59 protein-coding genes, 1 tRNA gene and 1 pseudogene (2 of these 61 cut by a window edge) are annotated in these 57671 nt (G+C 39.5%); 36 read left to right on the forward strand and 25 right to left on the reverse strand.

What is annotated here, in order from left to right:
• The 6 genes in view from rpiB to ychF are tightly spaced (at most 20 nt apart) and all read left to right on the forward strand, a layout consistent with a single transcriptional unit that may run on beyond the window.
• Positions 1-241, forward strand: partial view of a ribose 5-phosphate isomerase B gene (gene rpiB, locus CVS93_RS03610; RefSeq protein ID WP_107686735.1) — the 3' portion only. It extends 203 nt beyond the left edge of the window; the window shows 241 of its 444 coding nt (coding positions 204-444); its start codon lies off the left edge, out of view; it ends in the stop codon at positions 239-241.
• Positions 238-570, forward strand: a complete 333-nt coding sequence (locus CVS93_RS03615) for a hypothetical protein (RefSeq protein ID WP_002939538.1) — start codon at positions 238-240, stop codon at positions 568-570. The genes rpiB and CVS93_RS03615 overlap by 4 nt, the downstream gene beginning before the upstream one ends.
• Before the next feature lie 20 nt (positions 571-590).
• A complete protein-coding gene (apt, locus tag CVS93_RS03620) occupies positions 591-1139 on the forward strand; it encodes an adenine phosphoribosyltransferase (RefSeq protein ID WP_107686614.1) in 549 nt (182 codons plus the stop codon).
• 1 nt (position 1140) lies between these two features.
• Positions 1141-1746 carry a DedA family protein gene (locus tag CVS93_RS03625; protein ID WP_084040838.1) on the forward strand — a complete coding sequence of 202 codons (606 nt, stop codon included), beginning with the start codon at positions 1141-1143 and terminating at the stop codon, positions 1744-1746.
• Positions 1727-3178: a leucyl aminopeptidase gene (locus CVS93_RS03630; RefSeq protein WP_107686615.1), complete on the forward strand. Its 1452-nt coding sequence runs from the start codon at positions 1727-1729 to the stop codon at positions 3176-3178. Before CVS93_RS03625 ends, CVS93_RS03630 begins: the two co-directional genes overlap by 20 nt.
• A complete protein-coding gene (gene ychF, locus CVS93_RS03635) occupies positions 3178-4281 on the forward strand; it encodes a redox-regulated ATPase YchF (RefSeq protein WP_107686616.1) in 1104 nt (367 codons plus the stop codon). Before CVS93_RS03630 ends, ychF begins: the two co-directional genes overlap by 1 nt.
• 488 nt (positions 4282-4769) lie before the next feature.
• Here the strand turns inward: ychF and CVS93_RS03640 are convergent, their stop codons facing one another.
• From CVS93_RS03640 to mscL, 6 genes are all read right to left on the reverse strand, one after another.
• On the reverse strand, positions 4770-5564 hold the full coding sequence (locus tag CVS93_RS03640; protein ID WP_107686617.1) for a phosphatidylserine decarboxylase: 795 nt from the start codon (positions 5562-5564) through the stop codon (positions 4770-4772).
• 1 nt (position 5565) lies between these two features.
• Positions 5566-6678 (reverse strand): metallophosphoesterase, encoded by a 1113-nt coding sequence (locus CVS93_RS03645; RefSeq protein WP_107686618.1) that lies wholly within the window; start codon positions 6676-6678, stop codon positions 5566-5568.
• Between the two features lie 220 nt (positions 6679-6898).
• Positions 6899-8266: a multiheme c-type cytochrome gene (locus CVS93_RS03650; protein WP_107686619.1), complete on the reverse strand. Its 1368-nt coding sequence runs from the start codon at positions 8264-8266 to the stop codon at positions 6899-6901.
• A 9-nt stretch (positions 8267-8275) separates the two neighbouring features.
• On the reverse strand, positions 8276-8848 hold the full coding sequence (locus CVS93_RS03655; protein ID WP_012001402.1) for a cytochrome c3 family protein: 573 nt from the start codon (positions 8846-8848) through the stop codon (positions 8276-8278).
• A 120-nt stretch (positions 8849-8968) separates the two neighbouring features.
• Positions 8969-9607 carry a Crp/Fnr family transcriptional regulator gene (locus tag CVS93_RS03660; RefSeq protein WP_084108542.1) on the reverse strand — a complete coding sequence of 213 codons (639 nt, stop codon included), beginning with the start codon at positions 9605-9607 and terminating at the stop codon, positions 8969-8971.
• Positions 9608-9709: 102 nt separating this feature from the next.
• Entirely contained in the window at positions 9710-10114 is a 405-nt protein-coding gene (gene mscL, locus CVS93_RS03665; protein ID WP_103593047.1) for a large-conductance mechanosensitive channel protein MscL, read from the reverse strand.
• Positions 10115-10259: 145 nt separating this feature from the next.
• On the opposite strand from mscL, the gene gltX reads away from it, so the two are divergent.
• Genes gltX through CVS93_RS03680 form a run of 3 tightly spaced genes read left to right on the forward strand, consistent with a single transcriptional unit; the run spans position 10260 to position 13472 of the window.
• On the forward strand, positions 10260-11555 hold the full coding sequence (gene gltX, locus CVS93_RS03670; RefSeq protein ID WP_107686736.1) for a glutamate--tRNA ligase: 1296 nt from the start codon (positions 10260-10262) through the stop codon (positions 11553-11555).
• A gap of 8 nt (positions 11556-11563) precedes the next feature.
• A complete protein-coding gene (locus tag CVS93_RS03675; protein ID WP_107686620.1) occupies positions 11564-11857 on the forward strand; it encodes a YggT family protein in 294 nt (97 codons plus the stop codon).
• Positions 11835-13472: a lytic transglycosylase domain-containing protein gene (locus CVS93_RS03680; protein WP_107686621.1), complete on the forward strand. Its 1638-nt coding sequence runs from the start codon at positions 11835-11837 to the stop codon at positions 13470-13472. The genes CVS93_RS03675 and CVS93_RS03680 overlap by 23 nt, the downstream gene beginning before the upstream one ends.
• On the opposite strand, the gene CVS93_RS03685 is transcribed toward CVS93_RS03680, so the two are convergent.
• Positions 13393-13872 carry a hypothetical protein gene (locus CVS93_RS03685; RefSeq protein ID WP_107686622.1) on the reverse strand — a complete coding sequence of 160 codons (480 nt, stop codon included), beginning with the start codon at positions 13870-13872 and terminating at the stop codon, positions 13393-13395. The two genes, CVS93_RS03680 and CVS93_RS03685, sit on opposite strands and share 80 nt — an antisense overlap.
• Before the next feature lie 120 nt (positions 13873-13992).
• Here CVS93_RS03685 and mobB point away from each other — a divergent pair, with 120 nt between their 5' ends.
• From mobB to CVS93_RS03710, 5 genes are read left to right on the forward strand one after another with little or no spacing between them, the layout of a single operon-like run.
• A complete protein-coding gene (gene mobB / locus CVS93_RS03690; RefSeq protein ID WP_107686623.1) occupies positions 13993-14472 on the forward strand; it encodes a molybdopterin-guanine dinucleotide biosynthesis protein B in 480 nt (159 codons plus the stop codon).
• On the forward strand, positions 14472-15335 hold the full coding sequence (locus tag CVS93_RS03695) for a class 1 fructose-bisphosphatase (RefSeq protein ID WP_234400079.1): 864 nt from the start codon (positions 14472-14474) through the stop codon (positions 15333-15335). Before mobB ends, CVS93_RS03695 begins: the two co-directional genes overlap by 1 nt.
• Complete coding sequence (locus tag CVS93_RS03700; RefSeq protein ID WP_085657632.1) at positions 15335-15553, forward strand: hypothetical protein; 219 nt, start codon at positions 15335-15337, stop codon at positions 15551-15553. The genes CVS93_RS03695 and CVS93_RS03700 overlap by 1 nt, the downstream gene beginning before the upstream one ends.
• Before the next feature lie 15 nt (positions 15554-15568).
• Complete coding sequence (metG, locus tag CVS93_RS03705) at positions 15569-17491, forward strand: methionine--tRNA ligase (protein ID WP_107686625.1); 1923 nt, start codon at positions 15569-15571, stop codon at positions 17489-17491.
• On the forward strand, positions 17492-18475 hold the full coding sequence (locus CVS93_RS03710; protein WP_107686626.1) for a ferrochelatase: 984 nt from the start codon (positions 17492-17494) through the stop codon (positions 18473-18475). It abuts the gene before it with no gap.
• Here CVS93_RS03710 and ybeY read toward each other — a convergent pair.
• Complete coding sequence (ybeY, locus tag CVS93_RS03715) at positions 18464-18910, reverse strand: rRNA maturation RNase YbeY (RefSeq protein WP_107686627.1); 447 nt, start codon at positions 18908-18910, stop codon at positions 18464-18466. The genes CVS93_RS03710 and ybeY overlap by 12 nt on opposite strands.
• A gap of 25 nt (positions 18911-18935) precedes the next feature.
• On the opposite strand from ybeY, the gene queC reads away from it, so the two are divergent.
• Positions 18936-19649, forward strand: a complete 714-nt coding sequence (gene queC, locus CVS93_RS03720; RefSeq protein WP_265094355.1) for a 7-cyano-7-deazaguanine synthase QueC — start codon at positions 18936-18938, stop codon at positions 19647-19649.
• A 220-nt stretch (positions 19650-19869) separates the two neighbouring features.
• Here the strand turns inward: queC and mrdA are convergent, their stop codons facing one another.
• From mrdA to CVS93_RS03785, 13 genes are all read right to left on the reverse strand, one after another.
• Positions 19870-21708, reverse strand: a complete 1839-nt coding sequence (mrdA, locus tag CVS93_RS03725; protein WP_107686629.1) for a penicillin-binding protein 2 — start codon at positions 21706-21708, stop codon at positions 19870-19872.
• Entirely contained in the window at positions 21705-22196 is a 492-nt protein-coding gene (locus tag CVS93_RS03730) for a hypothetical protein (RefSeq protein ID WP_107686737.1), read from the reverse strand. The genes mrdA and CVS93_RS03730 overlap by 4 nt, the downstream gene beginning before the upstream one ends.
• Before the next feature lies 1 nt (position 22197).
• Positions 22198-22812: a ribosome biogenesis GTP-binding protein YihA/YsxC gene (yihA, locus tag CVS93_RS03735; RefSeq protein ID WP_107686630.1), complete on the reverse strand. Its 615-nt coding sequence runs from the start codon at positions 22810-22812 to the stop codon at positions 22198-22200.
• A complete protein-coding gene (lptA, locus tag CVS93_RS03740; protein WP_107686631.1) occupies positions 22809-23285 on the reverse strand; it encodes a lipopolysaccharide transport periplasmic protein LptA in 477 nt (158 codons plus the stop codon). The genes yihA and lptA overlap by 4 nt, the downstream gene beginning before the upstream one ends.
• A complete protein-coding gene (locus tag CVS93_RS03745) occupies positions 23258-23797 on the reverse strand; it encodes an LPS export ABC transporter periplasmic protein LptC (RefSeq protein WP_234400080.1) in 540 nt (179 codons plus the stop codon). Before CVS93_RS03745 ends, lptA begins: the two co-directional genes overlap by 28 nt.
• Positions 23776-24264, reverse strand: a complete 489-nt coding sequence (locus tag CVS93_RS03750; RefSeq protein ID WP_103604770.1) for a KdsC family phosphatase — start codon at positions 24262-24264, stop codon at positions 23776-23778. The genes CVS93_RS03745 and CVS93_RS03750 overlap by 22 nt, the downstream gene beginning before the upstream one ends.
• On the reverse strand, positions 24261-24836 hold the full coding sequence (gene hisB / locus CVS93_RS03755; protein ID WP_199907229.1) for an imidazoleglycerol-phosphate dehydratase HisB: 576 nt from the start codon (positions 24834-24836) through the stop codon (positions 24261-24263). Before hisB ends, CVS93_RS03750 begins: the two co-directional genes overlap by 4 nt.
• A 15-nt stretch (positions 24837-24851) precedes the next feature.
• Entirely contained in the window at positions 24852-25709 is an 858-nt protein-coding gene (locus CVS93_RS03760) for a septal ring lytic transglycosylase RlpA family protein (protein ID WP_107686634.1), read from the reverse strand.
• Complete coding sequence (locus tag CVS93_RS03765) at positions 25696-26907, reverse strand: lytic transglycosylase domain-containing protein (protein ID WP_107686635.1); 1212 nt, start codon at positions 26905-26907, stop codon at positions 25696-25698. The genes CVS93_RS03760 and CVS93_RS03765 overlap by 14 nt, the downstream gene beginning before the upstream one ends.
• A gap of 64 nt (positions 26908-26971) precedes the next feature.
• Entirely contained in the window at positions 26972-27757 is a 786-nt protein-coding gene (locus tag CVS93_RS03770) for a TatD family hydrolase (protein ID WP_107686636.1), read from the reverse strand.
• Positions 27754-29010 (reverse strand): diguanylate cyclase, encoded by a 1257-nt coding sequence (locus CVS93_RS03775; RefSeq protein ID WP_107686637.1) that lies wholly within the window; start codon positions 29008-29010, stop codon positions 27754-27756. Before CVS93_RS03775 ends, CVS93_RS03770 begins: the two co-directional genes overlap by 4 nt.
• Positions 29011-29098: 88 nt before the next feature.
• Positions 29099-30619, reverse strand: coding sequence for an AAA family ATPase (locus tag CVS93_RS03780; protein WP_199907226.1), 1521 nt, complete (start codon positions 30617-30619; stop codon positions 29099-29101).
• Positions 30612-31487: an NAD(+) kinase gene (locus CVS93_RS03785; protein WP_107686739.1), complete on the reverse strand. Its 876-nt coding sequence runs from the start codon at positions 31485-31487 to the stop codon at positions 30612-30614. Before CVS93_RS03785 ends, CVS93_RS03780 begins: the two co-directional genes overlap by 8 nt.
• Positions 31488-31579: 92 nt before the next feature.
• On the opposite strand from CVS93_RS03785, the gene aspS reads away from it, so the two are divergent.
• The 5 genes from aspS (at position 31580) to CVS93_RS03810 (ending at position 35330) form a co-directional block, all read left to right on the forward strand.
• The gene (gene aspS, locus CVS93_RS03790) at positions 31580-33337 is read left to right on the forward strand and encodes an aspartate--tRNA ligase (RefSeq protein ID WP_107686638.1); all 1758 of its coding nucleotides are present in this window, start codon (positions 31580-31582) and stop codon (positions 33335-33337) included.
• Between the two features lie 186 nt (positions 33338-33523).
• Positions 33524-34093 (forward strand): adenylate kinase, encoded by a 570-nt coding sequence (locus CVS93_RS03795; protein ID WP_107686639.1) that lies wholly within the window; start codon positions 33524-33526, stop codon positions 34091-34093.
• Positions 34094-34203: 110 nt separating this feature from the next.
• Positions 34204-34536 carry a NirD/YgiW/YdeI family stress tolerance protein gene (locus CVS93_RS03800; RefSeq protein WP_107686640.1) on the forward strand — a complete coding sequence of 111 codons (333 nt, stop codon included), beginning with the start codon at positions 34204-34206 and terminating at the stop codon, positions 34534-34536.
• A 75-nt stretch (positions 34537-34611) separates the two neighbouring features.
• Positions 34612-35130 (forward strand): inorganic diphosphatase, encoded by a 519-nt coding sequence (gene ppa, locus CVS93_RS03805; protein ID WP_107686641.1) that lies wholly within the window; start codon positions 34612-34614, stop codon positions 35128-35130.
• A 123-nt stretch (positions 35131-35253) separates the two neighbouring features.
• Positions 35254-35330: transfer RNA gene (locus tag CVS93_RS03810), tRNA-Ile, on the forward strand.
• Between the two features lie 110 nt (positions 35331-35440).
• Here the strand turns inward: CVS93_RS03810 and CVS93_RS03815 are convergent.
• Complete coding sequence (locus CVS93_RS03815; RefSeq protein ID WP_107686642.1) at positions 35441-39109, reverse strand: S6 family peptidase; 3669 nt, start codon at positions 39107-39109, stop codon at positions 35441-35443.
• Between the two features lie 323 nt (positions 39110-39432).
• Here CVS93_RS03815 and CVS93_RS03820 point away from each other — a divergent pair.
• Positions 39433-40293, forward strand: a pseudogene (locus CVS93_RS03820) (substrate-binding domain-containing protein).
• 20 nt (positions 40294-40313) lie between these two features.
• Here CVS93_RS03820 and CVS93_RS09795 read toward each other — a convergent pair.
• Entirely contained in the window at positions 40314-40457 is a 144-nt protein-coding gene (locus CVS93_RS09795; protein WP_199907227.1) for a hypothetical protein, read from the reverse strand.
• 441 nt (positions 40458-40898) lie between these two features.
• Here CVS93_RS09795 and CVS93_RS09800 point away from each other — a divergent pair, with 441 nt between their 5' ends.
• From CVS93_RS09800 to CVS93_RS03870, 9 genes are all read left to right on the forward strand, one after another.
• Positions 40899-41540 (forward strand): phage integrase SAM-like domain-containing protein, encoded by a 642-nt coding sequence (locus CVS93_RS09800; RefSeq protein ID WP_199907228.1) that lies wholly within the window; start codon positions 40899-40901, stop codon positions 41538-41540.
• Positions 41541-41863: 323 nt separating this feature from the next.
• Positions 41864-42055, forward strand: a complete 192-nt coding sequence (locus tag CVS93_RS10085) for a tyrosine-type recombinase/integrase (protein WP_199907230.1) — start codon at positions 41864-41866, stop codon at positions 42053-42055.
• A 98-nt stretch (positions 42056-42153) separates the two neighbouring features.
• Positions 42154-42483: a type II toxin-antitoxin system RelE/ParE family toxin gene (locus CVS93_RS03835; RefSeq protein ID WP_107686643.1), complete on the forward strand. Its 330-nt coding sequence runs from the start codon at positions 42154-42156 to the stop codon at positions 42481-42483.
• On the forward strand, positions 42470-42742 hold the full coding sequence (locus CVS93_RS03840) for a helix-turn-helix domain-containing protein (protein ID WP_087576737.1): 273 nt from the start codon (positions 42470-42472) through the stop codon (positions 42740-42742). Before CVS93_RS03835 ends, CVS93_RS03840 begins: the two co-directional genes overlap by 14 nt.
• A 1133-nt stretch (positions 42743-43875) precedes the next feature.
• Positions 43876-44658: a formate dehydrogenase accessory sulfurtransferase FdhD gene (gene fdhD, locus CVS93_RS03850; RefSeq protein ID WP_107686644.1), complete on the forward strand. Its 783-nt coding sequence runs from the start codon at positions 43876-43878 to the stop codon at positions 44656-44658.
• Positions 44651-45418 (forward strand): winged helix-turn-helix domain-containing protein, encoded by a 768-nt coding sequence (locus CVS93_RS03855; RefSeq protein WP_107686645.1) that lies wholly within the window; start codon positions 44651-44653, stop codon positions 45416-45418. Before fdhD ends, CVS93_RS03855 begins: the two co-directional genes overlap by 8 nt.
• A 27-nt stretch (positions 45419-45445) precedes the next feature.
• Positions 45446-45634 (forward strand): hypothetical protein, encoded by a 189-nt coding sequence (locus tag CVS93_RS03860; protein WP_004321084.1) that lies wholly within the window; start codon positions 45446-45448, stop codon positions 45632-45634.
• Between the two features lie 183 nt (positions 45635-45817).
• Positions 45818-47143, forward strand: a complete 1326-nt coding sequence (locus tag CVS93_RS03865; RefSeq protein ID WP_107686646.1) for an aminotransferase class V-fold PLP-dependent enzyme — start codon at positions 45818-45820, stop codon at positions 47141-47143.
• 56 nt (positions 47144-47199) lie between these two features.
• A complete protein-coding gene (locus tag CVS93_RS03870; RefSeq protein WP_107686647.1) occupies positions 47200-48402 on the forward strand; it encodes a hypothetical protein in 1203 nt (400 codons plus the stop codon).
• Between the two features lie 100 nt (positions 48403-48502).
• Here the strand turns inward: CVS93_RS03870 and tupA are convergent, their stop codons facing one another.
• Complete coding sequence (gene tupA, locus CVS93_RS03875) at positions 48503-49321, reverse strand: tungstate ABC transporter substrate-binding protein TupA (protein WP_084108635.1); 819 nt, start codon at positions 49319-49321, stop codon at positions 48503-48505.
• A gap of 72 nt (positions 49322-49393) precedes the next feature.
• Between tupA and tupB the strand changes: the two genes are divergently transcribed.
• The 6 genes from tupB (at position 49394) to fdh3B (ending at position 55823) form a co-directional block, all read left to right on the forward strand.
• Entirely contained in the window at positions 49394-50086 is a 693-nt protein-coding gene (tupB, locus tag CVS93_RS03880) for a tungstate ABC transporter permease TupB (RefSeq protein WP_107686648.1), read from the forward strand.
• Positions 50087-50179: 93 nt separating this feature from the next.
• Positions 50180-51133: a tungstate ABC transporter ATP-binding protein TupC gene (gene tupC / locus CVS93_RS03885; RefSeq protein WP_107686649.1), complete on the forward strand. Its 954-nt coding sequence runs from the start codon at positions 50180-50182 to the stop codon at positions 51131-51133.
• Between the two features lie 300 nt (positions 51134-51433).
• Entirely contained in the window at positions 51434-52159 is a 726-nt protein-coding gene (locus tag CVS93_RS03890) for a molecular chaperone (RefSeq protein ID WP_107686650.1), read from the forward strand.
• A complete protein-coding gene (locus CVS93_RS03895; RefSeq protein ID WP_084040950.1) occupies positions 52146-52322 on the forward strand; it encodes a twin-arginine translocation signal domain-containing protein in 177 nt (58 codons plus the stop codon). The genes CVS93_RS03890 and CVS93_RS03895 overlap by 14 nt, the downstream gene beginning before the upstream one ends.
• Before the next feature lie 47 nt (positions 52323-52369).
• Positions 52370-55180, forward strand: coding sequence for a formate dehydrogenase subunit alpha (locus CVS93_RS03905; RefSeq protein ID WP_234400088.1), 2811 nt, complete (start codon positions 52370-52372; stop codon positions 55178-55180).
• A gap of 1 nt (position 55181) precedes the next feature.
• The gene (gene fdh3B / locus CVS93_RS03910) at positions 55182-55823 is read left to right on the forward strand and encodes a formate dehydrogenase FDH3 subunit beta (RefSeq protein WP_084040953.1); all 642 of its coding nucleotides are present in this window, start codon (positions 55182-55184) and stop codon (positions 55821-55823) included.
• A 197-nt stretch (positions 55824-56020) separates the two neighbouring features.
• Here fdh3B and CVS93_RS03915 read toward each other — a convergent pair whose 3' ends face one another.
• On the reverse strand, positions 56021-57671 hold the 3' portion of the coding sequence (locus CVS93_RS03915) for a molybdopterin oxidoreductase family protein (RefSeq protein ID WP_234400081.1). Its footprint extends 593 nt past the window's final position; 1651 of the gene's 2244 nt are visible here — the last part of the coding sequence; the start codon falls outside the window, past its right edge; the stop codon is at positions 56021-56023.

Raw genomic sequence — 57671 nt, forward strand, 5'->3', positions numbered from 1 at the left:
AGGTATCGGCATTTCAATCGCTGCAAACAGGCATAAAAACGTAAGGTGTGCCCTTTGTCACGACGAATTTACTGCAAGACTTGCAAGAGAACATAACGATGCAAACGTTATCGCTTTTGGAGCAAGAGTGATTGGAGCTGGCGTGGCTACAGCAGCACTTGAAATATTTTTAAAGACAGAGTTTGCAGGCGACAGACACGAAAGAAGAGTCAAAAAAATAGAGCTTAAGGAAGCCAAATGATAGGCGAGTGGATCGTTTTTACCGCTCTTGTTTGTGCTGCGATCTACCTAACTGTCATGGTTTTTTACTTCAAAACGCTTCTAAAAAAAGAGCGTGCGACAAAAGATTTTATGAAAAATAACCTCCAAGACACCGAGGTCGTCATAAGAAAATTTCAGATCCAACTTCAGCGAAGCCTAGGCAACATCGACATCTTAACAGACGAGCTAAACAAAACTAAAAACGACGTGACCTCGCTTCGCACAAGAAATTCCCAGTACCGCTTAGAAAACGATAAGCTAAGACAACGCATACGTGAGCTTGAAGGCAAAATCGAAGCGCTACTATAACATCAAATTTAAGGAAATTTATGAAAATTTTAGATCAAAAAGGAAGAGAATTCTTACTAAACTCTATTCGCTGTATAAACGATTTTCCAAAGCCTGGCATCGTTTTTCGCGATATCACAACGCTTTTAAACAACAAAGAGGCATTTAATTTTTTGATAGATCATTTAGTGGCGAGATATGAGGGTGCAAATATCGACTACATCGCTGGCATCGAGTCTCGTGGCTTTATCTTTGGCGCAGCGCTTGCAGCAAGGCTGAGGCTACCTTTTGTGCCTATTCGCAAGCCAAAAAAACTGCCTTTTATCACGCTTTCTCAAAAATATAGCCTAGAGTATGGCGTCGATGAAGTGCAAATTCACATCGATGCTTTTGGAGAAAAAGCGGGCGCTAGAGTGCTTTTGATGGACGATCTCATAGCCACTGGCGGCACTGCAAAGGCTTCAGTTGAGCTTATCAATCAAACTAACGCAACCTGCGTAGAGGCGTGCTTTCTCATAGATCTAGTCGATCTAAAAGGTAGCGAAAAGCTAAAGTCGCTTACTAAAATTTACAGCGTTTTAGAGGTTTAGAATGGAAGAATTTTTTATAGAACTACTCAAAGAGTACGGCTACATCATACTTTTTGTCTGGTGTATCATGGAGGGCGAGATGGCCTTAATAATGGCTGGAATTCTCGCCCACACAACGCATATGCACATCGCACTTGCTATATTTGTGGCTGGACTTGGAGGCTTTGTGGGAGATCAAATTTACTTCTACCTTGGCCGTTACAATAAAAAATACATCGCAAAAAGGCTCCACGCGCAGCGGAGAAAATTTGCAGTGGCGCACATAATGCTGAAAAAATACGGCTGGCCGATCATCTTCTTGCAACGCTATATGTATGGTTTTCGTGTCATCATCCCACTTTGCATAGGACTTACGGGCTATGATGCTAAAAAATACGCCTTTATAAATTTGATCAGCGCTTGGTGCTGGGCAGCGATCACCACCATACCTGCTTGGATACTTGGCGAGCATATACTTGTGCTTCTTCAAAAAGCAAAAGAGCACTGGTACGTCGCTATCCCAGTGGTTGCCATATTTATGGGGCTTTTGATATATACATTTAAGCGCATCGAAAATAAAATTTTAAACGAAAGGAGAGACAGAAGACATGCAGTTTCAAATAGTTGATAAAAAATTAAAAGATATAAAAGCTGATATTGAACTAATTTTCGTAGTAGATAAGGACTTAAAACATAAATTTATAAGCGATAAAGAGGCTATTAAATTTAATAATTATAAAGGCGATAGTGTACTCATCCTAAGCGAGGCAAAAAGGGCTTACGTGCCGCTTTCTAAGCTTGATCTTGACGAGCTTAGAGTTGCAGCTGCGAAAGCTTATAACGCGCTAAAATCGCTAAACATTAAGAGCATAAAGCTAGCTTCTTACGTAGCAGAGTGTCAAAAACTAAGCTTTGAGGCGATAGCTGAGGGCTTTTTACTTGGAAGTTATGAATTTAACAAGTATAAAGAGAAAAAAGAGAAATACACCCTTAAAGAGATCATCTTTTCTACTGAAGAATTTGCTGGCAAAAAGATCGATCTAGAGGCTGCAAACGAGGGCTTTAAAGAGGCAGAGATAATAGCAAGTGCTACAAATTTCGCAAAAGATATCGTAAATGAAATCCCAGAAATTTACACACCACAAAAGATGGCCGATGACGCGCAAAATTTAGCCAAAAGCATCGCCAGCATAAAGTGTGAGGTCTATGACGAGAAATTTCTAGCAAAAGAGAATATGAACGCATTTTTGGCGGTGAACCGCGCTAGCGTGCATAAACCAAGGCTCATCCACCTAACCTATAAGCCTAAAAAGTCTAAAAAACGCATCATCTTTGTTGGCAAAGGCCTAACATACGATAGTGGCGGACTTAGCTTGAAGCCGGCTGATTATATGCTCACTATGAAATCAGACAAAAGCGGCGCAGCAGCAGCCCTTGGCATCATAAAAGGTGCTGCGGAGTTAAATTTACCATTTGAAATTCACGCTATTTTAGGCGCCACTGAAAATATGATCGGCGGCAACGCCTATAAGCCTGATGACGTGCTTATTTCAAGAAGTGGCGTTAGCATAGAGGTTAGAAACACCGACGCAGAGGGACGTTTGGTCTTGGCTGACTGCCTAAGCTACGCGCAGGACTTTAAGCCAGATATCTTAATCGACATGGCAACCCTAACTGGCGCTTGCGTCGTGGGACTTGGTGAGTACACGACTGGTATCATGGGCAATAGTGAGAGTCTAAAAAGCGAGTTTGAAAACAAGATAAAAGATAGCGGCGAACTAGCGACTACACTTGATTTTAACCCTTATCTTAGCGAGCTTATCAAAAGCCAGATCGCAGACATTAGCAACTGCGCCTCAAGCAGATATGGCGGCGCGATCACAGCTGGCATGTTTCTAGCTAAATTTATCAAAGATGAGTATAAAGATAAGTGGCTACACCTTGATATCGCAGGTCCAGCATACCGTGAAAAGGCTTGGGGATACAACCAAGCAGGTGCGAGCGGGGCTGGCGTTAGGATGAATTTATACTTTTTACAAGCACTTAGCAAGGAGAATTGATGGGACTTTCAGTTGGAATAGTAGGCCTACCAAATGTGGGTAAATCAACGACATTTAACGCACTTACAAAGGCGCAAAATGCCGAGAGTGCGAACTATCCGTTTTGCACTATCGAGCCAAATAAAGCTATCGTGCCAGTGCCTGATAAGCGCCTAAATGAGCTTGCAAAGATAGTTAGTCCTAATAAAATTCAATATTCAACCATCGAATTCGTAGATATCGCTGGTCTTGTGAAAGGTGCAAGCTCTGGTGAGGGACTTGGCAATAAATTTTTATCAAACATCAGAGAGACAGAGCTTATCTTGCACATCGTTCGCTGCTTTGAAGATGAAAACATCACCCACGTCGAGGGTAGCGTCGATCCAGTAAGAGACATCGAGATCATCCAAACTGAGCTGATACTAGCTGACATCGAGCAGCTAAATAAAAAGATAGAAAAGCTTACAAGAGAGGCGAAAGCAAACGCAAAAGGTGCAAAAGAAGCGCTTGAGATAGCAAATTTACTTTTGGCTCACCTAAATGAAGGTAAAAGTGCAAGCAGCTTTGAACAAAAAGATAGCGAGGCATTTTTAGCGTTAAATAGAGAACTAAGACTTTTAAGCGCCAAAGAGGTAGTTTATGGTGCGAACGTCGATGAAGAAGGGCTTAGTGAAGATAATAAATTTGTAAAAGCGCTAAAAGAGTACGCAAAAGCCTCAGATCACGAGGTGATCAAGCTTTGCGCTAAAGTAGAAGAGGAGCTAATCGGACTAAGCGATGAGGAGGCTCACGAGTTTTTAGCCTCTCTTGGCACGAGTGAAAGCGGTCTTGAAAAGATCATAAGAACGTCTTTTGCAAAGCTAAATTTGATAAGCTATTTCACCGCTGGCGTCGTTGAAGTAAGAGCTTGGACGATCACAAAGGGCTGGAAAGCACCAAAAGCAGCAAGTGTCATCCACAACGACTTTGAGCGTGGCTTTATCAGAGCTGAAGTGATAAGCTACGAGGACTATATCGCACATGGCGGTGAAAACGGAGCCAAAGAGGCTGGCAAAATGAGGCTTGAGGGCAAAGATTACATCGTACAAGATGGTGATGTTATGCACTTTAGGTTTAATGTTTAAATTTAGCCCTCTTTTGGGCTAAATAGTCAAAAAATATTTAATCCTTGGGCTACATAAGGTAAATTAAAACTTCCTTATTATAGTTGATAAAAATTCTTTTGAAAAATATACTAAGCTATATCGTCTTATTAATATCTTTATTGATACATAAGCTTTTCTATACAAGCAATGATGTAAAAGTTATCAGCTCTGTGATATCAATATGGGTTTTATAAGTAAAGATAATAGCTCTTAGTTGCAGAGGTTGATGGTTTAATGAAGAACGCAATTAAAGCAAGAAAGATTTCGATAGATAAAATAATACACTCATTATATTTTACAAGCTTTCATATCTATAATATTTTGAAGCCTATGAGCTTATGACTATAAAAAACATGATACTTTTTTAAGCTCATATTATAATGAATATATGAAAAACCACCAAAGTCTGAGCAAATAAGACACCGGCCAAGTAGGGTATAAAAATTTTACTTATATACCTAGCGTATTTATTTTATTATTCCAATGGTCTCGGCAAATTTAAGCTCTTTATTTTCAAAGAGATTGTATTCAATTGCATCTTTTTCGCTAAGTATCACGATAGTTGAGCCAAGCTCAAAATTCCCAAGGCGCTCGCCCTTTTTGATATGTAAATTTTCATACTCGTAAATTTGTGTAAAATTTGCCATCGCATTTGTCTGTATACGCTCATCAAAACAAAATTTCATCTTTCCGACATTTAACGCACCTACAAAAACAAGCCAAAGTTTCTTACCATTTTTTATCTCACAAGATAGCGCTACGCGTTCATTCTTTGTATAAAGGCTGTCTACTTTTGCAAGCCATTTTGCAGCCACGCTGTAAAGCTTACCCGGAATGTATATGGCTTTTTTAATGGCAATATCGCAAGGTGCATGATAATGATGATAATCTTTTGGGCTAAGATAGATATTTGCAAAGTCATATTCGCCCTCAAGCTCACTCTGCCCCAATAGTTCGCTTACACTATACTCCATGCCTTTTATGCTAAAGGCCTTTAGTTCCTTTGTGCTACCAAAACTAAGACAAGTACCATCAACTGGGCTTATAAACATCTCATCTGCCGTATCAAAATCTCTTGGTTTTATGAGCCTTCTAGTAAAAAGCTCATTTAAATTTTTATATTCATTTGCTGGCTTAAACTCGCTCATATCTATCTTAAACAGCTTTATGTAAAAAGAATTTATGGCTTCTTGAAGTGGTTTGAAAAAGTTAATCTTTGCAACCTTTCCAAAAATTTGAGAAAACATATTGTCTTTATTCATTTTATTCCTTACTTAAGTTTAATATTGCAATCTCACTTGGAGCAAAAATTCTAACAGGAGGCCCCCAAAATCCAGCACCACTGCTAACATAAGCTTGCATTTTATCATTAATCTTATAAAGGCCATGTAAAAATCCCTGATCAAGTAAAACCAAAAGGCCAAAAGGGAAAATTTGACCAGCGTGTGTATGACCGCAAAGCACCAGATCAACATCTTGCTGCATTGATTTTATAAATTTTGGCTGATGAGAGAGCAAGATGGTAGGTAGCGATGGGTCACGTCCTGTCAATGCCTCATCTAAATTTGGCTCTAAATTTTTAAACTTTATGCCAGCTAGATCATAGACCCCTGCTAAATTTATGCCAGCTATTTTTTCATTTTTATTGCCAAGCACCCTAATGCCTAGAGCGCGAATTTTTTCTAATATCCCATCAACTCCGTGGTAGTATTCGTGATTGCCAGGGACATAAAAGGTGCCATAGGTACTTTTAAGGTTTTTTAATGGATCCAAAAAATCGCCGATAAGCTCAGCTCTCATATCAACCAAGTCGCCAACTATCACCACTAGGTCTGGTCTAGCTAAATTTATCTCTTTTACAAGCTCAGCCACAAAGTCCTTTTGCAAAAACTCTCCAATGTGCACATCAGTTATCATGGCTATTTTTAGATCACTTTGTAAATTTTTTATTTTTATACTAATCTGTCTAATCTTTGGCGGAGTAAGTGCGTTAAAAATTCCTTTCAAAAAGCAAGCAACTATAAAAACAACAAATGTCACATCAAAGCAAAATTTAATAAATTTTCGTCTTGTGGGATTAAAATAAGCTTTTGAGCAAATGGATCTAACAACATCATAAAACAAACTAACACCAAATAGAAATAGAGAAAAACCGATGAGAGTTCCTGCTATCAGATAGAGTTCTATATTTAAAAAAGAAAATCTTAGTTGAAGAACAAATACAAACTCAAGCACACTAATAATATAGAAAAATATACGAATTTTTTTAAGGTGTGGAGTAAAAAAAGATACCTTTTTGATAAAACGTTTGTATGAGTATAAATTTGTAAGAACACTAAAGATAAATGCCCCGATAATGATCCGAAAAAGTCCCAAAATATCTCCTTAAAAACAAAGATTATATTTTATATTTTTAAATTTACATTATAAATTTTATTAATTATTTAGAACAATTTGTAGTGCTAAGCTGTATGATTTTATAATTTAAATTTACAAAAATAATTGTTAAAAGATATTTACTTTAGGATAATAACTAAAAGATAAAATTTTGGAATTTAAAAATAAAAAGGTGGGAAAACTCCCACCTTAAAAAGAATTACTGGACTTTGCCAGACTCAATTCTTTCTTTATAGATTTTGCGAAGTTTTCTAATGTCGTTCTTAACTTCGAATACACCATGCCAGTGTGAATAGTCAGGGCCACCCATTAGAGCGCCTTGTCTCATACGACGGCCTTCATGGTGCCACATATGATAGTAGATATCTTGGAATTCATCTTCCCAAGCATCTGCAAGTAGTAAGTTTTTAGCTTTCAACTCTTCAAGCATCTTAGTTGCTTCAGCATTGTAAACGTTATAAAGCTCTACTTGTTTATCACCCATAATGAAGAAGTTATCTGTATGAGTTGATGTATGGCAAGCTTTACAAACTAGCTTCATCTCAGCTCTTGCTGCTTCTGGTCCATTTGGATGACCTGCTAGAGGTGTTCCTACGTTTAGTTTGCCAGTTTTTTCGTAAACAACAGCAGCTTGTTCATCACCAGCTGTTCTTAGCTTACTGCTGACGCCCCATAGGTTCCATTTTAGTCTTCTTGAAACATTGTGAGTTGTTGTTGTTTCACCAACACCACTCATGTGGCAAGCTGCACAAGTTGGAGCTCTAAAGTCTGGTACATCCCATGTATCAGGAGCAGCATCAAAATTCCATTTGTGAGCTTCGCTATTATAGATATGTCCGTGCATTGAGTTGTTAAAGATCTCAATATCTGGGTGATCAGGTCCAAGGTGGCAAGATGCACAAGCAGCTGGTTTTCTAGCTTCAGCTATGCTAAATGTGTGTGCGCTGTGGCATGATTTACATCCGCCTACGCCACCATCAGGATAAACATTACCTATACCGTAGTTTGGCCAAGTCTCTTTTGTAGGTTTGTGATCAGCGTCTAGTTTGATGACGGTTCCGTGGCACTGTGTACAACCAGTAGCGTCTGGAGCCATTTTGTATTCTGGATGATCCATACCTTCATAGTGATACATTAGTTTTACTATCACAGGGTTAGCATACATTTGCATAGCACCTCTTGCGTGACCACTCTTAGTAAATTCTTCAACTTCATTCTCGTGGCACTTAGCACAAGTTTTTGGGCTAACTAGCATTGAAACATGGTTGTTAGAATCTTTTGGATGCACCTTAACTGAAGCCATAGGATTATCTGCATTTACAGAGTGGCAATCCATACAACTTACGCCAACGTGAGCGTGGCGACTATTTTTCCAATCGGCAACTATGCCGGGTGTCTCTTTAGCGTGGCACTCAACACAGCTTTTTGATAAGTCTGACATTTTGTGAGCAACTTTAATGTTTTTTACAACATTAAGGTTTAAAGCATCAGATTTATTTGCATCCATGTTTGCGGCAAAGCCAAAAGACATTAGACAGGCTAATAACATTAGCGACTTTTTAAACATCTCTCCTCCTTACTTGGTTTTATTGTTTTCTTGTTTTTTAATTGCTTCAAATTTATCGATTTGTAGTCCTAAATTCTTGTGACCAACATGCTCGTGACAATCAACACATGATTTTTTATTAGGATTTCCAAGAACGAAATAATCTCTATGTGGCAAGAATGATTTACCAGCTTGAATAACATTTTTTAAATTTGAGTGGCAAGTCAAACATCCACTATCATAGACAAAGTGAGATGCATGCTCGCGCTTTTTACGCCAGTCGATCTTGTCCGTATCTGTAAAAAATGTCTTATAGCCATCATTTATCGATACTTTAAGTTTTGTAAGTACATAGGTATAGGCACTTGTATGGTTTAGGTGACAGGCTGAACATTCAGCTTTTATGCCAAGCTTGTTATTGCCGCCGTGCGCATCTTCATGATATGCAGCATTCATAGGATCCATCGTGTGGCAAATAGTACAGATGTAGCCGCTACCAGTCGCGTGAAGTGCATCAGCAATACCCATAGACGCAATAAGTCCGATCACAATGCCGATAACAACAGATGACCAAACAAAAAATTTCTTCTTAACTTCAGCCAAAACTTCCTCCTGAATTTATCAATATATCGTAAATTTTTACGAAAATTTTAAGTGAATAGTAACAAAAAATATATAAATTTTTTCTTTAAGTAAATAAAAATATTTATTTGATATTAACTTTCAATAAGAATAAATTTCTTGCAGTCCACCCACATCTTTTTCCAAAATTTGGTTCTTTTCATCAAGTTTAACTAAACCATTTGTTTTAAATTTATTTAAAATTCTTGAAAAAGTTTCTGGAGTCATATTAAGTATTGATGAAATTTTTGTATGTTTTAGTTCATTAAATAAATCTTCATGATCTAAAATAAACCTAGCTACTTTTTCTTCTGAGCTTAAAATTAACTCTTGATGAAGTAGATTTGTTGTGATTCTTATCTTTTCAGACATTGACTTTAAAAATTTCATACAAATTTCTGGTTTTATTAAAAATTCAGCCGCAAATTTTTCATAATTTATCTTTAATACCTCACCAGATATGGTAAAAATGGCACTAGCTGGGTAGACAATATTTTCAAAATTTACGACTTCCGCAACAAAATTCATAGGAGCCAGCTGATGAATAAAAATTTCTTTTCCGTTTGCCGTGGTTTTATAAAGCTTAACAGAGCCGCTTATTAAAAATATTAACCATTTTGGCTCCTCGCCTTCTATAAATAAAAATTCACCCTTTTTATACTTTTTTACGACACTTATGGCTTCAAGTTTGGCTAAATCTTCTTCGTTTAAGCCTTGAAAAAACGGGATTTTTTCTATCATATTTTTACTCGCCTTTTTAAAATAAAAAACATTTTAGCATATAAAAATAAGATAAATTTTAATAGATTTTCAAAGGGAATTTTCCCTTTGAATTGTATGAAATTATTTTTTAAGTAGATCTCTAATCTCAGTTAAAAGTGCAATGTCAGCTGGAGTTTCAGGCTCTGCTGGAGCTGGCTCCTCTTTTGGTAATTTATTTTTAAGTGTATTTAAAGCTTTGATAACGCAGAAAATACAAAATGCGATTATTAAAAAATCAACCATTGTTTGTATAAATGAGCCATAATTTATCGTAACGGCAGGCGCTCCCTCTACTGCTTCTTTTAGCGTAAGCTTAAGATCAGTAAAATTTACACCACCAGTTAAAACGCCAACAACAGGCATGATAACATCACCAACTAGTGATGAAACGATCTTTCCAAACGCGCCGCCTATAACAACGCCAACAGCCATATCTATGACATTTCCACGCATCGCAAATTCTTTAAATTCGCTTATAAAACTCATTGTTTCTCCTAAAAATGTTAAATTTTTGTTCGGATTTTATTCAAGAAATGCTTTGCTTAGGCTAAAAAAATCAAATTACATAACTTTAAATTTATCAAGCTGGTGTTATAATCCAAACTCAAAATTTAACGTAAGGAATGAGCTTATGTATCGTTTTGCACCCTCTCCAACAGGAGATATGCACATAGGAAATTTACGTGCCGCTATTTTTAATTATATTTGTTCTTTGCAAGATAAAAGTGGCTTTATTTTACGCATAGAAGATACTGACAAAGAGCGAAATATTGAGGGAAAAGAGAAAGATATCTTAGAAATTTTGAGTAAATTTGGCATAAAACCAGAGCAAATTTACATCCAAAGCGAAAACTTAAAATTCCACAGACAGCTAGCTTCAAAGCTTCTTATCGACAAAAAGGCATTTGCTTGTTTTTGCACCGAAGAAGAGCTCGAGGCAAAAAAACAAAAAGCAAAAGAGCAAGGCGTGGCATATAGATACGACGGTACCTGCGAGAGACTAAGCGATGCTGAAGTTTTAAACTGCGAAAAACCTTTTGTTATCCGCATGAAAAAGCCGACACGCACTATGAGTTTTACAGATGCGATAAAAGGCGAGCTAAGCTTTGAGCCAGACGCAGTTGATAGCTTTGTCATCATGAGAGCGGACAAGACTCCAACTTATAACTTCGCTTGCGCAGTCGATGACATGCTTGAGGGCGTAACCTTTGTCATACGTGGCGAGGATCACGTGAGCAATACACCAAAGCAAGACCTCATACGCGAAGGCCTCGGCTACACCGGCAAGATGAACTACGCGCATTTGCCTATCCTTTTAAACATAGAGGGCAAAAAAATGAGCAAACGCGAGAACGAATCAAGCGTCAAATGGCTCTTTGAGCAGGGATTTTTACCTGAGGCGATCGCAAACTATTTGATCCTTCTTGGCAACAAAACTCCAACTGAAATTTTTACGATCGAAGATGCGGTGAAGTGGTTTGATATAACTAAAATTTCACGCTCGCCTGCTAGATTTGACGTGAAAAAGCTTGAGCAGATAAATAGAGAACACATCAAGCTTGCCTCAAAAGAGCGTATAAAAGAAATTTTTGGCGTAGATGAAAATTTGGCTGAGTTAGTTAAATTTTACACTCAGGAAAGCTCACTAGTGCCTGAGATAAAGGCAAAAGTTGAAGCCATTTTTTCACCAAAAATAGCTCCGGATGAGTATAAAAACGAATTTGAAATCATCAAAAAAGCAGCTCGTAATTTAAAAGCGTGCGAGAGCTTTGATGAGTTTAAAAAAGAGCTTATGGCCGCTACAAATTTAAAAGGCAAAAACTTTTTCATGCCGCTACGTGCGCTTCTTACAAACGACCTTCACGGTCCTGAGCTTAGTGAGCTCTATCCGCTCATCAAAGATAATCTAGCTAAAATTTTAATCTAGGAGCAAAAATGATACTTTCCACCCTATTTTCAGCGATTGCAAACATTTTGCACCTTATTATCACGGTCTATACTTGGGTCATCATCGCAGCAGCGCTCATTAGCTGGGTCAGACCTGATCCTAGCTCGCCGGTCGTGCAGCTACTTTATAGGCTAACTGAGCCGGTTTATAGCTTTATTAGACGCTATATAAAAACAAATTTTAGTGGTATTGACTTTACTCCGCTTATTGTGCTTTTAACACTTCAATTTTTAGATCAATTTTTAATAAGGCTTTTGTTTGGTTTTGCTGCGTCACTTTAGTATTCTCTCTCTTGTCTGTGTTGCTCTTTTGGCTAAAATTTATACCTACGAAGAGCTAAAAAACGAGCCAAAAAGCCTAGCAAAAGACTACTACATCAACCGTCTTATTAACGAGGGCAGCTATACAAAAGAGCAGATCGCAGATCTTTCGCGTGATGTATTTAGAAAAGCGGGCCTTGTTCAAAAATCAATCGATAAAATTTTACCTCCGAAAGCGGCTCCTAGCAAATGCCCTGGTGTAAATACAAAAAATATCACCCAGGCAAATCTAACCTGCCAAAATTTGCTAACATCTATTACTTTTAGCTTAAAGCTTGATAATCACACTCGTGAAATTTTAGCAGCCAATCTTGCAAAGACAAATCCAGAAAAATCAAAAATTTTACTCGTATTAAATGAAGCAAATCCGGCTAAAGCTTTTGCAAATTTAAACGATACAAAGAGCTTTTTAGAGCTATTTAACGCCTCTAGCCCGCAAAATAAAAGTATACTTTTTAGCGAAAGTTTTGATGCAAATTTCATGACCAAGCTCTACTCACAAAAGGGCTTTACAAATTTATTAAACGATATTGTTTTTAATAAAAAATATGAAGGCTTTAGGAGAAATTTGCTAAGCATCGATCCAGCTGTCACTGAAAAAAATGACGCTTTTACGCTTGGATTAAATGCGATTTTACTAGGACAAGACGATATCGCTTTTAGTCTTTTTGCAAGAGCCAAGAGCACATTTGAAAGAGCTTGGCAAAGAGATAATGCGACCTTTTGGCAGTACCAGATAAGCAAAAACGAAAGCTTTTTAAAAGAGCTAAGTGCCAGCAAGGACGCGAATATATACTCACTTTACGCAAGAGATTTGATCGGTGGTGAACCACTTGAGGTCATCGTACCAAGGCCTAGTAAGCAAAATATCGAAAATTTTGACGTAAGCGATCCGTTTTTATGGAACAAAACTGCAGCCCTTGCAAAGGATATGAATGCCACGCAAGCAAGCGAATTTGCTAAGAAATTTTATACAAACGAAAGCATCGGCGCCTATGCATTTTTCATGCAAAAGGCGCATGGCTGGGAGAAGCAATACTTCTTAATGCCAAGCTCTCCTGAGCTTGAGGGCATCAGCAACGAGAGAAAGTCAATGATCTACGCTCTGGCTAGACAAGAGAGTCTCTTTATCCCAAGCGTAGTTTCTACTTCATACGCCCTTGGAATGATGCAGTTTATGCCATTTCTTGCAAATGCGATCGGCAAAAAAGAGCTAAAAATTCCAAATTTTGACCAGGACGATCTTTTTAAAACTGATGTTGCCTTTAAATTTGCAAATCACCACCTAAACTATCTTGATAAATTTCTCTATCATCCGCTCTTTACCGCATACGCGTACAACGGCGGTATCGGCTTTACTAAAAAGCTTATCACAAGAGATGATATGTTTAAAGAGGGGAAATTTGAGCCATTTTTATCGATCGAGCTTGTCTCAGTCGCAGAGACTAGAAACTACGGTAAAAAGGTGCTTGCCAACTATGTGATCTATATGGCACTTACTGGTTCCAATATAAAGATTTCGCAACTTTTCGAAAATTTAACAAAACCGGCTTTGACTGATAAATTTCGAAACTAAGTGCTAGATCATCGCTTTGCTTACTTGGTGCGGTAACTTCGTAATAAACCGCCCAAGGCATCGAAAATCCAGCAAATTTTAGCATCTTATCATTTTCATCAAGCAGCCTTGCATTTGTGGCATTTGAGTCGTCATTTACTTTTATGTTCTTTAAATTTTGTGCATGTTCTTTTGGATTTATGGCTACCAAAAAATGCTCTTTGCTCTGGTCTAAATTTGAATTATAGATCGGATTTAAATAGGTAGCGATGATGAGCGTCCTGTCAGCACCATCAATAATCTCACTTTTGCTCGTGTAAGCTAGAAGCTCATTTTTTAACGGCTCATGTACAATTACTTTTTCACCAGCACAGCCAAATATCATCAAAATAAATACAAAAAACGATATAAATTTGCTCATAAAAACTCTTAAATTTCTAAAATTTCTGCCATTTTAGCATTTTAATTTTTAAATTTCACTCATAAATTTTAAAGCCAACATAAGTTATAATCGCGAGAAATTTTAACAAAAAAGGTTCTTATGAAAAGACTTGCTATTGCTTTTTCTGGCCCTTCAAATAGCGGAAAAACGACTCTTATTTTAAAGGTAGCAAAAAAATTTATAGATGATGGTTTGAAAGTCGCGATAGTAAAACACGATCCGGGCGACAAGGCCAAATTTGACGTTGAAGGCAAAGATAGCTTTAAATTTTCTCAAACTGGAGCAGATGTGGTGGTGATGAGTCCTACTAGAACAACTTATTTCTCACAAAATCCAAAAGAAATTAGCGATGTCATTAAAATGCTAGGTGAGTTTGACATACTCTTAGTCGAGGGGTTAAAGACGCTTCCACTACCAAGATTAAGTGTTTTTAAAGATGAAATAGATGAAAAATATCTTAGCTTTTCAGACGCGATCGCAACATATAAAAAACAAATTCCTTACGAGATAAAAAATATAAATTTAGACGATATAGACGCTATTTGTGCGTGGATAATCAAAAATGCAAAGGCTGTATAATGCAAGAATTAAACCAAATTTTTAACACCATAAAAGAGATCGCAAAAGAGATAAGCGAAGTGATAAAATACGCCGATCTTGGCTACACAACCCACGAAAACGCAACAGGCGACACACAGCTAAAACTTGATGTCAAAAGCGACGAGATCATCACGGCTAAATTTAAGCAGCTTTCATGCGTAAAAGCGCTAATTAGCGAAGAAAAAGAGGACGAACTTGAGATAAATAAAAACGCTAAATTTATCATCGCTTACGATCCACTTGATGGCTCAAGCTTAGTTGATGTAAATTTCGCCGTTGGCTCGATCTTTGGTATCTATGAAAACGAAGTAAAACCAGAAAATTTAATAGCCGCAGCTTACAGCATATATGGCCCAAGACTTGAGCTGGTAATTGCTGAGAAAAAGGGCGCTTTGCCTAAATTTTATAGACTTGGCAAAGATGGCGAGTTTAAATTTGTAAAAGAGCTTGAGCTAAAAGAAAAAGGCAAGCTAAATGCCACGGGAGCCACGCAAAAAGGCTGGAGCCAAACGCATAGAAATTTTATAAACGAGCTATTTAACGAGGGCTACAGACTAAGATACTCAGGTGCAATGGTAAGCGATTTGCATCAAATTTTACTAAAAGGTGGCGGTCTTTTTAGCTACCCAGCAACGAGCGATCATCCAAATGGCAAGCTAAGAGTAGTCTTTGAAGTGTTGCCATTTGCCTTCATATATGAAAACGCAAAGGGCGCAACGACAAACGGCAAAAATCAAACACTTTTTGATATAAAAATAGAAAAAATTCACCAAACAACGCCATGCTTCTTTGGCTCACGTGATGAAATTTCTCTTTTGCATAAATTTTACGAGCAAAAATAATGCAAGAAACACAAGTAAACGAGCCACTTGACGCATTTGAGCTAGCCTTAAAGCAAAAAGCAAAAATTTTGCAAGAGTGCCAAAGCCAAAAAGGGCAAAAAAGCTGCTTTAACTGCGAAGTATTTTTTGACTGCGAGACAAGAAAAGAGTACGTAAATAGCTGCTACAACTCGATGTCAAAAGGCAATACTGGCAGCGATGGCGGATTTGATTTTTAAAATTAAAGGAAAAATATGAAAGAAAAAGCTTATATAACGACCCCAATATACTATGTAAACGACGTGCCACACATCGGCCATGCCTACACGACTATCATCGCTGATACACTTGCTAGATTTAACCGCCTGCAAGGCAAAGAAACATACTTTATGACAGGCACAGACGAGCACGGACAAAAGATCGAACAAGCAGCTCGCGCAAGAGGCAAGACTCCAAAAGAGTATGCTGACGAGATCAGTGCGAAATTTAGGTCACTTTGGGATGAATTTGAGATAAGCTACAATCATTTTATAAGAACGACCGACGAAGAGCACAAACAAACCGTGCAAAATGTCTTTGAAAAGATGCAAGCAAATGGCGACATTTACAAAGGAGAATATGAGGGATTTTACTGCGTTAGCTGCGAAACTTTTTTTAACCAAAGAGACCTACTAGAAGACAATCACTGTCCAGACTGCGGCCGAGTGACATCTTTAGTTAAAGAAGAGAGCTACTTTTTTAAGCTTTCAAAATATGAAGATGCACTTTTAAAATGGTACGAAAACGACGAGCTTTGCGTTATCCCAAAGGGGAAGAAGAACGAGGTCGTAAGCTTTGTAAAAGGCGGGTTAAAAGACCTTTCGGTAACAAGAACGAGCTTTGACTGGGGCATAAAGCTACCAAAGAGCGCAAATGACGACAAGCACGTTATGTACGTTTGGCTTGACGCACTTATAAACTATCTAACAACATTAGGATACTCAAGAGATAACGCTAAAATGGATCTTTGGCCATATACGACACATATCGTTGGCAAGGACATCTTGCGCTTTCACGCAGTTTACTGGCCGGCATTTTTGATGAGTCTTGGCTTGCCACTACCAAAACACGTAGCAGCCCACGGCTGGTGGACTATAAATGGCGAAAAGATGAGCAAAAGCAAGGGCAATGTCATAAACCCAAGAGAGGTCGCAAACGCTTACGGACTTGAAAATTTCAGATACTTTTTGCTTAGAGAGGTGCCATTTGGTCAAGATGGCGACTACAGCCAAAAGGCTTTGATCGAGCGTATAAACTCAGAACTTGGCAACGGTCTTGGTAACTTACTAAGCCGCATTGTTGGCATGAGTGCAAAGTATAGCGACTATAAAATCGATTCAAAAGATGTGATCAAATTTCACAAAGCCGAGCTTGATGAGGCAAAAGGCTACCTTGATGAGGCTATAAAAAATTTAGAAAATTTAGCGACGAACCGCTATTTAGAGGATATTTGGAAGATCGTAACGCTAGCAAATGCAGCCGTTGCGAAGTATGAGCCGTGGTCACTTGTAAAAGCTGGCAAAAGTGACGAAGCAAATGCACTTGTGGCACTTTGCGCAAATTTACTTGCAAAAGTGGCGATACTGCTTAGCCCAGCTATGCCAAAAACTTGCGCAAAGATAGCTGACACGCTTGGCTTTAGCATAGATACGGCATCTTATGAAAGTCTTGTTTTGAAAAATGAAATTTCAAATTTTGTAGCAAAAGCTACCGAGCCGCTATTTCCAAGGATAGAAAAAGAGCTAATGAGCGAGGCTAGCGAGCCAAAGGTTGAGGCAAAAGCTGAGCCAAAAGAGGAGAAAAAAGAGGACGAAATCATTAGCATTGATGACTTTGCAAAGGTGGTGATAAAAGTAGGTGAAGTGCTCGAGTGCGAGAGAGTCGAGGGTAGTGAGAAACTGCTTAAATTTAAGATAGACCTTGGCGAGGAGCAGCCGCGTCAAATTTTATCTGGTATCGCCAAATACTACGAGCCTAGCTCGCTTATTGGCAAACAAGTTTGCGTTTTAGCAAATTTAAAAGAGCGAACGATGATGAAAAAATATGTCTCTCAAGGCATGATCCTAAGCGCATCAGATGGTTCGCTAACGCTTCTTGGTACGCAAGGTAAAGTTAAAAACGGTGCGATTGTTGGCTAAATGACAATAGAAAATTTAACTCGTCTAATAAATGCCGAGGCTCTAAATGCACCGACGATAACTAGCGTAAGCGAGTTTGTTTTCGAGATAAAGCATGTAAGACGTGGCTTTGCATATATTTGCTTAAACGCAAATGATAGCGACATAGAAACAGCGATTAAACAAGGCGCATACGCCATAATTAGCGAAGACAATGTGCCAATTATCGACAAAGAGATCGCTTTTTTAAAAGTTAGTAGCTTACAAACCGCCATGATAAAACTCATGAGATTTGAGGCTACTCACAAAGATCTAAAATTTTGCGCCGTAAATCCTTTTATAAATGATTTTTTAGAAAAATCAAAGCTTGGTTCTAACGCACACGTCATGTCAAAAAATATCACTGAGCTTTTTAATCAAATTTTTCACGCAAAGGTCTTTGATGTCTTTTTTGGCGATGATACAAGAACACTTCAGCGAATATCGCCTCTTTTTGAGACCATTTACACAGATACTACTATGCACGAGATAAATCCAAGCTCGATCTTTTTTACAAACACGGTCTTTAAGCAAACATACTATCAAAACTTAAACATACCACGAGTTTTTGCTGGAATGTTTTATGGGCTTTTAAAATTTCTTGATAGCAATAAAATTTCATTTAAGCCTTACGAAGGTAGGATTCACGGGCATTTTGACCCGATTTTTATAGATAAAAATTTTATTCCTACTAGTTTTGGAAATAGCTTTAGAGCCATAATTACTGAAAGCGATGAAGATTTATTCATAAGCCAAAGTATATTTTTAAATAAAAAATTTAGCCCTGATGAGATAAAAATTTGCTTGCCAGAAGGCTCTTTGTTAAAAGTACAAAACGCAATCTACTTTCAAAATTTAAGCGAGATAAAAAAGCTTAAAAATTTTATCTATATATTGATTTTATGCCAAAAAGAGGAGCTTTTAGAAGAGCTTCACAAAACATCTGAAGAAAATCTACTCTTTTAAGTTTTTATTATTTATAAGATCGATTAGCCTAATGTCCTCACTTCTTACGATTAGACTTTTAGGCAGCTCAAATTTTTTTATCACTTCGCACTCTTTTTCTCTCATTTCGCCATCATCTTTTTCATGATCAAATCCTAATATATGAAGTAATCCATGTGTAAAAAGTAGTGCGGTTTCGGCCTCTTCGCTATGATTTAGCTCAGTTGCTTTCTCTTTTACCATATCTTTGTTTATAACGATTGAGCCAAGTGGGGCGTGAATGACAAGCTCAAGCGGAAAGCTTAAAACATCTGTCGTTTTATCAATGCCTCGCTCAGTTTTATTTAGTTCTCTCATTTCTTCCTTATCAACAAAAACTAGCTCGATTTCTCCTAGTGTCAAATATTCACAAATTTCATCTAAAATTTTTGGATAGCTCTCTTCGCAAAGTATCATTTTAGGCTCTTTCCTTAGTAACTTTTTGTATAATTCTAGCAAAAATAAAAGGCAAAATATGAAAAAAGCAGTTTGTATAATGAGCGGCGGTATGGATAGCACGCTTTGTGCTGTAATGGCAAAAAAGGCTGGATATGATATCGTAGCGCTTCATTTTGACTATGGACAAAGGACGATGAGGCGCGAGAAGCGTGCGTTTGATGAGATATGTGAGCGACTAGGGGTTGCTAAAAAGCTTAGCCTTGATGTTAGCTTTATAGCACAAATCGGTGGAAATTCGTTAACAGATACCACCATGAAAATAAGAAAAGATGGGGTAGAAAAAGACGTGCCAAATACCTATGTACCTTTTCGAAATGGCATTTTTATCTCAGTTGCTACTGCCCTTGCTGAAAAAGAAAATGCACAAGCTATCTATATCGGTGTCGTAGAAGAAGATAGTTCAGGCTATCCTGACTGCAAAGAAAGCTTTATAAAAAGCGTAAACGAGGCTATAAATTTAGGCACATCGCCTAGTTTTTCGTGCGAGATAATTACTCCACTTGTAAATTTAAGTAAGGCTGACATCGTAGCAAAGTCGCTTGAGCTTGGCTCGCCACTAGAGCTTACTTGGAGCTGCTACGAGAGTGAGGATAAGGCATGCGGACTTTGTGATAGCTGCAGGCTAAGGCTAAATGGCTTTAAAAAGGCAAACGCCACTGATAAAATCGTATATAAAAATCAAAAATTTTCCTTATGAGCCTCTAAAAGTGGCAAATTATTAAGCAAGGCCATTTAACAAATTTAAAGATATATCAACGCTTAGGCCCTTGATAGCACTAAAAACATAAATCCTCAGTCAAGTTTGCCAAAATTTAATAAAGAGGATTAAAACTTAGTTGATAAATTTAGCCAAAACGCACTAAGCACAAGGTAAAAATTTCTAAGTAAGTGGTCGCACCTACGGCTTTCTAGTGATCTTATTTTTTCTTATTGTCTTGTTTTTTATTTTGATCGCTTTGGATTTTTTCTAAATTTATATATCCCATTTCAACGAGTTTATTATAAATTTGAGCGATTTTTGGTCCAGCCGCACTTCCACCATGGCCACCATGCTCGATAACCATTGTGATGACATATTGCGGATCTTCATAAGGCGCATATGTAGTCATCCACGCATGAGATCTTTGCAAATACGCCATATCCTCTTCTTTCATACGTTTCTTTTCAGTTTGAGAAATTCCAACAACCTGGGCAGTACCTGTCTTTGCAGCAACTTTAACTAGGCTTCCAATAAAATGCCTATTTGCCGTACCTCTTGGGTGGTTTGCCACTTCGTACATTGCATGCCTAATGGCTGGTAACTGTGATTTTTCAAACGGTGTAAAAGCATCGTCTGTTGGCGTAAAATCAACATCCTTGCCATCAATGCTCTTTAAAAAATGTGGAGTCACGTTTAGCCCAGTTGCAAGGCCTGCTGTATATTTTGCCACTTGCATAGGCGTGACTAAGAAATTTCCCTGTCCGATAGAAGTGATAAGGGTCTCGCCTTGAAACCACGCTTTGCCATACTTCCTCATCTTCCACTCTCTACTTGGCAAAGTCCCCACAAACTCATTTGGCAAATCAACCTCGGTTTTTCTACCAAATCCCATACGTTCAAGTATCGGCACAATAGCGTCGATCCCTATCTTTTGACTACCTTTATAAAAATAATCATCACAGCTCTCTCTAATTGCCGTATTCATATTAACATTTCCATGTCCGTGAGAGTTCCAACAGCGGAATTTACGCCCTCCAAGCTCATACGAGCCACTACAAAAAAAGCTATCATATTTACTCATGCCATTATCCAAAAACGCAAGTGCCATACCCATTTTTACGACAGATCCTGGCGGATAAAGGCCGTTTATTAGCTTATTTGTAAAAGGGTGATCGACGTTTTTTACAAGCTCTTCCCATTCAGGCTGAGAAATTCCAAGCACAAATGGATTTAGATCATACTCTGGAAAGCTACCAGCAGCTATGATAGCGCCGTCTTTTAGACTCATAACGATAACGCTTCCTGCATCCTTGCCAAAGACATCGGCCACAAACTGCTGAAGCTCAAGATCGACTGCAAGCTTGATATTTTGACTTTGTGGCGCTTGATAGTTTATCTGCTCAATCTCTTCATTTAAGGCATTTACCTTTATCTTTTTAAACCCCTGAATTCCTTGTAAGATCGGATTATAAAACCGCTCCACACCACTTCTTCCAATGTAATTTGTAAGCTTTGTCAAAGGATCATTATCCATATCTTTTTGATTTGCCCTACCGACATAGCCGATGATGTGAGAAGCTAGATCGTTATACGGATAGTGGCGTTTTGAAGCGGGCCTTATCTCTAAATTTTCACGCAAAGAAAGTGATGCAAAAAATGGCAAAAATTTATCATAATCAATAAATTCGACCACATTTATAAAATCTTGGTTATAAGCTGAGTCATTTTTTATGTATTCATTTTTAAGTTTAGTGACATTTAGATCACTAAATAGTGAGCCAATGTAAGCTAGCTCATCATCTAAAATTTTTACCTTTTTATTAGCACTTAAATGAGGTCTAATGGATACTGAAAAGCCAAGACGATTAACAGCCATTGGCTTATCATGTGCGTCAAAAATAATACCCCTAACTGGCGGAGTATAAATAGTTTTTATCGCGTTTTGCTCTGCGATTTCGTTGTAGTAAGTATTTGAGTTTATGCTTAGATGATAAATTCGTCCCAAAAGTATAATCCAAAAAAGAGCGATTACACTAAAGACGATGCGCATCCTCATAGCACTTTATCCCTAAAAAGAACGATAGCAAGGATACTTTCAAATGCTATAAAAAATAGATATTCAGTCGAAAATGCTAAATTTTGCTCATTTAAAACGTAAGCAAATAGATTATTTACAAGAAATGTTAAAGCGTATCCAGCTGCTACAAAGATGATAAGTAGGCAGTTTCGCCACTTCATCGTGGTATAGAGCCAGTCTAAAATAAAATTATAAAAAAGTAAAAAAGCAATAATCGTTGAAAAAAGATAAAATCCATGAATTTGCTCAGCAAATATTATAAAAATTATCGCAAAGTACCAATTGTGCTTAAACTCGTCGTATTGCTTTTGTTTTCTTGAATACTCCAAAATCATATAAGTAAAAAAAATACCAATGAGTGGCGGCAAGAAACCAAATTGCGTAGTTGCGATCTCATATGAGAATAAAAAAATAGCCCACCAAAATTCTTTAAAAATTTTAATATCTAAGCTGCTTATGGTTTGCATTTTATCTACCAAGAGCGTTATTTATGATAGCTTCTCTAGCCTTTTCGATACCGCTTTTATTAAGAGTTGAGACCAAGATGCCGCTTGGATCAAATTTCATTACCGCACTCTTTTGGCTTTGATTTAGCTTATCGCTTTTTGTATATAAATTTAAAATTTTCTGATCAGCCCTTAAAAAGCTTTTTAGATAAGCATCCACATTTATGTCTATATCTAAATCAAAATGCCTAGCATCAATTAGATGTATAAAAAGTCTAATGTCGCTTCTAAATTTCAAAAACTCATCTAAATTTTTACGCCATTCATCATGCTTTGACTTTGCCACTTTTGCATAGCCAAAGCCTGGCAAATCAACCAAAATGAGCTTAAATTTATCTTTTTCTTCCTGCTCATCTTTTTGCTCACAAAACTCAGCCTCAAAGAAATTTATAAGCTGAGTTTTACCAGGAGTCGATGAGCTTTTGGCTAGATTTTTTTGATTTACAAGTGTATTTATGAGGCTGCTTTTACCAACATTTGATCTACCCAAAAAGACAACTTCGCTTGTTACGAAGCTTGGAGCCTCTTTTATACTTGGACTTGATGTGATAAATTTAGCACCTAGTGGCCTTATCACTTATCTTTTTCCTCTACCTGAAAGATAAACTTAACAGGCTTTTTCTCATCACTATTTACACTATATGTGCCATCTTTTTGGTTAACAACGATCTTTTCACCATAAACATTCTTGTCAGTTTCTATCTCATGTAAATAGCCATTTCCACTAACAGTATAGATCTGTTTTGCTGGCTCATATGTAAGAGTATTGCCTTTGCCATCATAGTGCTTATCTTTTATAAAAATTTTAGCTCTTGCATTGCCAGTGGCCACATATTTTATAGGTTGGCGTTTTTTGTCAAAATAGACGATCACTTTGTCTGCCTTAAGCTCATCAAATGAGCCCTTTTTGATATTTACATTACCTATGAATTCACTAGTTTGTTTATTCTCATCTGCAAAAAAATCATTTGATGTGATTTCAACTTGCTCTGCATTTAAAAATGTAAAACCCAATATCACCGCTAAAATCGCTGATTTTCTTCTATCCATGCCCTTAACCCTTTTACCTGCGTTTGTTTTTTGCCAAGATCATAGCTTCCACTCTCACCCAGTGCCTTATCATTATTTCTTATGAGCGTGAAATTTGCTTCAGATCTTACTATTTTTGTTTTTGTTCCATATATCACTTCGTCACTTATAAATCTCAAACTATCGTTGTTTTCATAGTTCGCATTCTTTTGAAAGATGATTTCGTCATTTTGTGAGATTGCTTTGTCTGAGCTTAAAAAATGTTTTAAATTTCCTCTTAAAATTTTTGCTTTAAAACTCAAAAATTCATCTTTATCATTGTATCTATTTAGCTCATCAGCCTCGTAGACTCCGCTTATTTTCGTGGAATTTATCTCATAATCTATCACGTCATTTATCTGCATATTTGATATCTTTGTGTCGATCTTTAAAACATTTGCAAGATATGGATCTTGAGCCGCCAAAAATATCATCACGACACTAAAAATGGCCACGACGAAGTAGAAAATTTTTACAACCAACGCTTCGACCACTCGTCATATAAATTTTCTGATTTTATAATAAGCTCGATCATCTCTCTAACCGCGCCATTGCCACCTTTGTGCTTTAGTTTTGTCTTTACATCAAGCTCTTTTATCGCATCTTTTGGCTTAAAGCTCCAAGCAACTGCATTTAAAATTTTATAGTCATTGTAGTCATCGCCGATAGCTGCTGCGTTTTTAAAGCTAAGCCCTTCAAATTTTAATATCTCGCTTGCTACTTCAAATTTATCGCCAACGCCTTGATAGACGTGATTTATCTTTAGATCCTCAGCCCTTCGCTCAACGATGGCCGACTTTCTACCAGTGATGATAGCCACCTTTTTGCCAAGCTTTAGCCAGCTCTCTATCGCGTAACCATCTTTTACATCAAAAAATTTAAGCTCTTCGCCATTTGCATTGTAGATGATCTTGCCATCAGTCAGGCACCCATCAATATCTAAAAAAATAATCTCTATCATAAAACACCCTTTGTGCTTGGTGTGCCTATCCTTGCGTTTTTAGCAAGCGCTCTACGAAGTGCGACGGCAAATGATTTAAAAGTAGCTTCGATGATATGGTGAGTGTTTTTGCCACGAATTTGATTTAGATGAAGCGTGATGGCTGAATTTATAGCAACTGCCCTAAAAAACTCCTCCACAAGCTCAGTGTCAAACTCCCCTACCTTGGCGTTTTCATTAAAATTTTCATAGACAAGATAGGCTCTGTTGCTAAGATCTAGCGCACAAAAAACAGCCGCCTCATCCATAACAACGCTTGCCTCACCAAATCTCTCAACGCCACTTAAAGGATACAAGGCCTCTTTTAAAAGCTGACCCAAAACTATGCCAACATCCTCAACGCTGTGGTGAAAATCCACATGCGTGTCGCCCTTGCATGAAATTTCAAGATCAAGCAAAGAGTGCTTTGTAAAAGCTTCAAGCATATGGTCAAAAAAACCAATGCCAGTATCTATCTTTGCAACACCAGAGCCATAAATTTTAAGTTTCATTGAGATTTGTGTCTCTTTTGTATTTCTAGTTAGTTCTAAAATTTCTTCTCTCACGCCCTAACCTCTTACTATAAATGCACCTTGGAATTTACCGCTTCTTGCATAATCCCTGGCCTCGTCCTCACTTCTAAAGCCATTTAAAAATACTCTATAAATGGTAGATCCATCTATAGTAAATGTCTTAACTACCGACTTATAGACATCTATGCTTTGATGCTCTCTTTGATATCTGTTTGCGCCCTCAAGGTTTTTAAATGAGCCAATTTGCACCATAAAATCTCCACCTACAACCCGTTGCTCTGACGAAATAATAATGCCTCCAGTTGGAGCTGTCGGAGAGACTGGATTTGGCACTTTTATGCCAGTGCTTGTCGGTTTTGCTTGAGTATTAATGCTTGCAATAGCATTAATATCTTCATTAAAGCCTATGACTTCCATACTGACTGGAGCTGTGCCTGTACCGATAATATCAAGTTTAGTTGCAGCTGCCTTTGAAAGGTCTAAAACTCTATCAGCCACAAAAGGTCCACGATCATTTACGCGAACAATGACGCTTTTTTGATTTCTTAAATTTGTTACCTTAAGGATCGTATTCATCGGCAAAGTTTTGTGTGCTGCAGTCATGTTGTACATATTATAAATTTCGCCGTTTGAGGTTGTTTTACCATGAAAATTTGGACCATACCAGCTTGCTGTGCCACTTGCCTTATCGCCCACGCTTACAACGGTTGGGTAGTATGTTTTGCCATTTATCGTGTAAGGTCTCATTGTTGCTTTTTGGATAGAAGCTGAATTGTTGCCCTTTACATTAGTTGGGCCACTTGGTGTAAATGGTGCCCCGCTCCAAGAGCAACCAGTAACTAGAAGAGTAAAACTTAGTCCTATATAAAATTTTAGGCTCTTATGGTATGACAATATTTGCTCCAACATTTAAATTTGAACTAGCAAAAGAATTTGCATCTTTTAAATCTTTTTCGCTTACATTAAATTTTTTAGATAAAGAAGCTATCGTGTCACCAGTTTGGACTATATAGTTTTGAGATTTATTTTGGGCGGAAAATGGAATAATTAGTTTTTGATTATAGCTTACGGCATTTGTGCTAAGCTCGTTGTAGTCCTTGATCGCTCTATGACTAACACCTGTTTTTTTAGAGATAGAAAGTAGTGTTTCGCCTTTTTTTACAACGTAGGCATAAAAATTATTTTTACCATTAAATGGCTTGAAATTTTCTACAAAAAGCTGCTTTTTATTTTCAGGGATATAAACATAATAATCTTTTAGAGTTGGTGGAGTAAATACAAATTTTAAGTGCGGATTGTTGTTTTTCATCTTTTTTGTACTAAGGCCGATACTATCGCCTATTTGAGCTAAATTTGTACCACCAGGTACTTTTACTTTTACAAGCTTTAGTCCTCCGTTTATGTTCAATAAAGATGAATCTTTAGACATCAAGAAGTCCGCGTCTTTTGCGGTATATGCTGCTCTTAAAATTTTGATAACAAAATTTCTAGTTTCGGCTGGAAGGTATTTTTTCTCTGCGTCAAGAAGCGTTACAAGATCATCTGTGCCAGCTTTTTGTATGGCTCTTTTTAAGGCTCCATCGCCACAGTTATAGGCCATAGCTGCTAGATACCACTTGCCAAATTGATTTTTAAGCGACTTTAGATAATTTGTTGCTGCAACAGTAGACTCTACTGGATCTTTTCTCTCATCGACATACTGTCCTACCTTTAGGCCATGCAGTCTAGCCGTTTGCTCCATAAACTGCCACATGCCAGTAGCTTTTGCGTTTGAGACTGTGTGATTTGAAAAGCCTGATTCTATCATAGCTAGATAAAAGAATGACTCAGGTACGCCTGATTTTTTGATCTGCTCTTTTACCATCGGTATATACATATAACCATTTTTTAGAGCTTCTGTAAATGTTTCAAGTTGTGATTGTTTGATACCTTGCCTCATCCTTGCATAGTGAGAAGTCTTCATAAAGCTAGCATCAATATCTAGCTCTTTTAAAATTTTTACCTGAGTATCGTATGAGCTCTTTTCAGGTGTATTTGCCAGTAGCAAGGTACTACATGCAAATATTAAAAATATTTTAAGCATTGCTTTCATTTCTATCCTTTTTCGTGTCAAAACTTAAGATGCTAGCATCTTAAACAAGTGCAACGCTCAAAATTTAAGCAAAGCACTTAAACAACCTTTTGGCATTATTTGAAGTTTTTTCACAAACAACTTCAAACTCAAGGTTTAAAATTTCAGCTATCTTTTTAGCAACAAATGTCGTAAACGCCGGCTCATTTCTCTTACCACGATTTGGTTCTGGCGTGAGATAAGGAGCGTCAGTTTCAATAACTATCCTATCAAATGGGATTTTTGGCAAAATTTCGACTAAATTTTTAGCATTTTTAAATGTTAAAACACCGCCTATACCAAAATGAAAATTCCCAAATTTACAAAGCTCTAAAAGAAGTGGCGAAGCATTATAACAGTGCAAAATCGCTCCAGCTTCAAGCTTTGGTGAATACTCTTTTAATATCTTAAAAGAGTCCTCATTAGCCTCCCTAATGTGAAGAATAACGGGTTTTTTTAACTCAACAGCTAAATCAAGTTGAGCTAAAAAAATACGTTTTTGTTCATCTTTTTCTTTTATCTTTTCATTTTCATCTTTTGGCAAACGGTAGTAATCAAGACCACATTCACCAATCGCCACGCATTTTTCATCTTTAGCAAAATTTCTTAAAATTTCAATACTAAAACTCTCTTTATCATATGGATGAACTCCAACGGCAAAGAAAATGTCAGAATTTTCATGCGCTATTTTAGCCGCTTTTGGTAAATCATTGATATCAGCTCCCGGGATAATAAAGCCTTTTAGCCCTAAATTTCTAGCTTCATCTAAAATTTTATCAAGGTCAGGATCATAAACTTTACTATCTAAATGACAATGCGTATCTATAATCATAAAGCTATTTCTACTCTGTTTCTACCATTTTCTTTTGCGGTGTAAAGTGCTGAATCGCAAGCCTCAAGCATATCGTCTATCTCGCAATGCCCATTGCCAAAAGATACACCTATTGATATAGTAACTTTTACTTTTTCCTTTTTTATAGTTACTTCATTTTCAGCCACTTTGGCTCGTAAATTTACAAAAAATTTAACAGCTTCTTCTTTATTTATCTTTTTAAGGACAACGCAAAATTCTTCGCCGCCAAATCTAGCAACAATATCACTTCCTTTTGTATTGTCATTTAAAATTTTTGCGATTGATTTTAGTACCTTATCTCCGCCATCATGGCCATATTTATCATTTATCTTTTTGAAATAATCAACATCAATCATTGCAAAAGCGTAAGGCTCATTAGTCTCTTCAGCTACTTGAACATACTCTTCTACGTCAGAATAAAAAAATCTTCTATTATAAACTCCGGTTAAGAAGTCGCGATTTGCAAAATTTGCTATCTTGTTTATATTTTCCATCGCTTCGATCGTATTATTAACACGGCATATTAGCTCTTCTTTTGAAAATGGTTTTGCTATAAAATCACTCGCACCATTTTTTAAAAATATTGATGCGTCAGTCTTTTCGCTAGGCGATGTCATAACGATTACACCAAGACTATTTTTATCTTTTTCTTTTCTAACCTCTTTTAAAACTTCAAGACCATCTTTTACCGGCATTCTATAATCAGTTATTATAAGATTTATATCAGGATTATCCGCAAAATAGTTCATTGCCTCTTCGCCGTGAGCTGCGGCCAAAACTTTAAACTGAAGGCTGGTTAATATCTTTTTTATCATATTTCTAAAAGGAAGCGAGTCTTCGACAACCAAAACCTTATATTGTCTATTTTTGCTCAGTCTATTTATCATTTGGAAGATATAGTTGATATCGTCCATATTCCCTTTATAAACATAATCCACAATATCTTTATTTATAAAATTTTGCCTTGTTTCATCGTCAATGCTACCTGTTAAAACGATAGCCGAAAGTCCTTTGGAAAGCGCATAATCAACGATCTCTCCATTTGGAGCATCTGGTAAATTTAAATCCAAAATAGTCATAAAATAATCTTTGTCATGCTCGCTAATTAGCGTCTTAGCCTCGGCAAAACTGTATGCAACGTCAATTGTCATATCATCAATAGTCTTTTCCATCTGCATAACAATCAGCTTTGCTAGTGCCTTATTATCATCAACTACAAGGATTCTTTCCATATTATTCCTACAAAAATTTTTATCAAATTAGTGATGATTTTATCAAATAAATTTATTTACAAAGCTTAAATTAATAATTTAAATTAAGCTACTTTAAAAGCCCTTTAGCAAAATTTATTGCTTCTTCGCTTATATGTTCGCCACTTATCATACGCGCAAGCTCATTTACGCGCTCCTCTTTGTCAAGCTCTCTTACAACCGAGTTTTCCTCGTGACGCTCTACCAAAAAGTGTGAATTTGCCTTTGAGCTAAGCTGTGGCTGATGTGAAATGGCAAAAATTTGATAAAAATTTGCGAGCTTAAGCAAGACATTTGCGATGCTCATCGCCTCTTTTCCACTTAAATTTGCATCTATTTCATCTAAAATAATGACGTCACCGCCAGTTTTTGTGATCTCGCTAGAGGCAGCTATGAAGGCTAGCCTTAAGCGGTTTAGCTCGCCTGAGCTTAAATTTTTAAGCGAAGTCTCATTTAAATTTAAACAAACCTCATCAAGCCCCAAAATATCAAGCTTTTTAGCCTCGATCCTCAGCGCGATATCTGGCATATAAAGCTCTTTTAAGTATAAATTTATCATAGCCTCAAGCTCTTTTAAATTTGCACTCCTTGCTCTGCTTAGAATTCCAGCCAGCTCATTTGCCTTTTTGCTTAAAATTTCAAATTTCTTCTCTAGCTCGCTCTTTTCAAAGCTTAAATTTTCATATCTAGCAAGCTCTTTTTCCTTTTTAGCAAGCGCTTCTAAGGCCTCTTCCTCGCTGCCGTATCTTCTGATGATGGCATTAAGAGCCTCTATCCTATCAAGCACGCTCTCCACGTCGATATCGTCAAGCTCCTCCATATTTAGGCTATCTCTTGCAACCCTTAGCTCGTTCATCGCGTCTTCAAAAAAGCCATTATCAAGGTCACTGATGCTTAGCGCCTCATTTACACTGTGCTCTAGCTCAAATATCCGCTCAGCCCTAGCCCACGCCTCATTTATCTTATCCTTTTTACTAAGCCTCTTTTTAGTTTCCATAAGCTCTTCAAACTCGCCTTTTTTAGGCCCAACACTTCTTATCTTCTCGATCTCAAAGCTAGCAAGCTCCTTTAGCTCCTCGACCTTTTTCTCTTCCTCTTTTATAGTGGCTAGCTCTTTTGAAATTTTAGAAAATTCCAAAAACGCTTCTTCAAATTCCTGCTTTATCTCTTTAAATTTCTCATTTTTTGAAATTTCAAGCCTGTCAAGCAAATTTAGAAATTTCTCATTTTCAAACTCGTTTGCCTCTTTTGCTGAGAGGTATTTGATGTGCTCGCGCGCCACTTGGGCTAAATTTTTCTTTGAGATGGCTTGTTGGTTTATAAAATATCTCGTGCTCTTATCTTTTAAAAGCTTGAAAATATTGACCTCTTCGTTTTCTATGCCAAACTCATCAAGCTCAAATTTATGCTCCACGTCAGCTTCTATTAGCCTTGCCTCGCTATCTTTTAACCCAAAAACAGCCATTATGGCACTCATTAGCACAGACTTGCCAGCGCCGCTAATGCCAGTAAATACACTAAGACCCTCTTTGAAATTTAGCTCGACATTTTTAAAATTTAGATAATCCTTAATCAAAATTCGATCAATCATTATAACCCCAGTGAAGTTTCTCTTTTAAAATTTGAAAATAATCCCTGCCGATGTGGCGTATCAGCCTAGCTTTTTTGTTGCTAAGGCTCATGCTGACAGCTGAAATTTTACTCATATCAAACCTATCTTGACCATCAAGTACCAAAATCGCATCGCTATTTGTTCTAAATTTGACCGTATGATTTTTCGTAAGCACAACTGGGCGCTGTGTAAGCGAGTGCGAACAGATAGGAGTTACTGTGAAAACTTCGCTTAATGGATAGATAATAGGACCATTTGCGCTCATGTTATATGCCGTTGTTCCAGCAGGTGTCGCTACTATAACGCCGTCTCCAAAATATGAATTAAAATATTTTTCATTTAAAAGTGCCTCGATATGTGTCATCGAACCGCCATTTTTACTAACGATGACTGCATCGTTAAATGCTATCTTTTGCTCAGTTTTGCCATCATTTTTATGAAGCGCGACGTCAAGCATAAAAGGCATTTCTACCTCAAATTTACCATCAAAAAAGTCTTTAAAAAATTTCTCACTCTCATTAATCATTATGTCGGTTAGAAATCCGAGTCTACCAGCATGTATGCCAAGGACAAGTGGCGAGATGTGAGCTAGCTTTCTACAAGTTGAAATGATCGTACCATCACCGCCAAGAGTGATTAAAAATTCGCACTCTTTGGCTAATTTTATAAGCTCAAAACCATTTTTCTCTATACGCTTAGCGCAATTTTTTTCAAGCAAAATTTCTGCGTTATACTTTTTTAAAATTTTTTCTAATTTTTCTAAATCTTGCCTAAATAATGGATAATCTTTAGCAATAAGTCCTACTTTTTTTGTGCAAAAAGTATTAAATTTTTGTTCATTTTTCATGTAAATGATTGTAACATATTTTATTTTAACAAAGCTTTTCAAAAGAAAAAAGCGATTATAATTGCCTAAAAAACATTGCAAAGGAGCATTTTATGCGAAGTCATTATTGTACCGATCTTAGCAAAGCTGATATCGGTAAAGAAGTAATACTTTGTGGCTGGGCAAATACATATAGAGACCATGGTGGCGTTGTTTTCATCGACTTAAGAGACGTTAGTGGGCTTATACAATTAGTTTGTGATCCAGCTGATAGCAAAGAAGCACATGACGTGGCTGCAAAAGTAAGAGATGAATATGTCTTAAAAGCAAAAGGAAAAGTAAGAGCTAGAGGCGAAGGCCTAACCAATCCAAAGCTAAAAACTGGTGAGATAGAGGTGATAGTAAGCGAGCTCATCATAGAAAATCCGAGCGAGCCACTACCATTTATGATAGGCGATGAGAGCGTAAATGAGGATATCAGGCTAAAATACCGCTTTTTAGACCTTAGAAGCGAGCGTTTGCAAAATATCTTTAAAATGCGTTCTCGCGCGGCGATCGCAGCTAGAAACAGCCTAGATAAGATGGGCTTTATCGAGTTTGAAACTCCTGTTTTAACGCGCGCAACTCCAGAAGGAGCGAGAGACTACCTAGTGCCAAGCCGTGTATATCCAGGCCAATTTTACGCACTTCCACAAAGTCCACAGCTATTTAAACAGCTTTTGATGTGTTCTGGCTTTGATAAATATTTCCAAATCGCAAAATGCTTCCGCGACGAAGACTTAAGGGCTGATCGCCAACCAGAATTTACTCAAATAGATATCGAAATGAGCTTTGTCGAGCAAGAAGATATCATAAATATGGCCGAGACGATGCTAAAAGACATCTTTAAAGCCTGCGGATACGATATTAAAACGCCATTTAGACGCATGAGCTACAAAGAGGCGACCGAGACTTATGGCTCAGATAAGCCTGATCTTAGATACGATCTAAAAATGATCGATGTGATCGATATTTTCGAGCGCTCAAGCAATGAAATTTTTAGCTCTATCGCAAAAGATAAGAAGAAAAACCGCATCAAAGCACTAAAAGTACCAAATGGCGACAATATCTTTAGTAAGCGTGAGATGAATAGATTTGAGGAATTTGTACGTAAATTTGGTGCACAAGGTCTTGGCTACTTCCAAATGAAAGAAGAAGGACTAAAAGGCCCACTTTGTAAATTTTTCGAGCAAAGCGATCTTGACGAGATCGTCTCAAGATGTGAACTAAAAGTTGGTGACGTCGTATTCTTTGGAGCTGGTAAAAAGAAGATCGTGCTTGATTATATGGGACGATTTAGAATTTTCCTAGCTGAACAAATGGGCATCATCGATCAAGACAGACTTGAGTTTTTATGGGTGCTTGACTTCCCAATGTTTGAGCAAAATGACGATGGCAGCTACTCTGCGATGCACCATCCATTTACTATGCCAAAAAATATAGACGAGCCTGATCTTGAGGACATCCTATCTATCGCTCACGACGTCGTACTAAACGGCTTTGAGCTTGGCGGCGGAAGTATAAGAATTCACAAAAACGATATCCAACAAAAAGTATTTAAACTTCTTGGCATAGATGAAGAGGAGCAGCGTGAGAAATTTGGCTTCTTGCTTGATGCCTTGACATTTGGTGCGCCTCCACATGGTGGTATCGCGATTGGATTTGATAGACTAAATATGCTTGTAAATAAAGCAAGCTCGATCCGTGATGTTATAGCCTTCCCTAAAACACAACGTGCTCAGTGCCCACTAACAAAGGCACCAAGCCACGCTAGCAATGAACAGCTTAGGGAGCTAGGACTAAGGATAAGAGAGAAAGAGCAAAAGAATTAAAATTTTTGCAATAAATTTAGACTTTTAGATGTCTAAATTTGAGTTATTTTATTTAAAGATTAAATTTTTGAGATGATTTTGGATGTTGTGCAGAAAATTTCATCCCAAAGCTAGACATATAGTCTGCTGCAGGGTGAAATTTTCAAACTCATTCAAAGGCGCTCAAAAAATATAAAAAGGGAAAGAATGAAAAATTTATTTTTAATCATCGGCGCTCCAGGCTCCGGCAAAACAACAGACGCATCGATCATTGCACAACAAGATGAGAAATTTGCACACTTTTCAACTGGCGATCTTTTAAGAGCTGAAGTCGCAAGTGGTAGCGAGCTTGGCAAACTAATAGATGGCTTTATCTCAAAAGGAAATTTAGTTCCGCTTGACGTCGTCGTAAATGCGATCGTCTCAGCTATCAAAAGCTCAAATAAATCAAACATCATAATAGACGGCTACCCAAGAAGCGTTGAGCAAATGACTGAACTTGATAAGGTATTAAGCGAACAAAAAGAAATTTCTCTAAAAGGTGTCATCGAAGTAGATGTTAGCGAAGATGTGGCAAGAGCTAGAGTGCTTGGCCGTGCAAGAGGCGCTGACGATAACAACGAAGTCTTTAACAACCGCATGAAAGTCTATCTTGATCCGATCAAACCTATCCGCAAATTTTACAGCGAAAAAGAGCTACTTCACGTAGTAAATGGCGAGCGTGGCATCGATGAGATCGTAGCTGATATCAAAGATTTACTAGCTAAACTTTTATGAACTCGCAGACCTTGCATCAAAATGTGTAAGGTCTGTAAAACTTACTTTTCATTAACATCAAAAATGTAATATCCTTTTAAATTTTTACAACAAATTCCAAAAGGATAAAAATGAAAAAAATTATAATCGCTTCACTAGCTGCTAGCATCGCAATGGCTGGGGGCTTTACATCAAAATATTCAAGTGAAACGATAAGCGTAAAAGAGGCTTTAAAACTAAAAGACGACGCTAAAGTCGTACTTGAGGGCAAAATAAAATCGCACATAAAATCAGACAAATATGAATTTATCGATAAAAATGGTGACGTCATTACTATTGAGATTGATAATAAAAAATGGGGTAACATAACAGCCAACGAAGATACACCTTTAAGAATAAGAGGCAAAGTGGATAAAGACCTTATGAAAACAGAGATCGATGTCGATAGCATAGAGAGGTTATAAAGTAGTTAAATTTTACGCGTATTTAATGCAAAAAATACTAAAATCACGAAAATTTCTAATAAAAAGGACGAATATATGGACGTTTCAAAGATCAAAGCTGGCTCAAACCCAGACAAAATCAATGCCGTAATCGAAATACCTTATGGCTCAAATATCAAATACGAGATCGACAAAGATAGCGGTGCAGTAGTAGTTGATCGTGTGCTTTACTCAGCGATGTTTTACCCAGCAAACTACGGCTTTGTGCCAAACACGCTCGCAGCTGACGGCGATCCAGCTGATATTTTGGTACTAAATGAGTATCCACTCCAAGCTGGCAGCGTCATCCCTTGCCGTTTAATAGGTGTTTTGGTGATGGAAGATGAGGCGGGTATGGATGAGAAACTTTTGGCTGTGCCAGTTACAAAGATTGATCCAAGATATGATGCGATAAAAAGCTACGAGGATCTGCCGGCTGCAACACTAAATAAGATCAAAAATTTCTTTGAAACTTATAAAATTCTTGAGCCAAACAAATGGGTTAAAGTGAAAGAATTTAAAGACGCAAATGCTGCAAAAGAGATTTTAGACACTGCAATAAAAAATTATAAATAATTTATAAGCCCTATTTTTAGGGCTTTTCTTTTTAAATTTGTTCGTTTTATACTCCACGTAAAAAAGGTTATTTTTATATTTAGATAAGCTTTTTCTTGTATAATACGATTTTCTTTCAACTGTGGGTTCATAGCTCAGTTGGTTAGAGCATCCGGCTCATAACCGGATGGTCCCAGGTTCGAGTCCTGGTGAACCCACCACTTTCTATTTTATTTATAATCTTTAATCTTCTAAAAGTTCCTAACTTTAAAACTATTTTGCTTTTGATTTAAGAATCAAAGTGAACTTTTATCCACCTTGATCTAATATCTTAAAATTTATATTCCAGCTTTATGCCGCCGCTTACGCCGTAGCTTTTGTCGTTACCTAACATTCCGCCAAGTTGATAAGAAAGCGCGAAATTTTCGCTAATTTTCGCATCCGCGATCAAATTTAGCTTATAGACCGGTTTGTTATTGTCGAGCTTGTAGTCGACGTATTCGTTTGAGTTATTTAGCGAAACGTAAGATTTATCGTCAGAGTTATAGATATTTTGTTTTACTAGAAATTGTGCCGCAAATGCATTTTTATCGCTATTTAACACATATTCGACGCCGACTCCTAAAGCTACGTTAAAGTCGTTTATATCTCTTTGATCGTATCTGTCGTTTTTAAAGCCCTTTACGCCGTTTGCGCCAAATTCTAGCGCAAGTACGGGCTTGATAGCCTGAGTATATTCGCCGTTTGAGCCGATCGAAATTTTATATTTATAGTAGTTGCTTGAAAGGATACCCGTGCTTCTTACGCTAGCCTTTTGCGAATCGTTTAAGCTGCGCTTAGAATTTACGAAGGCTAAATTTAGATTGCTCTGTATCTCATGAGCGTCTCGCTCAAAAAATCCATACGCTCCAAAGCTATAAATTTTAGCATCGTCGCTCATGGCGCCAGAGTTAAATTTAGCCTTGCTCATGCCCGCATTCACGCCTAAAATAAACTCGTCATAGCTCCTGTCGTAGCCTATATACGTGCCGTAAAATTTTAAATCACCGCCGCTATCTTTATCTTTAAAGTACGCTCCGTTTACGTTCACCCAGAAATTATTTCTTTGTCTGCTAGCCTCGGCCGCTTCGTAGGCTATTGCGGCGGTCGGCTTAAAATCGCTCTCAAGTCCCGCTAGCCTAAACTGCGAAATATCGGCCTTTGCTCTTAACTGAGTAATTTGAGATAATCTCGAATTTATTAACTCATTGCCGTTTTGTAAGGCTTTGGCGCTAACTTTTAAAGACGAAGCCGAAATTTTCTTCATATCGGATTCCGCCTTTAACGCCATTTGTCTTAAAGTCTCGGTATCGCCGCTTTGGATGGCGCTTTCATACTCCGGTCTATTTTTAAACATATTTAAAATTTTATTTTGGCGTTCGCTAAATCCGGTCAACCTTAGCTCCTGCTCAGATCCCGGCGTCGCAGACGGATTCTCGGCTTTTTTATCGCTTAATCTCATCATAATTTTGCCGTCTTTTATGGCATAAGTCGTAAAAAGACCGTTAATTTTTTGCTCGGTATTAAATATCGCGCCTTTGTTTACGATACTTTCTGCGCTTACGAGCGTATAGGTTTTTTCAGCAGTCATCTCGCCTTTCAAAGCCGCCGTAAAATCGATATTAAATTTCATCCCCGCGCCAAGCGTCAAAACCTTTTTAAAATCCAAAATAGGCTCATTTGCATTACTAAAATTTTTTATATTTAAATTTTTAGCTACGATCGTATCGGGGTCAAAGGTTAGTTTGTTTGCTCCGCTAACGTCTAAATTTTCTATTTCTAATTTACCGCTTCCAGCCACTATGCTGCGAGTAGGAGCCGTATTTTTGCCGTTTATGACAAGCTCTTTTAGCTTAGTCTTCGTGCCGCCGACTCTTAACATGCTGTCGCTATCCATGACGATTCTATTTTTAAAGCTAACGTCTTTAACTAGCAAATTTCCTTTTTCTACGTTTTGGCGGTATTTTAAGCCGTCGTCATAAGTATTTGAGCCGTCGAATTTATCGATATAGTGAGTTAATTCGCCGCTTAAATTTATAACGGAATTTTTCGCCTCTATATCGCTATTTACGTCCGCGTCCTTACCTATCGTAAGTTCTGAAGAGTTTATTTTTATGCCCTCTTTCGTATTAAATTTTCGTTTATCCCAATCAGGCTGCGATAGCGTAGAGGGGCGAGTTAAATCCATATACGAAGGTTCGCTTAAACCGGCGGCGGCTATTTTATCCTTTACCGCCTGCGTTAAGACGCTAGCATCTGCCGTAGCATGAGCGGTCGGATGTCCTTGAAGCGTAACCTTGGCGTTATTTAGACTCAAACTTCCATCTATATCAAAACCGCCGTCAAATACGAGCTCTCGCCCTTGCCCATCGTGTTTTACGTCTATATTTTTATCTACGCTCGCATGAAATATCGTATCCTTACCGCTTTCGCCGTTTATTTTAAGCGTTGCTTTTTGAGTGGATAAATTCGTGATTTTAGCGGCGTTTGAATTAGCCGAAACGTTATTAAAAATTTGATCGAATCCGTTTAAATCAAGCTTTCCTCCGCCGTTTCCAAAGAAAATTTTATCTTTTAGGCTATCGTCTACGCTGAGTCTTAATAAACCTCTACCGCTCGTTAAATAAATTTTTTCAAAGGCGTTTACGGCTCTTAGATCCACGATACCGTCGCCTAATCTTAATGTTTTATTGCCACTAGAATTTACGATTAAGCTTCCTTTGCCGACTTTATGTACGCTAGTATCGGCCACTACGTTTAAGCTCAAACTTGCGCCGCTAGCTACGTCAAAGCCCGCAAGTCTAGTTATTTTATTGCTTCCGATACCGTTTAGAAGGGTAAAATTTCCGCTATTTACGACGATTCCGCCGTGGCCTAAGTCAAGGTTAGAATTTAGCGTAATGCTTGAACCGTTTGCGGCGTTAAATATATTATCTTTATTTCTTACGAGTTGGGCATTTGAGACGTTTAAACCGCTTACTAAATTTTCGTAATTTCTCCTATAGTCGCTAAAATCTCTCATTGTTACTATTGAGGCGTGATTGCTATTATCGGCGACCGCCGATAAAACCCCTACTAAAACCCATTTTTGCGCCACCGTATCGTACACGAAAAACCCAGAACCGCTATCGCCCGGCAAAAGTCTATTTCTAAAGCCTCTATCAGAGGTCATAAACATATAAACGCCGGGCCTATTTATACTTGAAAGATTAGTTTTATAATGTGTCGAATAATTTACGCTTATTTCATTTACGCTTCCGCCCAAAGCCTGGTTAACGATACCTTGATCTTCAAATTCTCTTGCGCTTACGACGGTGTTATATCCATCCGACTCCGTCTTTGGTTTTGGCTTTTCAAGCCCGAGCGCTCCGGTGCCCGCCTGATAGGCAAGGACGTTATCGCCTCTAGCCCCGCCGCTATTTTTTATATCTTTTATATAGTCTTCTATCTTTTTTGCATTGGCCTCATCTTTGGTTCTATCGGCGCCTGAGATATCTAAATTCGGTACGTCTAGCGGATCGATTTGTCCCTCTACGATATATTTTGTGGTTCGCATATAGGCTGTATCGGAGTTGTATAGCCTCTCGGTCGGGGTCGCCGTATGAGAGGTTAGATATTCGTATTTAGTATTACCAAACCATCCCCTATTTTCGTTAAAATTACTAGCCGCGGCAGCCCCCAACGTATGGTTCGCCGTTACGACGAAATTTCGTCCGAGCGAAGTAAAATTTCCTTTATTATTTCTAGCGCCGCTATTTGGGATTTTATCAAACGTGAATTTGTCGCCGTTTCTTTGCGCAAATTCTAGCGGAGCGTCTTGTGGAGCAAAAGCTCCCTTATTTTGCGCGAAATCAAGATAATCCCTATAATAATTCGTTCCTATATCCATAACCTGCGCATTTGCACAAGCGCATAAAATGCTTGCCAAAGCGATAGAAATACCGAATTTGTTATTTTTCAAGATAAACCTCCATTTTGTGAATATAATTCCATTTAAAATAAGGGAAGCATTTTACAATATTTTTTATTGTTTAATGACTAAAACCTTAATTATTTTTTTAGACATTAAATTTACGATATAAATTTTTATCTTATTAAAATTATCTTACTTTTTATAAACTTACTTTTGGTTATAATTACACCAAATTTGGTCGCAGTTGCGATTTACATTTGCATAAATTTACCTTCAACTACCATTTTTGCAAATTTCAAAAGTCAAATTTCACAAGTTTCGCATGCCGAAAATATCAAATTTACATTTCTTAAATCCCAAAAGTAGATTTCGTGGAATTAAAACAAACCGGTATATCACGCCGTGGCTTTTTAAAAGGTACTTTAGCCACAGCCGCTGTTGCCACTCCGCAAACGATGCTAGCTGGCTTTACGCCATTTAAGTCTGACTCGCTTCAGGTTTGGTCGTGTGGAGGCCTATCTGAAGCTTTTAACGAGCTAAACGCCATTTACGAATCAAGAACAGGGCACAATATCCAATACACCGGCGCTTTTGCTGGCGCTCTTGGCAAGTTGCTTTTAGCACTTCAAAGTACGACCGAGCTCTTTGGAGCAAGGGTTTTAGAGCTTTCTAAAAAACTTCGCAAAGCTGGTCTTAGCCTTCACTTTAGACCGCTATGCTTTACTGACTACGTCCTAGTCGTGCCAAAAGGCAACCCTGCTGGCATTCGCGACTTAAAGGACCTTGCTGAGCCAGGTGTTAGAGTGATGCTGCCGCTTAGATCATCGCCCTCTGGCAGTGGCCCAGTCAAGGGGATCTTAAAAAACTCAAACCTCACTGATGCGGTGATGAAAAACATGGTCGCAAACGGGTAATGTGTCATAAATATGATGTGCGAGCTAGTTAATGGCAAGGGTGACGCTTCTATCATCGAAAAGCGCCTAACAACGCACGATAGGTTTAAAGACAAGATCGAGTATATGCCCATCGATGAAAAGCTCATCCCGCCTGGACCGCTCACTTTTACGCTAAATATAATGAAATATGTAAAAGATGAAAGGCTTGCAAATGATTTTGCAGACTTTGTTTGCGGCACCGAGGGGCAAGAAATTTTTGAAAAACATGGCTTTACCTCCATTTATTCAGCGCGTGGGCTAGAGCTTATAGAAAGGTTTGGTGTAAAAGATGTGTAGTAGCTGTAATAGCGCATGCTCTAATAGCAGTGCATGTGGCAATGTAAATTTAAAAAAGAAAAGCAAAAGCTCTCCCACAACGCTATGTTTAAAGCCTCTTTTGATGTGATGGATGCTTGCAAGCTTGCCACTCCTAAAACTGCCGTGCCTAATATCTTTTTCATTTTTGATCCTTTTGTTTTTGATTTCCAACTTTCGTTTGGATGAGCGCATTATAAAAGCCTTAAATAAAGCTAGGATGAATAAAGGAAAATTGTTTTAACTTCGTTAAAAGACAAATATCTAATCGCATTTTGACTACGAATCAGAACGATATACTTTGAAACAGCAAATAAATCTGAAGGGAAATAAAGGGGAAAAATACAAAAAACAAGAAAGCTTAAAGTTCTTGAAACATCGTTAAAATCTAGATTTTAAAAGGATTTTTGAAGATAAATGGCTCCGGATGCTGGGTTCAAAAATATATAATTCTTAAACACTCCAAAATATTCTATAAATCCCTAAAATACGCCATTTAATAGCTTAAGTATATTCCAAGTTACACTAGAATATCATGCATTTTTATAAATTTTGGGAACAAATAGGGAACAAATTTAGGGGGTATTATGGCAGGAAAACTTAAAAATTACAACTCATCGTTCGGAGTCAATAAATACCCGGGAATTTTCTTTAATAATCTAGCTAGCGGTGACGTAGTTTTTTATATGAGAGTTACGCTTGAGGGTAAAAAGGCAAACGTCAAAATCGGGTCGAAATCCGAAGGTGTAAATATAACCTACGCATATAACAAAAAGAAAGAATTCGACGCAAAGCAAAGAAACGGAGAGCTTCCCGATAGCATATCCAAGAAAATAGCTGCCAAGAATAACAAAAACTCGCTTAAATTTGATGAGATCGCAGACGCCTTTTTTAATTTTAAACTAGAAAAAGAACCTGATAACGCCATCAATATAAAAGAGCAAAGGCGAGATTATGAAATTTACCATAAGGATAAATTAGGTGGTCTAGCCACGACGCAGATAACGCCCGAGACGATAAGCGAGCACCATAAGGATATCTCTCAAATCATCTCTCCTAAAACCAAACGTAAATTATCGCAATCTCGCATAAATGCCATAATGGGTATAGTTAGGACGATTTTTAATCACGCTATAAAAAATGACCTTATCGATCATATTAGCCCGTACAAAATAGAGCTAAAAAAACAAACAACAAGCGAGAGAGATTTTTGGAGCTTATCGAGATAGAACTTTTACGCAAAGAAGTAGCAGGCAAAGAAGAACTTCGCCCTAGAGCTGTTCGTTGAGCTTGCTTTATGTACGGGAGCTAGGTTGGAGGGAATTTTAAACATCAAGAAAAAGGATTTAGCGCTATCTACCAAGTCAGTCACCATAAGCGATTTTAAAACAAAGAGCACGTATACCGGATTTCTAAGTAAAAGAGCTTTGGGGATGATAAATCAAATTTATACCGCCCTATCCCCGAACGATTTTTTAGTAAATAAGCCAAAAGCAACTATCCAAAACGTCTTACAGCCGTTACTAAATAAGCTTTTTATCAAAATTTAGATATAAGCGACGCAACCAATAGAGTAGTTATTCATACCCTTAGGCATACGTTCGCTTCACATCTAGCTATAAAAGGCACTCCTATACTAACGATAAAAAAGCTAATGAATCACTCTGATATCAACCATACCTTAAGATACGCTAAACTAATGCCGGATAGCGGACGAGAGATGGTGGAATCTTTGTATGAGTAGGTTTATACAAGTTATTTATTCGGCGACAAATGTGTAAAATAAACTGTATTTTATATCATATATGGTATAATAGGGCTTAGCCACATAAAAGAGTTACGATGTGGAGCATAGAGTTTGCAAGCGAAGCCATAAAAGATGAATTCTTGGGATTGCCCGTAGGACTTAGACAAAGAGGCTATAAAATGTTCGAGCTCTTAGAGGCTAGGGGTAATACCTTAGGGGAGCCGTACACCAAAAGCCTAAATGACGGACTATTTGAGATACGTATAAAGTCGGATGAAGGTATAGCTAAAAGCATATATTGTTATGAAATCGGCAAAAGGATAATAATCCTGCTAACTTTTGTCAAAAAAACGCAAAAAACGCCAAAAAGCATACTAAATTTGGCGGAACAAAGATTAAGGGAGTTTAAAGATGGGAACCGTTAATTTTAGAGAAGTTTTAAAAGAAGAGCTAAAGAATCCAGAATTTAAAGCGCAATACGATGCGTTAGAGGACGAATATAAAGCCATAGAAGCTTTAATAGACGCCAGAAGCGAAGCCGGGCTAACTCAAAGCGAGGTAGCTAAAAGGATGGGCATAACCCAATCAGCCGTAGCTAGGATAGAAAGCGGAGCGTATAATATCAAGTATAAAACATTTTTTAACTACATAAAAGCTTGCGGTAAAAGAGTGGCGATAGTTTGAGTGAGATTAATTATCTAGCAAATACTCAAGTCAATACAGAAGAAAATATTAAGCTTTGTTGATTATCAAATCGGGGCTTTTTTGCAAATACGACTGTTAGTAATTTGGAAAAAATAAGATCGTTATGGTATAAATATATTTTTAACACGATAAAATCGAGATTTTTAATACGTCTACAAAAATAAATACGGCTATATTATAACGATGCTTGTTTTATTAAATAATCTTAATCCCACACAAAAATACTCTTCTTTTTGATTTTTATTTCTTGCTCAAAAAACAATCTCTACTTTAATCTTTATTTATGCTATATAAAAACCAACAAAATCTCAATTTTTAAAATTTGCGCTAAAATACCAAATAAAAAAACAAAAGTAAATTTCCCTATAAACCAAAATTTACTTTAACTTAATAAAAAATAATCGCTTCTAATTCCATCGTATAGTCTTAGAACTTAATATCATTTATCAAAACATCAAGAATAAACAACCCTTACATAAGACAATATGTTAGTACTTACTTAGCAAACTCAAATGAGTTTGCTGTAAGGTCTTGGCAGACGGCCGATATTTTTCTTTGTCTAGGCAAAAGAAAAATATAAAAACTTAGACGAAACCTTATCGCTCGAAAATGATTTTTCATCGGCAAAATGTCTAAGTTTTCATATAAAAAGCCCTTAATGAATATAATTAAGGGCTTTTTATATACGGTCGGTGTGTTTGAGTCGTGCACGGACTATATAACAGTAAAATACAGCTTGACAAAAATTAGTTTTTTTTAATTTGACTCTATAATATAAATTTCCTTCTCGGTCTTACGTTAGGCTGCAAATTATATTTATAATTTTTCAAGATTTAACCTATATACAGCAAGTTATGTGCGATCCAATTCTAGCCTTATACTATTTTTAGTATTCCTTCATTTCTTATATAAATATATAGATAATGATAAAATCTTAGTCAAAAAATATCTTAAGATATATGCTAAATTTGCATATATAAATCATCATCAGATACCGATAAAATCGTACTAAAAATAGTTTAAGTTTTTTCTTGATTTAAGCAAGATTTCACTATAATCAAATCTTAAATTTAGATTTTAAAGCTATCATTTCGCAAAAATTAAGGAAAATCATGCAACCTATTTTTACGACCCAAATCACCAAATTTAAAGGCGCGCAAAAAAGCGTCGTTGATGATATTTTGGTGCGCGAGATCAAGCTTGAGATCTACATAAACGGCAAGCGTTTCGGCGCGCTCATGGCAACTCCGACCGATCAGGAGGCACTAGCTGCAGGCTATCTCATCAGCGAAAATTTGATCGCAAGCCCTGAGGATATCGAGAGTATAGAGCTTTCAGAGGATGCTTTAAGCGTGCGGGTAAAGGCTAAAATCAACGAAAAGCGCCTCGAGCAGTTTGACGAGGAAAAGGTGATAATCAGCGGCTGCGGGCGCAGCTCGACGGCAAACATCGACCCTGAGGCTATGGCGGCGCGCTCTATAAAGGCCGACGTCAAATTTAACAAAGACGAAATTTTGCGCCAGATGGGGCAGTTTTACACGCAGTGCGAGCTTTACGAGATGACGGGCTGCGTGCATACGGCTAAGCTTTTCGTAAGCGGCGAGCAGTTTTACATCGGCGAGGATATCGCTCAGCACAACACTATAGACAAAGCCGTCGGCAAAGCTATACTAGCCGGCGCGCAGCTGCAAAATTCGTTTTTGATGGTGAGCGGCAGGCTCAGCTCTGAAATGGTCGCAAAAGCGGTCATGCACGGCATACCCGTGCTAGTCTCGCGTACGGCTCCTACTAGCCTTGGCGTCGTGATAGCGCGTAAATTTAAGCTCACGCTGTGCGGCTTTGCGCGCGGCGAAAATATAAACGTATATAGCGGCACGGAGAGAATCCATGAGTGAGCAAATCCGCGAACTGATCGCAAAACTGTTAAATCCAAAGGGCAGGCTAGACTGCGGCGCGGCGTTTAAGATCGCCGAAAAGCTAGGCGTAGAGGTCGGTCTGGTTAGCGACGAGGCCGAAAAAATGGGCGTAAAGATCGACAACTGCGAGCTGGGGCAGTTTGGCGGGCTGGAAAACGGACGCGGCAAATACACCGTGATGACGCAGCTAAAGCAAATGACCGACGAAAAGGGCAGAATACTGTGCAAAGACGCTAGAGACGCGGCTACGGGCGTGGGGCTAAAGACGATCCGCTCTACGCTAAAAGACTATAAAATCGACGTAAAATACTGCCAGTTGGGGTGTTTTAAGGAGAAGAAAGGAAAAAAGATGAGAGTAAAAACCAAAACTTGGATAGAAAACGACGAGGGCGAGCTGATATTTGGTAAGGGCAAAACCGAAGTCCTAGACGTCATCGCCGAGGTCGGCTCGATCTCAAAGGCCGCCGAAATCCTAGGCATGAACTATAAAAAATGCTGGAATCATCTGCAAATTTTGCAAAAAAATCTAAAAGAGGAGCTCTTTACCACCAAGCAAGGCGGCGGCGAAAACGCCGGCACGACGCTAAACGAGCGCGCGCATGAGCTCATAAACGCCTATAGACAGCTTCAAAACGACATCGAGGATTTTGCGGATAAGCGCTTTAAGGAGTTGTTTTTGAAAAAAGACGGCGAGAAAAATGACGCAGCTAAAGACGACAAAAAAGATAAAAATAAATAAAACCACATCAAATTTAAGGGAGAAAAAATGTACGTAAAACTAAACGATAGGGTCTATCTAAACAAAGATAAAATCACCAGAGTAAAGGTAGATAGCGTCCAAGACGGTATCAGGATTCGCTTCTACGAGGGGCAAAATCAGGTCGCTAAAAGCGGACGCTTCGAAACTGAGGCAAAAGCTATCGAGTGGCTAGAGAAAAATTTTATAAATAAATAATAAAATGGTCGTGAGTCTCTGTGGCTTGCACTTCTGTGCTTTATCAAGTTAAATTTGCCGCTTTGCGGTTAAATTTAGCTTGCTCAAATTTAATCTCCAAATTTACTAAATCATTTCCACAGCAAAAGCCCGAAATTTGCGAAAATTTACTATAATTACCGTATCAAATTTAAAGAGTAAAAAATGGCAAATTTAGACGAAATAAGAAAAAATATCATCCTAAAACCGGGCGTGCATTATTTTGATTTCGCGGCTTCCGGGCTTGCTTATGAGCCCGTAGAGCGCGAGATAGCAGATGTTCTCAAAATCTACGCCAACACCCACTCTGACAGCAGCTCGAGCGCCATCATCACGCAGCGGCACTACGAGGGTGCGCGCGAGAGCCTAAAAAAGCTGCTAGGCCTTGACGAGCGGTTTTATCTCATCGCTTGCGGACAGGGCGCGACGGCCGCGATCAAAAAATTTCAGGAGTTGCTTGGCATCTATCTGCCGCCTGCGACCAGAAGCGCGATCGGCGAGGCAAATTTACGCGCCGCGCAGCTTCCGCTCGTGCTCGTTTCGCCATACGAGCACCATTCAAACGAGCTTAGCTTTCGTGAGGGGCTTTGCGACTACATGCGCGTGCCGCTTAGCGAGTCCGGCGAGATAGATATGCTAGGACTCGAGCGCATACTGAAGCTAAATGCCGGGCGCCGTATCATCGGCTCGTTTAGCGCCGCCTCAAACGTCACGGGCGTCGTCAGCGACTACAAAAAAATCAGCGAGCTAATCAGAGCCGCGGGCGGGATCGTGGCCTTTGACTGCGCAGCGCTGAGCTCGCACGCAAATTTAGACTGCGATCATTTCGACGCGATTTTCCTCTCGCCGCATAAGTTGCTCGGAGGGCCCGCTAGCTGCGGGCTTTTGGCGATCAAAAAGGAGCTGCTTAACAGCGATGTGCCGACGTTTGCCGCAGGCGGGACGGTCGCCTACGCCAGCCGCGAAGGGCACGTGTTTTTGAAAAATCACGAGCAGCTAGAGGAGGGCGGTACGCCGCCCATAATCGGGCTCATACGGGCAAATTTGGCCTACGCGCTACGAAACGAGGTGGGTTTTGAGAGGATAAAAAGCGCCGAGGACGAGCTCGCGCGGCTTTTTGAGAGCGAGCTTAATAGTATAGACGAGGTCATAAACTACGCTCCAAAGGGCGCGCCGCGGCTGCCGATAATTTCCTTTAACGTGCGCGGCGTCTCGGCGTATGATTTTGCCGCGAGCCTTAGCAACGACTTTGGTATCCAGACGCGCGCGGGCGTGATGTGCGCTGGGCCGTACGCTCACGATCTGCTGGGTATCAAGGAGGGGCGCATGCCAGAAGCCAAGCCCGGCTTCGTGCGCGTGAGCCTGCACTACACGCACACCGAGCAAGACGTGCTCTATCTCGCGGGCGCGATAAAATCCTGCATCAAAAAGCACCGCGAGCTTTGGGGCGAGGAAAAGGCGATGTATGAGATGTTCGGCGGGAAGATTTAGCTTTACAATAGTGGTTAACTAGAAACAAAGTCAACAAATTTAAAGAGGCGCTACAAATGAAAATTCAAATAATATCTTACTCCACAATATTTAAAATAAATGATCCGCACATGTCTTGCACTATTAGCACTTTTGAACGTCCTAAGAGTTTTGATGAATTTGATATAAATGTTATAGATTTAAATAGTCCTAACTTATGGAGTTTCAGCCCAGAATACCAAAAGTGCACTGAGGCCGTATATCACCTTAAGACATTAAAAGAAATTATGAGAAACTCAAAAAGAGGTATATTTATCATAATAATGCCTACAAATATGAAGGTATCAGTGCATTATTCTGAATGTTATACTAATCAAACCGTTGCAATTAAAGATATTCTCAAACAAGTTAACCAGGAATTATCTACACTGGTTTTGTCTAATATAAAGTTAAGATATGAAATAAGCACAACAACCATAGACGAGCAAAATTTTTATTCCGATTTTATATTTGACAATGTGGATGGCGAGACCATCAAATGGTCAAATGGAGGTAAGAGCACAATAGTAAAACATAATGAGGGGCTATATTCGACTACTCTTTTTATCGAAAACGCAACTAATGATTTAGAAATTTTAGTATCATTTATTGTTTCTAGATTCCAAAAATCCGATGTTCCTGATTGGTTTAATGGTTTTGAGTATTTCGATGATGCAATGCTGAAAAACAAACGCAACAAATTATTGGATATATATCGGCAAATTGAAGATATAGATAGGCAAATTGATAAAAATAATAGATTTAAATCAATCCTATATTCAAATGGAGATGAGTTGATTGGTGTGGTAAAGGAAATTTTAGTAGATATTTTTAAGTTGCAAGATGATTATTTTATAGATGTAAAAAAAGAAGATTTTAGATTCGAATGTGGAAATATGAACTTTATAGTAGAAATAAAAGGGATAAACACAAACGTTAAAAATAGCAATATAGCACAATGCAAGAAACATGTAACTGATTTTTTAATAGCCGAAGATAATACTATGTCTCCTGATAACGTAAAGGGACTACTGATAATTAATCCTCAACGCGACATAGATCCTAGCAAAAGAGAGCCGATACATGTCAATCAAATAAGTTATGCAAAAAGTGAAGGTATATTAATAATAACGACTTTAGAATTACTAAAATTATATCAAGCGTATACTAAAGATAGAGTTGTTAGTAATGTGTGCTTTGAGGTATTTAAAAATGACGTCGGAGAGTTTAAATTTGAATAAGAGGTAAAATAGATTTTGATTTATAAAAAAGGGCGCAAAGCGCGCCCGAATCACGCAAATTTAAGCCATAAATTCGACTCAAATTTGCGCGTAAATAAAATTAGTTTTTGCGAGTATTCGCGTCAGGCGTGAAAAGCGGCTTATCTAGCAGCTTAAAGTCGCCGATAAATTTCTGACCCTCTTCGCTCGTCGCCCACTCTATAAATTTATTTGCGTTTTCGATGTCGGCCTTAGCGCAGTGCTTCGGATTTACCGCGATTAGCGAGTAGAAGTTCTTTAGGTCGTTGTCGCCCTCGTTGATGATGACCATCTCAGGCGCGCCTTTTTTGGTGTCCTCGTACTTGATGTAGGTGCCGCGGTCGGTGAATGTCACGCCCTTTTGCTCGGCTGCAGCGTTGATGGTAGCTAGCATGCCTTGGCCGGTTTGCATATACCAGCCGTCTTTTTCAGGCACTTCGCCGATGATTTTTTTCCAGATACCTTTTTCTTTGTTGTCAGTGCCTGATTTATCGCCGCGAGAGAAAAATTTGATATTCTCTTTTTTGATCAGCTCAAAGCTCTCTTTTATGTCTTTGCCTTTAAATTTATCGGCGATAGATTTATCGGCGATAACGACGAAATCATTGTACATTACGGCTTTTCTCTCGACGCCAAAGCCTTTTTCTACGAATTCTTTCTCAACTTTTGGCGAATGCACGAAAAGTATGTCCGCATCGCAGTTTTCGCCAAGTTTTAAAGCAGCGCCCGTGCCTACGGCGGTCCATTTGATATCGACGCCGGTTTTTGCCTTATACACAGGGTAGATCGCGTCTAGTAGCCCAGTGTTATCGGTGCTGGTGGTGGTAGCCATGATGAGTTCGCTATCGCCCGCAAACGCCAAAACGCTCGCGATTAGCGAGCCTAATATTACTTTTTTCATTTTTCTCCTTTTTTAAAAGTATGCTATTATAGCATATTAAATTAACCATATAAACATACGGAGAAATAATATTTGGACTTTCTACTAAACGGATTCTTAGAGGCCTTTAGGCTGCTTTTTAGCGGCGATGAGGAAACGTATTCGGCGATCAGGGCGACGCTTTACACTTCGAGCGTTTCGATATTTTTTACGATTTTAGTCGGTTTTCCGCTAGGCTTTACGCTGGGATTTTACGATTTTAAAGGGCGCAGGATTTTGAGACTGCTCAGCGATACGGCGCTTGCGATACCCACCGTTGCGATCGGACTTATTTTGTATGCATTTATCACGCGAAACGGCCCGTTTGGCGAGTTTGGGCTGCTTTTTACGCTAAAGGCCGTGATGCTGGGGCAGTTTGTGCTAGCACTACCTATCATCATCTCGCTAAGCGCTAGCGTCGTGGAAAATATGGACAAAAAGCACTATCTAACCATCCTAAATTTACGCCTGAGCCCGCCAAGGCTAGTGGGCTGCGTGCTTTACGAGCTAAGATACGCTTTGATGGTAGTCGTAGCGACGGCGTACGGGCGTATCGTGGCCGAGGTCGGCGTGGCGATGATGATCGGCGGAAATATCAAATACTTTACTCGCACGATCACGACTGCGGTGTCGCTGGAGACGAATAAGGGTGAGTTTGCGATGGGTATAGCGCTGGCTTTGGTACTTATCTTTATCGCATTTGCCGTAAATTTGACGATACACGCGCTAAAAAGGCTGGATAAATGAAATTTGATAAAATTAGAAATTTTACGCTCGCAAAATGCGCTCTAGGCGAGTCAAATTTGAGCTTTTTTGTAAATTTAACGAGAAAGGCGCAAAGTGATAAACGTTAGAAATTTACGCCTAAACTACGGCGCGAGCGAGATTTTAAACATCCCGCACCTTGATATCGACGTTAGTAAAATCACCGCGCTAACGGGCAGCAACGGCAGCGGCAAAAGCACGCTGATGCGAGTAATGTCGTTTTTACAAAAGCCCACTAGCGGCGAAGTGCGGCTGTGGGGGAGCAGCGCGCCGAGTCTAAATTTACTGCGCGACGTTAGCATTTTGTTGCCCGAACCGGCACTTTTAAAACGCTCCGTGAGGGAAAATTTTAGAGCCGTTTTAAAAAGCCGCGGAGTGCTAGCGGAATTTAACGAAAGGGCGAGCGAGGCGTTAAATTTGGTCGGGCTTAACGAGAGCTTTTTGAACAAGCGCCACTTTGAGCTTAGCTCGGGACAGACGCAGCGCGTTAGCTTTGCGTTAAATTTGGCGCTTAGATCGCATTTATATCTACTCGACGAGCCGACAAACAGCGTGGACGTGGGCACGTCAAAGCTTTTCGGCAAGGCGGTGCTTTACATGCGGCAAAGATACGGCTGCGGCTTTGTGATCGCTAGTCACGACGACAAATGGCTAACCGCAATCGCCGAAGAAAACGTCTTTTTGCACAAGGGGCGCGTGTGCGAATTCGAATACAAAAATATATTCGACGCGCGGGACGGGGTTTTGAAATTTGACGAAAACGCGAGCGTAAATTTGCCGCAAAATTTACGTAACGCCGTAAAAATCGCCGTAAATCCAAGCAAAATAACGCTAAGCAAAACGCCGATAGATGGGTATTTGGGCGGCATCTTGCACTCGGTTTCGCTCTATCTTGGCAAAGAGCTTTTGGTGAAAATCAAAGTCGGCGACTTTTTGATTAAAACGCTGGCGGCGAATTCGCAAAATTTTAGAGTCGGCGAAAATATTTATTTTAAATTTGACGAGGAAGCGTTTTTGAGGCTTGAATGAGCCTCAAATTTTGCAAATTTCGCTTCAAATTTTAAATTTAGGCTCGTTTAGCGCCCGTTAAAATAGCCTAGTTAAAAGTAAATATCAAAATAAAGCGTAAATGCAAGATATATGCGTAAATTTCATATTTATTTTATTTCCTAAAATTCGCCGTAAGCAATATGCAATTAAGGCATATTTAAGCGTATATTAATTTTTTTAATTTATTTTTTTTTAAGTATAAGAAATAAGCCAAAACATAGTATAGTTTCACAATCGAGAAAAATCTCAAAAAATAGATAAAAATGATAAAGGAAGGCGATGACTAGCAAGGGCGAATTTGCGGCGGGACGCGGGCTTTACTACTCGCTATTTTCGCGTTTTTTCGTTTTTAGCCAAGACGCCGACAGATTTAGCGGCGTAAACGCGATGCTAGGCCTTGCCTCAGCGCACGCTCTAAACGAAGAATCGGCTGCCGCGATAATGCGCATACAGGTAAAATTCGACGAGGAAAATTCGCAAAATTTAGCGGATGAATTCGATGAAATTTTCCACGCTCTACCAAGTCCGCTCAGAAACTCGCTATCCTACTACGACGAGGGCTACGAGGTCGGACACGCCTGCGCAAAAGTGCGTAAAATTTTAGCCCGCACAGACATTAGGCGCGACGAGGCTAAATTTAAAGAAAACGAAGACAACGTGGGTTTCGTGTTTGCGCTAATGAGCGAATTTATCGCGAGAGAGAGCGAGCTGGAGCTATACGGCGAGCTTGAGGAGCAGCTCTTTAAAGAGATCATAAATCCAAACATCGACGAGTTTATAGAGAATCTTTTTAATCACGAAAGCAGCGAAATTTACAAAGACGTAGCGGTACTTCTGCAAGGATTTATAGAGTTTGAACGCGTAGTTTTAAGCGCGCCGCGTCCTATAAATCAAGGTGAAAACAAAAAGACCTTGGACGGAGTTTCAAGATCCGAGGCCATAAGAAGGCAAAAAAACCGAGTGAGAAAGCTAAAAGCTATGGAGGAAGAAAATGCAAAAAAATAGGCGAGAATTTTTAAAAAAGGCGGGGCTAGTCGGCGCGGCAGCGGCTACGGCCGGAGTAGCGACGGCAGCGGCGTCAAACCTAAAATACGGTAAAAGCAAAAAGACCGAAGTGCTTTATAAAAGAAGCAAAAACTGGGATCTGTACTACGAACAAGCGAAATAATAAAAATTTAAGAAAGGATAAATATGTCTGAGGCAAATTTACGTCTTATGCCCCACTCAAACGCAGTCGGGCGAAGATCGTTTTTAAAAATGGCCGCGCTAGCGGGCGTAGCGGGCAGCATGAGCGGACTGGCCGCTAGCGGCGTAACTAGAAGCGCCACAAAAGAAGAAATGGCAAATCCGTTTCCAAACTCTAAAATCGTAAAAACCGTTTGTACGGTTTGCTCCGTTGGATGCGGAGTGCGCGCCGAGGTAGAAAACGGCGTTTGGGTACGCCAAGAAGTAGCTCAAGATCATCCGGTAAGCGCTGGCGGCCACTGCTGTAAGGGTAGCGACGTCATCGATATGGTGCGCTCTCACTGCCGCGTAAAATACCCGATGAAAAAAGTAGGCGGCAAATGGAAACGCATCAGCTACAAAGAGGCTCTTGATGAAATCGGCGCCAAACTAAAAGCGTATCGCGAAAAAAATCCAGAGCAAGTAATGTTTCTAGGCTCTGCAAAAGATTGCAACGAACAAAGCTATTATATAAGCAAATTCGTAGCGATGTTCGGGACTAATAATCTAGATCACCAAGCACGTCTTTGACACAGCTCTACAGTCGCCGGTGTGGCGAATACTTGGGGTTATGGAGCTATGACCAATCATCTTGGAGATATCCAAAACGCGAAGTCTATCTTTATAGTGGGCGCAAATCCGGCGGTAAATCACCCGGTCGGCTTTAGACATTTTCTAAAAGCGAAGGAAAATAACGGCGCAAAGCTAATCGTGATCGATCCAAGATACACGAGAACTGCGGCTAAGGCTGATTATTTTGCTCAAATTCGTACCGGCACGGATATACCTTTTATGTATGGCATGATGAATATCATCTTTCAAAACGGCTGGGAAGATAAGGAATTTATAAACGACCGCGTCTACGGTATGGATCTGATCCGCGAAGAGGCTGCCAAATGGACACCTGAAGTCGTAGCAGATGTTTGCGGGATCAAAAAAGAGACGCTTCTTGAGATAACCGAAGTTTATGCCAAAAATCGCCCGGGATCGGTCGTTTGGGCGATGGGTCTAACTCAGCACACCATAGGCAGCTCAAACACTCGTATCGCTCCGATCCTGCAACTAGTGCTAGGAAATATGGGCGTTAGCGGCGGCGGCTGTAATATCCTTCGCGGCCACGACAACGTTCAAGGCGCGACGGATATGGCGAATTTGCCGACCGAGTTACCCGGATACTATCCAAAAAACGAAGCCAACTGGAAATACTTCGCTAAGATGTGGAAGGTCGATTTTGAATGGCTCCAAAAGAATTTCGTTAAGCCTGAAATGATGTTTAAACCCGGATTTACGCTATCAAAATGGTGGGCGGGCGTGCTTGACGGTAAAAACGGCAACGAAGCCGTAGATAATGCCGGCGACAGTATAAAAGCCTTAGTAGTAATCGGCAACGGTATCACCTCTACCGCGCAACAAGTAAAAGTAAAAGAGGGCCTAGACGCGCTTGAGCTTTTGGTTCTAGTAGATCCTTTCGTAAACGATGCCGGCGTGATAACGGACAAAAAAGACGACGTCTATATACTACCTGCGGCGACGCAGTTTGAAACCAGCGGCACCGTCGTAGCCACAAACCGTAGCGGCCAGTGGAGAAGTCAAGTCGTGGAGCCGCTTTTTGAGAGTATGCCAGATCACGAAATTTTATTCGAGCTTGCCAAAAGGCTAGGATACTATGACGAACTAACGCGCACGATCAGAGACGCTGAAGGCAAGATCGAGTGGCCTGAAGTCGCTACTCGCGAGATCGCAAATATAATTAAAACTATCGGCATGACGGGTTGGACTCCGGAAAGGCTCAAAAAGCACCAAGAAAACTGGGATAAATTTGACGAAAAAACAAGTCTAGGAAAACCGGGCACCGTAGTCGAAGGCGAATACTACGGCTTGCCGTGGCCGTGCTGGACTGAGGATCATCCGGGTAGCCCGATACTTTACGATATAAACAAGTCCGTTAGGCAAGGCGGTATGGGTTTTAGAAACCGCTTCGGCTTAGAGCATAACGGAGTTAGCCAATTAGCCGCAGACGGTAGCGCGCCCGTAGATTCGTTTGTCAAGGGCGGATATCCGGAGATCAAAAAAGATAACATCGAAAAGGTGCTAGGTATCACGCTAACCGAGGATGAAAAGGCTAAAATAGGCGGCAGCTGGATACATGACGATAGTAATATCATCGCTAAAAAATGCATGGAGAAAAACATCGCTCCGTACGGTAACGCGCGAGCTAGGACGATCGTTTGGACTTTTGCGGATCAAATTCCTCTTCACAGAGAGCCGTTGCATACGCCTAGATTCGATCTGGCGCAAAAGTATCCGAGCTTTGAGGATAAGAAACTTCAAAACCGCGTCGATACGAAATTTAAATCCGTCCAGCTAGCAAAGGACTACTCAAAAGAATTTCCTATTATCCTCACGACGGCTCGCCTCGTAAATTTTAGCGGCGCGGGCATGGAGACGAGAGCTAGTATGTATCTAAGCCGCTTGACGCCTGAGATGTTTGCAGATATCCACCCTGAACTTGCGGCTAAACACGGCATTAAAAACTGGGATTTCATCTGGGTTCATTCGCCTGAAGGTACCAAGGTTAAGGTGCGCGCCAGAGTAGTACCGTCCGTTAAACCCGACACCATCTTTATGCCGTTTCATTATGCGGGTTATATGCAAGGCGTCGATATGACGGGTAATTTCCCGGAAGGCACCAAGCCTTATGCGGTAGGCGAGAGCGCAAATACCGTCACTAACTATGGATATGATATAAACACTCAGATTCCTGAAACCAAAAGCGGTCTATGCCGCATAGAAAAGGCGTAAAATGAGCGAATTTAACGATAACAATAGACTTAAATTTTACTGCGACGACGATAGATGTATCGACTGTAACGGCTGTGCGGTGGCTTGCGACGAGGCTCACGAGCTGCCTCTAGGTATCCGCCGCCGCCGCGTCATCACGCTAAACGAAGGCGTACCCGGTAAGGAAATATCAACCTCGATAGCTTGCATGCACTGCGAGGACGCTCCATGCTCGCTGGTTTGTCCGGTTGATTGCTTTTATATCAGGAGCGATGGTATCGTGCTACACGATAAAGATATCTGCATCGGCTGCGGATACTGTCTATACGCGTGTCCGTTCGGCGCGCCTCAGTTCCCGCGCGAGGGAGTATTTGGCGCCAAAGGTTCGATGGATAAGTGCACGATGTGCGCAGGCGGTCCGCTACCGACGAATAGCGAAGCCGAGCGCGAAGAGTACGGTCAGGATAGAATTTCCGAAGGAAAGGTGCCGGTTTGTGCGGCGATGTGCTCGACAAAGGCGCTACTAGTAGGAGAATCGGCAATGATAGAAAAAATCTACGGCGATAGAGTCAAGGCTCGCGGCTACGGCTTTAAAGACCTAAAACAAACTCTGACCTGGAAGCTCGCCTACTATGCTGGCGATAGGCTTAAAATAAAATCTTAAAATTTAGCTCGCTCTTGCCGAGATTGCGGGAGCGAGTAATCTCATCAAATTTGACGCGGTTTGTCTGCGTCAAATTTGACTCACGCTTCTTTGATTTCATTAAATTTTACATGGGTAGTTCGTCAAATTTGAATGCGGGTAAATTTAAAATAAAATGGATAAATTTAAGTATAAAAGGGCGGTCTCCCGCCCTAAATTTAAGCCCTAACAGGCGACAAATAAGGATTTGCCGAGTGCATCGACATCTCGTTTTGCTCTCTAAATTTGATAAATTCCTCTTCGCTTAGACGCCTGATGTTTGCTATCGTCATCTTTAGCGGCGTGATGCCTGAGAGCGGATCGGGATCGCCTGCGTTTGCTAGCTCGTTACCGTCGGCCTCGCTGTAGTGGAAGGTCGTAAATATCGTGCCTTCTTTTAAATCCGGATTTACGCGTAGTTTGGCCGCGATCTGGCCGCGTTTGTTTTGTACGAGCGCGTAGCAGCCCTCCTCTAGCTCCCTCTCGCGAGCGATATCGGGGCTTACCTCGATGAGCGCGCCCTCGATACCCGCGCCGTATTCAAGAGCCGGACACTCTCTAGTCATCGTGCCAGTGTGGTAGTGATAGACCTTGCGTCCGGTCGTAAATAGGCACGGATATACCTCGTCTGGCACCTCGCTAAGCGCGCCGCTACCGACTGGGTAGCCCTCCGGGATATTCATCTTGGCTCTAAATTCGGCCTCGGCCTTTGCGCGTTCGTTTTTATCGTCTAAGTAAAGCACCGGCGCGAAGCGGAATTTACCGCCAGGCAGCATGGACTTGTGATCTGCGTAAAGCACCGGCGTACCCGGATGCTCCTCGTCCGGGCAAGGCCAGCTGATACCTCCTAGCTTGCCTAGTCTATAGTAGCTGATACCGCCGAAAAATTTAGGCATAAGCTCCCTTAGCTCGTTCCAAATTTGCTCAGGGCTCGCAAAATCAAACCCCTCTAGTCCCATGCGGTTTGCGATGTTGCAAACGACCTTCCAATCAGGCTCCACGCCGTTAACGGGCTCGCTAGCTTTGCGAGTGCGTTGGACGCGGCGAGAGGTGTTGATAAAGGTTCCGTCCTTCTCGCCCCAGCCCGCGGCAGGTAGCACCACATCGGCCTTGTGCGCGCTCTCGGTAAAGAAAAGATCCTGCACGATAAAGCAGTCTAGATGGTGCACGGCGTGGACGAAGTGCTCGGTCCAAGGGTCGCTCATTACGGGGTTTTCGCCGTAGACGTAGAGGACTTTTAGCTCGCCGCTATCCATTTTATCCGGTGCTTGCGTTAGCTTAAAGCCCGGAACCGGATTTAGCTCAAAGTGCCATACTTTGCGCGCTTGCTCCTGCGCATAAGGGCTGTTTACCGCTCCTGCCGGGATGACGTTAGGCAGCGCGCCCATGTCGCATGCGCCTTGGACGTTGTTTTGACCGCGCAGAGGATTTACGCCCGCACCCTTTTTGCCTAAATTTCCCGTTAAAACGGCTAAATTTGATAGCGAAAAGACGTTTGACGTGCCGTCGCTAAACTGCGTGATACCCATCGTGTAGCAAATCGCTGCCGCGCCTGCTTTAGCATACATTCTAGCTGCCTCTATGATGAGCTCTTTTTTTATACCGGTTTCGCGCTCGAAACGCTCAGGCGTAAAGTCCTTAACCGCTTCTTTTAGATATTCAAATCCCTCGGAGTACTTCTCGATAAATTCGCTATCTTGCAAATTTTCGGCGATGATTACGTGCATCATCGTATTTAGCGTTTTGATATTCGCTCCGATCGGGATTTGCAAGAAAATATCGGCTTTTTTAGCCATATCGGTGCGCTTTGGATCTACGACGATCATCTTC

The sequence above is a fragment of the Campylobacter concisus genome, assembly GCF_003048535.1.
Classification (GTDB): domain Bacteria; phylum Campylobacterota; class Campylobacteria; order Campylobacterales; family Campylobacteraceae; genus Campylobacter_A; species Campylobacter_A concisus_S.

Excerpts from the sequence above, each read along its gene's own strand:
- CVS93_RS03615 (WP_002939538.1), top strand. The coding sequence starts at position 238 with ATGATAGGCGAGTGGATCGTTTTTACCGCTCTTGTTTGTGCTGCGATC.
- apt (WP_107686614.1), top strand. The coding sequence starts at position 591 with ATGAAAATTTTAGATCAAAAAGGAAGAGAATTCTTACTAAACTCTATT.
- CVS93_RS03625 (WP_084040838.1), top strand. The coding sequence starts at position 1,141 with ATGGAAGAATTTTTTATAGAACTACTCAAAGAGTACGGCTACATCATA.
- CVS93_RS03630 (WP_107686615.1), top strand. The coding sequence starts at position 1,727 with ATGCAGTTTCAAATAGTTGATAAAAAATTAAAAGATATAAAAGCTGAT.
- ychF (WP_107686616.1), top strand. The coding sequence starts at position 3,178 with ATGGGACTTTCAGTTGGAATAGTAGGCCTACCAAATGTGGGTAAATCA.
- CVS93_RS03640 (WP_107686617.1), bottom strand. The coding sequence starts at position 5,564 with ATGAATAAAGACAATATGTTTTCTCAAATTTTTGGAAAGGTTGCAAAG.
- CVS93_RS03650 (WP_107686619.1), bottom strand. The coding sequence starts at position 8,266 with ATGTTTAAAAAGTCGCTAATGTTATTAGCCTGTCTAATGTCTTTTGGC.
- CVS93_RS03660 (WP_084108542.1), bottom strand. The coding sequence starts at position 9,607 with ATGATAGAAAAAATCCCGTTTTTTCAAGGCTTAAACGAAGAAGATTTA.
- mscL (WP_103593047.1), bottom strand. The coding sequence starts at position 10,114 with ATGAGTTTTATAAGCGAATTTAAAGAATTTGCGATGCGTGGAAATGTC.
- gltX (WP_107686736.1), top strand. The coding sequence starts at position 10,260 with ATGTATCGTTTTGCACCCTCTCCAACAGGAGATATGCACATAGGAAAT.
- CVS93_RS03675 (WP_107686620.1), top strand. The coding sequence starts at position 11,564 with ATGATACTTTCCACCCTATTTTCAGCGATTGCAAACATTTTGCACCTT.
- CVS93_RS03685 (WP_107686622.1), bottom strand. The coding sequence starts at position 13,872 with ATGAGCAAATTTATATCGTTTTTTGTATTTATTTTGATGATATTTGGC.
- mobB (WP_107686623.1), top strand. The coding sequence starts at position 13,993 with ATGAAAAGACTTGCTATTGCTTTTTCTGGCCCTTCAAATAGCGGAAAA.
- CVS93_RS03695 (WP_234400079.1), top strand. The coding sequence starts at position 14,472 with ATGCAAGAATTAAACCAAATTTTTAACACCATAAAAGAGATCGCAAAA.
- CVS93_RS03700 (WP_085657632.1), top strand. The coding sequence starts at position 15,335 with ATGCAAGAAACACAAGTAAACGAGCCACTTGACGCATTTGAGCTAGCC.
- metG (WP_107686625.1), top strand. The coding sequence starts at position 15,569 with ATGAAAGAAAAAGCTTATATAACGACCCCAATATACTATGTAAACGAC.
- CVS93_RS03710 (WP_107686626.1), top strand. The coding sequence starts at position 17,492 with ATGACAATAGAAAATTTAACTCGTCTAATAAATGCCGAGGCTCTAAAT.
- ybeY (WP_107686627.1), bottom strand. The coding sequence starts at position 18,910 with ATGATACTTTGCGAAGAGAGCTATCCAAAAATTTTAGATGAAATTTGT.
- mrdA (WP_107686629.1), bottom strand. The coding sequence starts at position 21,708 with ATGAGGATGCGCATCGTCTTTAGTGTAATCGCTCTTTTTTGGATTATA.
- CVS93_RS03730 (WP_107686737.1), bottom strand. The coding sequence starts at position 22,196 with ATGCAAACCATAAGCAGCTTAGATATTAAAATTTTTAAAGAATTTTGG.
- lptA (WP_107686631.1), bottom strand. The coding sequence starts at position 23,285 with ATGGATAGAAGAAAATCAGCGATTTTAGCGGTGATATTGGGTTTTACA.
- CVS93_RS03750 (WP_103604770.1), bottom strand. The coding sequence starts at position 24,264 with ATGATAGAGATTATTTTTTTAGATATTGATGGGTGCCTGACTGATGGC.
- CVS93_RS03765 (WP_107686635.1), bottom strand. The coding sequence starts at position 26,907 with ATGAAAGCAATGCTTAAAATATTTTTAATATTTGCATGTAGTACCTTG.
- CVS93_RS03770 (WP_107686636.1), bottom strand. The coding sequence starts at position 27,757 with ATGATTATAGATACGCATTGTCATTTAGATAGTAAAGTTTATGATCCT.
- CVS93_RS03775 (WP_107686637.1), bottom strand. The coding sequence starts at position 29,010 with ATGGAAAGAATCCTTGTAGTTGATGATAATAAGGCACTAGCAAAGCTG.
- CVS93_RS03780 (WP_199907226.1), bottom strand. The coding sequence starts at position 30,619 with ATGATTGATCGAATTTTGATTAAGGATTATCTAAATTTTAAAAATGTC.
- CVS93_RS03785 (WP_107686739.1), bottom strand. The coding sequence starts at position 31,487 with ATGAAAAATGAACAAAAATTTAATACTTTTTGCACAAAAAAAGTAGGA.
- aspS (WP_107686638.1), top strand. The coding sequence starts at position 31,580 with ATGCGAAGTCATTATTGTACCGATCTTAGCAAAGCTGATATCGGTAAA.
- CVS93_RS03795 (WP_107686639.1), top strand. The coding sequence starts at position 33,524 with ATGAAAAATTTATTTTTAATCATCGGCGCTCCAGGCTCCGGCAAAACA.
- CVS93_RS03800 (WP_107686640.1), top strand. The coding sequence starts at position 34,204 with ATGAAAAAAATTATAATCGCTTCACTAGCTGCTAGCATCGCAATGGCT.
- ppa (WP_107686641.1), top strand. The coding sequence starts at position 34,612 with ATGGACGTTTCAAAGATCAAAGCTGGCTCAAACCCAGACAAAATCAAT.
- CVS93_RS09795 (WP_199907227.1), bottom strand. The coding sequence starts at position 40,457 with ATGAAAAAGATATTAGGCACGGCAGTTTTAGGAGTGGCAAGCTTGCAA.
- CVS93_RS09800 (WP_199907228.1), top strand. The coding sequence starts at position 40,899 with ATGGCAGGAAAACTTAAAAATTACAACTCATCGTTCGGAGTCAATAAA.
- CVS93_RS03835 (WP_107686643.1), top strand. The coding sequence starts at position 42,154 with ATGTGGAGCATAGAGTTTGCAAGCGAAGCCATAAAAGATGAATTCTTG.
- CVS93_RS03840 (WP_087576737.1), top strand. The coding sequence starts at position 42,470 with ATGGGAACCGTTAATTTTAGAGAAGTTTTAAAAGAAGAGCTAAAGAAT.
- fdhD (WP_107686644.1), top strand. The coding sequence starts at position 43,876 with ATGCAACCTATTTTTACGACCCAAATCACCAAATTTAAAGGCGCGCAA.
- CVS93_RS03855 (WP_107686645.1), top strand. The coding sequence starts at position 44,651 with ATGAGTGAGCAAATCCGCGAACTGATCGCAAAACTGTTAAATCCAAAG.
- CVS93_RS03860 (WP_004321084.1), top strand. The coding sequence starts at position 45,446 with ATGTACGTAAAACTAAACGATAGGGTCTATCTAAACAAAGATAAAATC.
- CVS93_RS03865 (WP_107686646.1), top strand. The coding sequence starts at position 45,818 with ATGGCAAATTTAGACGAAATAAGAAAAAATATCATCCTAAAACCGGGC.
- CVS93_RS03870 (WP_107686647.1), top strand. The coding sequence starts at position 47,200 with ATGAAAATTCAAATAATATCTTACTCCACAATATTTAAAATAAATGAT.
- tupA (WP_084108635.1), bottom strand. The coding sequence starts at position 49,321 with ATGAAAAAAGTAATATTAGGCTCGCTAATCGCGAGCGTTTTGGCGTTT.
- CVS93_RS03890 (WP_107686650.1), top strand. The coding sequence starts at position 51,434 with ATGACTAGCAAGGGCGAATTTGCGGCGGGACGCGGGCTTTACTACTCG.
- CVS93_RS03895 (WP_084040950.1), top strand. The coding sequence starts at position 52,146 with ATGCAAAAAAATAGGCGAGAATTTTTAAAAAAGGCGGGGCTAGTCGGC.
- fdh3B (WP_084040953.1), top strand. The coding sequence starts at position 55,182 with ATGAGCGAATTTAACGATAACAATAGACTTAAATTTTACTGCGACGAC.